General features: G+C 65.1%; 50 protein-coding genes (2 of these 50 running past the window's edge). 28 read left to right on the forward strand and 22 right to left on the reverse strand.

What is annotated here, in order from left to right; translation table 11 throughout:
* On the forward strand, positions 1-48 hold the 3' portion of the coding sequence (locus E4T66_RS15570) for an NUDIX hydrolase (RefSeq protein WP_136849972.1). It extends 477 nt beyond the left edge of the window; only the last 48 of its 525 coding nucleotides appear in the window; its start codon lies off the left edge, out of view; the stop codon is at positions 46-48.
* Here E4T66_RS15570 and E4T66_RS15575 read toward each other — a convergent pair.
* Complete coding sequence (locus E4T66_RS15575) at positions 45-737, reverse strand: hypothetical protein (protein WP_136849973.1); 693 nt, start codon at positions 735-737, stop codon at positions 45-47. The genes E4T66_RS15570 and E4T66_RS15575 overlap by 4 nt on opposite strands.
* 3 nt (positions 738-740) lie before the next feature.
* Positions 741-2027 carry an ammonium transporter gene (locus E4T66_RS15580; protein WP_211242959.1) on the reverse strand — a complete coding sequence of 429 codons (1287 nt, stop codon included), beginning with the start codon at positions 2025-2027 and terminating at the stop codon, positions 741-743.
* 31 nt (positions 2028-2058) lie between these two features.
* Here E4T66_RS15580 and E4T66_RS15585 point away from each other — a divergent pair, with 31 nt between their 5' ends.
* The 5 genes from E4T66_RS15585 to E4T66_RS15605 all read left to right on the forward strand — a co-directional run bounded on the left by E4T66_RS15585 (position 2059) and on the right by E4T66_RS15605 (position 7191).
* Complete coding sequence (locus E4T66_RS15585) at positions 2059-3228, forward strand: RDD family protein (RefSeq protein ID WP_211242960.1); 1170 nt, start codon at positions 2059-2061, stop codon at positions 3226-3228.
* 96 nt (positions 3229-3324) lie between these two features.
* On the forward strand, positions 3325-4308 hold the full coding sequence (locus tag E4T66_RS15590) for an HD domain-containing phosphohydrolase (protein WP_136849974.1): 984 nt from the start codon (positions 3325-3327) through the stop codon (positions 4306-4308).
* A gap of 187 nt (positions 4309-4495) precedes the next feature.
* On the forward strand, positions 4496-5455 hold the full coding sequence (locus E4T66_RS15595) for an iron-sulfur cluster-binding domain-containing protein (protein WP_211242961.1): 960 nt from the start codon (positions 4496-4498) through the stop codon (positions 5453-5455).
* A gap of 27 nt (positions 5456-5482) precedes the next feature.
* Positions 5483-6700 (forward strand): ferritin-like domain-containing protein, encoded by a 1218-nt coding sequence (locus E4T66_RS15600; RefSeq protein WP_136849976.1) that lies wholly within the window; start codon positions 5483-5485, stop codon positions 6698-6700.
* Between the two features lie 89 nt (positions 6701-6789).
* Positions 6790-7191, forward strand: coding sequence for a hypothetical protein (locus tag E4T66_RS15605; RefSeq protein WP_136849977.1), 402 nt, complete (start codon positions 6790-6792; stop codon positions 7189-7191).
* Between the two features lie 11 nt (positions 7192-7202).
* On the opposite strand, the gene E4T66_RS15610 is transcribed toward E4T66_RS15605, so the two are convergent.
* A complete protein-coding gene (locus E4T66_RS15610; protein ID WP_136849978.1) occupies positions 7203-8306 on the reverse strand; it encodes an HD-GYP domain-containing protein in 1104 nt (367 codons plus the stop codon).
* Positions 8307-8410: 104 nt separating this feature from the next.
* Positions 8411-8968, reverse strand: coding sequence for a phosphatase PAP2 family protein (locus E4T66_RS15615; RefSeq protein ID WP_169577657.1), 558 nt, complete (start codon positions 8966-8968; stop codon positions 8411-8413).
* Positions 8969-9280: 312 nt separating this feature from the next.
* Here E4T66_RS15615 and thiC point away from each other — a divergent pair, with 312 nt between their 5' ends.
* The gene (thiC, locus tag E4T66_RS15620) at positions 9281-11170 is read left to right on the forward strand and encodes a phosphomethylpyrimidine synthase ThiC (RefSeq protein WP_136849980.1); all 1890 of its coding nucleotides are present in this window, start codon (positions 9281-9283) and stop codon (positions 11168-11170) included.
* On the opposite strand, the gene E4T66_RS15625 is transcribed toward thiC, so the two are convergent.
* The 3 genes from E4T66_RS15625 to E4T66_RS15635 are packed head-to-tail and all read right to left on the reverse strand — an operon-like array spanning position 11155 to position 14749.
* Positions 11155-12765, reverse strand: coding sequence for an ArnT family glycosyltransferase (locus tag E4T66_RS15625; RefSeq protein WP_211242962.1), 1611 nt, complete (start codon positions 12763-12765; stop codon positions 11155-11157). The genes thiC and E4T66_RS15625 overlap by 16 nt on opposite strands.
* A complete protein-coding gene (locus E4T66_RS15630) occupies positions 12765-13784 on the reverse strand; it encodes a glycosyltransferase family 2 protein (protein WP_136849982.1) in 1020 nt (339 codons plus the stop codon). The genes E4T66_RS15625 and E4T66_RS15630 overlap by 1 nt, the downstream gene beginning before the upstream one ends.
* Positions 13784-14749: a lysylphosphatidylglycerol synthase domain-containing protein gene (locus E4T66_RS15635; RefSeq protein ID WP_136849983.1), complete on the reverse strand. Its 966-nt coding sequence runs from the start codon at positions 14747-14749 to the stop codon at positions 13784-13786. Before E4T66_RS15635 ends, E4T66_RS15630 begins: the two co-directional genes overlap by 1 nt.
* A gap of 176 nt (positions 14750-14925) precedes the next feature.
* Between E4T66_RS15635 and E4T66_RS15640 the strand changes: the two genes are divergently transcribed.
* Together E4T66_RS15640 and E4T66_RS21615 are read left to right on the forward strand one after the other, a co-directional pair.
* A complete protein-coding gene (locus E4T66_RS15640; RefSeq protein ID WP_136849984.1) occupies positions 14926-15996 on the forward strand; it encodes a mechanosensitive ion channel family protein in 1071 nt (356 codons plus the stop codon).
* Between the two features lie 261 nt (positions 15997-16257).
* Positions 16258-18159: a hypothetical protein gene (locus E4T66_RS21615; RefSeq protein ID WP_211242963.1), complete on the forward strand. Its 1902-nt coding sequence runs from the start codon at positions 16258-16260 to the stop codon at positions 18157-18159.
* Between the two features lie 18 nt (positions 18160-18177).
* On the opposite strand, the gene E4T66_RS15650 is transcribed toward E4T66_RS21615, so the two are convergent.
* On the reverse strand, positions 18178-22590 hold the full coding sequence (locus tag E4T66_RS15650) for a DEAD/DEAH box helicase (protein ID WP_136849985.1): 4413 nt from the start codon (positions 22588-22590) through the stop codon (positions 18178-18180).
* 186 nt (positions 22591-22776) lie between these two features.
* Between E4T66_RS15650 and E4T66_RS15655 the strand changes: the two genes are divergently transcribed.
* The 6 genes from E4T66_RS15655 (at position 22777) to rluF (ending at position 27721) form a co-directional block, all read left to right on the forward strand.
* Complete coding sequence (locus E4T66_RS15655; protein ID WP_211242964.1) at positions 22777-23304, forward strand: glutathione peroxidase; 528 nt, start codon at positions 22777-22779, stop codon at positions 23302-23304.
* Between the two features lie 158 nt (positions 23305-23462).
* Positions 23463-24368, forward strand: coding sequence for an alpha/beta fold hydrolase (locus tag E4T66_RS15660; protein ID WP_136849987.1), 906 nt, complete (start codon positions 23463-23465; stop codon positions 24366-24368).
* Positions 24369-24525: 157 nt separating this feature from the next.
* Complete coding sequence (locus E4T66_RS15665; RefSeq protein WP_136849988.1) at positions 24526-25155, forward strand: YitT family protein; 630 nt, start codon at positions 24526-24528, stop codon at positions 25153-25155.
* 46 nt (positions 25156-25201) lie between these two features.
* Entirely contained in the window at positions 25202-26056 is an 855-nt protein-coding gene (locus E4T66_RS15670) for an SDR family oxidoreductase (RefSeq protein ID WP_136849989.1), read from the forward strand.
* A 60-nt stretch (positions 26057-26116) separates the two neighbouring features.
* Positions 26117-26965 (forward strand): Fic family protein, encoded by an 849-nt coding sequence (locus E4T66_RS15675; RefSeq protein WP_136849990.1) that lies wholly within the window; start codon positions 26117-26119, stop codon positions 26963-26965.
* A gap of 42 nt (positions 26966-27007) precedes the next feature.
* Positions 27008-27721, forward strand: a complete 714-nt coding sequence (gene rluF, locus E4T66_RS15680) for a 23S rRNA pseudouridine(2604) synthase RluF (protein ID WP_136849991.1) — start codon at positions 27008-27010, stop codon at positions 27719-27721.
* A gap of 16 nt (positions 27722-27737) precedes the next feature.
* Here the strand turns inward: rluF and E4T66_RS15685 are convergent, their stop codons facing one another.
* Positions 27738-28220: a YajQ family cyclic di-GMP-binding protein gene (locus E4T66_RS15685; RefSeq protein WP_136849992.1), complete on the reverse strand. Its 483-nt coding sequence runs from the start codon at positions 28218-28220 to the stop codon at positions 27738-27740.
* Positions 28221-28314: 94 nt separating this feature from the next.
* Here E4T66_RS15685 and E4T66_RS15690 point away from each other — a divergent pair, with 94 nt between their 5' ends.
* The 3 genes from E4T66_RS15690 to E4T66_RS15700 all read left to right on the forward strand — a co-directional run bounded on the left by E4T66_RS15690 (position 28315) and on the right by E4T66_RS15700 (position 30196).
* Complete coding sequence (locus tag E4T66_RS15690; RefSeq protein ID WP_136849993.1) at positions 28315-28725, forward strand: DUF1330 domain-containing protein; 411 nt, start codon at positions 28315-28317, stop codon at positions 28723-28725.
* 25 nt (positions 28726-28750) lie between these two features.
* Positions 28751-29722 (forward strand): potassium channel beta subunit family protein, encoded by a 972-nt coding sequence (locus tag E4T66_RS15695; protein ID WP_136849994.1) that lies wholly within the window; start codon positions 28751-28753, stop codon positions 29720-29722.
* Between the two features lie 105 nt (positions 29723-29827).
* Positions 29828-30196 (forward strand): cupredoxin domain-containing protein, encoded by a 369-nt coding sequence (locus E4T66_RS15700; RefSeq protein ID WP_136849995.1) that lies wholly within the window; start codon positions 29828-29830, stop codon positions 30194-30196.
* A gap of 19 nt (positions 30197-30215) precedes the next feature.
* Here the strand turns inward: E4T66_RS15700 and E4T66_RS15705 are convergent, their stop codons facing one another.
* Positions 30216-32870: a DEAD/DEAH box helicase gene (locus E4T66_RS15705; RefSeq protein ID WP_136849996.1), complete on the reverse strand. Its 2655-nt coding sequence runs from the start codon at positions 32868-32870 to the stop codon at positions 30216-30218.
* Between the two features lie 209 nt (positions 32871-33079).
* Here E4T66_RS15705 and E4T66_RS15710 point away from each other — a divergent pair, with 209 nt between their 5' ends.
* Positions 33080-35239 carry a molybdopterin-containing oxidoreductase family protein gene (locus tag E4T66_RS15710; RefSeq protein WP_136849997.1) on the forward strand — a complete coding sequence of 720 codons (2160 nt, stop codon included), beginning with the start codon at positions 33080-33082 and terminating at the stop codon, positions 35237-35239.
* 60 nt (positions 35240-35299) lie between these two features.
* Here the strand turns inward: E4T66_RS15710 and E4T66_RS15715 are convergent, their stop codons facing one another.
* Positions 35300-36367, reverse strand: coding sequence for a TauD/TfdA family dioxygenase (locus E4T66_RS15715; RefSeq protein WP_169577658.1), 1068 nt, complete (start codon positions 36365-36367; stop codon positions 35300-35302).
* Positions 36368-36551: 184 nt separating this feature from the next.
* Between E4T66_RS15715 and E4T66_RS15720 the strand changes: the two genes are divergently transcribed.
* Positions 36552-39140: a neutral/alkaline non-lysosomal ceramidase N-terminal domain-containing protein gene (locus E4T66_RS15720; RefSeq protein ID WP_169577659.1), complete on the forward strand. Its 2589-nt coding sequence runs from the start codon at positions 36552-36554 to the stop codon at positions 39138-39140.
* 160 nt (positions 39141-39300) lie between these two features.
* Here the strand turns inward: E4T66_RS15720 and E4T66_RS15725 are convergent, their stop codons facing one another.
* Positions 39301-40947 (reverse strand): acyl-CoA synthetase, encoded by a 1647-nt coding sequence (locus E4T66_RS15725; protein WP_136850000.1) that lies wholly within the window; start codon positions 40945-40947, stop codon positions 39301-39303.
* Between the two features lie 118 nt (positions 40948-41065).
* Positions 41066-41644, reverse strand: coding sequence for a TetR/AcrR family transcriptional regulator (locus E4T66_RS15730; protein WP_136850001.1), 579 nt, complete (start codon positions 41642-41644; stop codon positions 41066-41068).
* 94 nt (positions 41645-41738) lie between these two features.
* On the opposite strand from E4T66_RS15730, the gene E4T66_RS15735 reads away from it, so the two are divergent.
* Positions 41739-42677 (forward strand): alpha/beta fold hydrolase, encoded by a 939-nt coding sequence (locus E4T66_RS15735; protein ID WP_136850002.1) that lies wholly within the window; start codon positions 41739-41741, stop codon positions 42675-42677.
* On the opposite strand, the gene E4T66_RS15740 is transcribed toward E4T66_RS15735, so the two are convergent.
* Positions 42602-43354 (reverse strand): sterol desaturase family protein, encoded by a 753-nt coding sequence (locus E4T66_RS15740; RefSeq protein WP_136850003.1) that lies wholly within the window; start codon positions 43352-43354, stop codon positions 42602-42604. The genes E4T66_RS15735 and E4T66_RS15740 overlap by 76 nt on opposite strands.
* A gap of 38 nt (positions 43355-43392) precedes the next feature.
* Positions 43393-43770: a lactoylglutathione lyase gene (gene gloA, locus E4T66_RS15745; RefSeq protein WP_136850042.1), complete on the reverse strand. Its 378-nt coding sequence runs from the start codon at positions 43768-43770 to the stop codon at positions 43393-43395.
* A 144-nt stretch (positions 43771-43914) separates the two neighbouring features.
* Here gloA and E4T66_RS15750 point away from each other — a divergent pair, with 144 nt between their 5' ends.
* Positions 43915-45318 carry an alkaline phosphatase PhoX gene (locus E4T66_RS15750; protein WP_136850004.1) on the forward strand — a complete coding sequence of 468 codons (1404 nt, stop codon included), beginning with the start codon at positions 43915-43917 and terminating at the stop codon, positions 45316-45318.
* A gap of 5 nt (positions 45319-45323) precedes the next feature.
* Here the strand turns inward: E4T66_RS15750 and E4T66_RS15755 are convergent, their stop codons facing one another.
* The 5 genes from E4T66_RS15755 to E4T66_RS15775 all read right to left on the reverse strand — a co-directional run bounded on the left by E4T66_RS15755 (position 45324) and on the right by E4T66_RS15775 (position 48254).
* Entirely contained in the window at positions 45324-46061 is a 738-nt protein-coding gene (locus E4T66_RS15755; protein ID WP_136850005.1) for a DUF2884 family protein, read from the reverse strand.
* A gap of 162 nt (positions 46062-46223) precedes the next feature.
* Positions 46224-46805: a cysteine dioxygenase family protein gene (locus E4T66_RS15760; RefSeq protein WP_136850006.1), complete on the reverse strand. Its 582-nt coding sequence runs from the start codon at positions 46803-46805 to the stop codon at positions 46224-46226.
* Between the two features lie 64 nt (positions 46806-46869).
* A complete protein-coding gene (locus E4T66_RS15765) occupies positions 46870-47397 on the reverse strand; it encodes a DNA-deoxyinosine glycosylase (protein WP_136850007.1) in 528 nt (175 codons plus the stop codon).
* Positions 47398-47440: 43 nt separating this feature from the next.
* Positions 47441-47821 carry a VOC family protein gene (locus tag E4T66_RS15770; RefSeq protein WP_136850008.1) on the reverse strand — a complete coding sequence of 127 codons (381 nt, stop codon included), beginning with the start codon at positions 47819-47821 and terminating at the stop codon, positions 47441-47443.
* 46 nt (positions 47822-47867) lie between these two features.
* Complete coding sequence (locus E4T66_RS15775; RefSeq protein WP_136850009.1) at positions 47868-48254, reverse strand: VOC family protein; 387 nt, start codon at positions 48252-48254, stop codon at positions 47868-47870.
* A 38-nt stretch (positions 48255-48292) separates the two neighbouring features.
* On the opposite strand from E4T66_RS15775, the gene E4T66_RS15780 reads away from it, so the two are divergent.
* The 4 genes from E4T66_RS15780 to E4T66_RS15795 are packed head-to-tail and all read left to right on the forward strand — an operon-like array spanning position 48293 to position 52913.
* Positions 48293-48988: a 2-oxoacid:acceptor oxidoreductase family protein gene (locus E4T66_RS15780; protein ID WP_211242965.1), complete on the forward strand. Its 696-nt coding sequence runs from the start codon at positions 48293-48295 to the stop codon at positions 48986-48988.
* Positions 48972-50186 (forward strand): pyruvate ferredoxin oxidoreductase, encoded by a 1215-nt coding sequence (gene porA / locus E4T66_RS15785; protein WP_136850010.1) that lies wholly within the window; start codon positions 48972-48974, stop codon positions 50184-50186. The genes E4T66_RS15780 and porA overlap by 17 nt, the downstream gene beginning before the upstream one ends.
* Positions 50183-51202, forward strand: coding sequence for a thiamine pyrophosphate-dependent enzyme (locus E4T66_RS15790; protein ID WP_136850011.1), 1020 nt, complete (start codon positions 50183-50185; stop codon positions 51200-51202). Before porA ends, E4T66_RS15790 begins: the two co-directional genes overlap by 4 nt.
* A gap of 28 nt (positions 51203-51230) precedes the next feature.
* Positions 51231-52913: an NAD(P)-binding protein gene (locus tag E4T66_RS15795; protein WP_136850012.1), complete on the forward strand. Its 1683-nt coding sequence runs from the start codon at positions 51231-51233 to the stop codon at positions 52911-52913.
* 32 nt (positions 52914-52945) lie between these two features.
* On the opposite strand, the gene E4T66_RS15800 is transcribed toward E4T66_RS15795, so the two are convergent.
* A complete protein-coding gene (locus tag E4T66_RS15800) occupies positions 52946-53770 on the reverse strand; it encodes an SDR family NAD(P)-dependent oxidoreductase (protein WP_136850013.1) in 825 nt (274 codons plus the stop codon).
* A gap of 343 nt (positions 53771-54113) precedes the next feature.
* Between E4T66_RS15800 and E4T66_RS15805 the strand changes: the two genes are divergently transcribed.
* Entirely contained in the window at positions 54114-55634 is a 1521-nt protein-coding gene (locus E4T66_RS15805; protein WP_136850014.1) for a SulP family inorganic anion transporter, read from the forward strand.
* An 86-nt stretch (positions 55635-55720) separates the two neighbouring features.
* A complete protein-coding gene (locus E4T66_RS15810) occupies positions 55721-56737 on the forward strand; it encodes a synaptic vesicle VAT-1 family membrane protein (protein ID WP_136850015.1) in 1017 nt (338 codons plus the stop codon).
* A 528-nt stretch (positions 56738-57265) separates the two neighbouring features.
* Here E4T66_RS15810 and E4T66_RS15815 read toward each other — a convergent pair.
* Positions 57266-57671 carry the 3' portion of a slipin family protein gene (locus tag E4T66_RS15815; protein WP_136850016.1) on the reverse strand. Its footprint extends 347 nt past the window's final position, so the window shows 406 of its 753 coding nt (coding positions 348-753); its start codon lies beyond the right edge, outside the window; its stop codon occupies positions 57266-57268.

The raw sequence follows: 57671 nt of genomic DNA on the forward strand, positions 1-57671 counted from the left end.
ATCGACGCCCGCGTGTTTGTCGGTCTGTATTTCCTGCGGCGGGCCTAGAGCAAGCGTCGTGGCGGGAACTGCGCGGCATCGGCCAGCGTCTCGGCCTGGGCAATGGCGCTGCTGAACACACGGTCTGCCAGCACCGGCCCCAGCGCTTCGCAGGCGGCGACATACATCAGATGCGAGAAGCTCGGGTATTCGGTCGCCGCCAGGCGCAGGAAATAACCGTCGTCGTCGAGTTGCGCGGCCCACGCCTCCAGTGCCATGCGGCCACTGTCCGTGATCTTCTGCGCGCTGGCGTGACGCCGGATCGCCTGCGAGAAATCCCGTTCTGCGGTAGCGCCCGCGGCGCCGACACCGCGAAACACGTCGAGCACCACACTGCGAAAGACACGGAACGCGGCGCTGGCATTCGCGCTGCCGGTGCCGTTGACCACGCGGGGTACCGTCGCGGGCGTGACGCTGCGTCTACCCGCGGCGCCGGTGCTGCTGCGGGTCGGGTCGATGCCGCGGGTCAGCAGTGCGCGATACAGCGCCATGCGGATTTCATGGCGCTGGCGCGTCGGCAGCATCAGCGCAGCGGCGACTTCGTTGACGTACTCGATCAGCGCGTGCGGTTTGCCGGTGGCGTAGCTGCGATCCCACAGCGACAGCGCCGACTGCGTTTCGGCGTCGCCGAGCAGGCCGCGAAAGCCGTCGGCCAGTGCATCGCGAATGCCGGGCGTCGAAGAATTCGGCGTCGCCATGACTCAACCCTTGCCGCCGTGCAGGAGTTCCTTCTGAAACTCCGGATAGCCGATTTCGTAATGCTCGGTGAAATCGAGACCGCGCTGTTCGTGCAGAGTGTCGGCGCGCAGGCCGACCGTGCGCTTGAGGATCCAGAAGGTCAGAAACGCGGTCGGGAATGCCCATGCGGCGGCTATGCCGATGCCGAGCAGCTGGATCAGCATACGATGCAGATTGAACAGATCGTCGGCATAGAAAAGACCGGCGGCGAGCGTGCCCCAGGCGCCACAGAACGCGTGCACCGGAACCGCGCCGACAACGTCGTCGATGCGCAGTCGGTCCAGCAGGTCGGCGCCCAGGACCATGACCGGTCCGGCGATAAAGCCGGTCAGCAGCGCGAAGCCGGTGGGCATCGTGGCGCAGCCGGCGGTGATGGCGACGAGTCCGGCGATGGCGCCATTGACCGTGGTAGTCATCAGCACCGGGCGTCCGAGCAGGGCCAGGCAGACGTAGGCGCCGACCATGCCGGCGGCGCCGGCCAGGTGCGTGTTGACCAGGATGATGCCGACGTCGGCGCTGGCCGCCAATGTCGAGCCGCCGTTGAAACCGAACCAGCCCAGCCACAGCACGAACACGCCGAGTGCGACAAAAGGCAGGTTATGCCCCGGAATGATGCGGGGCGTGCCGTCGGGGGCGAAGCGGCCCAGCCGCGGTCCAACCACGAGGGCGCCGGCCAGCGCACACCAGCCGCCGACCGAATGCACCACGGTGGAGCCGGCAAAGTCGACGAAGCCGAGCTCGGCCAGCCATCCCTTGCCCTCAAAGAAGCTGCCCCAGGCCCAGGAGCCGAATACCGGATAGATCAGTGCGGTGATGATCACCGATGCCAGTACGTACGGGCCGAAGCGCATGCGTTCGGCGACCGCACCGGACACGATGGTTGCGGCGGTGGCGGCGAACATCGCCTGGAACAGCAGAAAAACGGATTCCGAACCGGTCAGCGTTTCCGGCAGGAAATGACTGCTGCCGAACCATCCCGTCGGGTTGTCACCGAACATCAGCCCGAAGCCGATCACCCAGAAGGCAATGGCGCCGAAACTGAGATCGGCCATGTTCTTCATGATCACGTTGGTGGTGTTCTTGGCCCGCGCGAATCCGGCTTCCAGCAACGCGAATCCGGCCTGCATGAAGAACACCAGTGCCGACGCCACGCAGACCCAGGCAATGTCGCCTGCATCTTCCAGCGTTCCGGCGAACACAGTCGTTGGCGCAAACAGCAGCAGCAATATCCCAATGTGCAGTCTTTGCACGATCCCACCCCGTTGTGGAGGCACCCCAACGATGCCGGTCTGCGAAGGAAGCAAGGAAAAGGCCAACTTCGCCGAAACCCAGGACTCAACGGGGCTGCGCCGGCTCGCGGATCGGGTTAACGTCGGCGCTTCGGGCTTGAGTTGCGGGGATGCGATGAACAAATCCGACGATGCCACCGCGACGCCGCCGGTGCCGGTCGACGGCAACGGCGTTGCCGTCGACCCACGGCGGATGATCACGCCGGACGCCTTTCGCGTCAGTGAACAGCTGTACGGATTGCCACTGGCGGGCCCATGGCGGCGGCTGGCTGCGATCCTGATCGATGCCGGGATCGTCGGCCTCATCTCGCAGGCGGGTGGTTTGTTGTTGGGCCTTGCACTGGGCTTGATGGGCTGGGCCTGGTGGATCACGCGCAAGGCGCCGGAGGCACCGCTCCCTGCGAGGGTGCGTCGGGTACTGCGGCTTGCCGCTGCAGTCGTCGCGCTGGGCGTGGTGTTGTCTTTGCTGGACGTGCCTTCCGGCGAATACGCGCTGTTCTCGGAACAGACCGAGACCACGCCAGGCCAGTCGCTGGATCTGAGTCCTGCCGATGGCGTCAGCTTTGCCGCTCAGCTTGCCGGGTTCGTCAGTTGCAGTGACGCGCCCTGTCGCCGTGCGCGCTTTCCTGCGGTGATCGAGGCGGCAGGGCGCAGTCGCACTTCTGTCGAAGAACAGCGTGAGGTGTTGGCGGAACTGGCCGGCAGCGCGGCCGATGACGCTGACGAGGTCGCGGCGCTGATGACGCTGGTCGATGGCCGTGCAGCCGACAGCGCGCCGCCGGCGGTCAAATCCGCGCCACAAGCCACGCCGGATTTTGCTGAGCGCATGCTGAAGGCGCTGCACGGGATCGTCGACGAAGTCGGGGAGAATTTCGGCTGGGGTGCGGTCTACTTCACCCTGGTGACCGTGTACTGGCGGGGGCAAACCCTGGGCAAGCGCTGGATGGGTATTCGCGTGGTCGTGCTCAACGGGCGACCGATCAGCATCGCGGCCGCGTTCGAGCGCTACGGGGGGTACGCCGCCGGTCTTGCCACCGGCTTGCTCGGGTTCCTGCAGGTGTTCTGGGATCCCAACCGCCAGGCGATCCATGACCGGATCGCGTTCACTGCGGTCATCCGTTTGCGCGGTGCATCGATACCGTCCAACGGCGATGTCTCTTGACGCCTGACGTTCATCAGAGGAGCGTGGGTTCCGGTATCACAAAAGAAGACGTGGACTTGGATACGCCACGCGCATGGATGCCGGGAGGGTGTGAGCATGAATGCTCGATTGCCGTTCATGGCAGCGCTGATCGAGGATGTATCGGACTTTGTCGCGGTGCTCGATGCCGACGGGCAGGTTCGCTACGTCAGTGAGTCGATCGAGAGCATCGGTGGCTATCGCCCCGAGCAACTCAAGGGGCACGTCTTTGTCGAATTTGTGCATCAGGACGACTGGTCTAAATCACTAGCGACCTTGCGCGCAGCGCTCGATCAGCCTGACCGCACCCATACCTGCGAATGCAGGCTGCGGCATCGCGACGGTGGCTGGCGCATCATCCAGGCCAGCGTGCGTGATCGTCGCGCGGTGCGGGATATCCGGGGCATCGTGGTGACCGCGCGCGACATCACCGAGCTCAGGGAAGCACAGCAGCGCGAGCAGGCGTTTGACGAGCAGATGCGCCTGAGTCTGCTGGAGGCGGTCGGTGCGCTTGCCGCCGCGGCCGAGGCGCGCGACGAATACACCGCAGGACATCAGCGGCGTGTAGCCGACCTGAGCGGCGCCATCGCACAGGAGCTGAAATACCCGGACGCACGGCGTCAGGGGCTCATGCTGGCGGCGAGCATCCACGACATCGGCAAGCTCAAGGTGCCGATCGAGATCCTGACCAAGCAGAGCCGGCTTAGTGATCTGGAGTACGCACTGGTACAGACCCACGTCACTGCCGCAGCGGGCATCCTCGGACAAATCCGCTTTCCGTGGCCGGTCGCGAAAATCGTCGAACAGCACCACGAACGTCTCGATGGCAGCGGTTATCCCCACCAGCTGCGCGGCGATCAGATCATGCAGGAAGCCTGCATCGTCGCTGTCGCGGATACGGTCGAATCCATGACCAATCAGCGGCCGTATCGCCGGGGTCTGGGGATCGACCATGCGCTCGCCGAGATCGAGCGTGGTTGCGGGCGGCAGTATGACGCTGCAGTGGTCCACGCCTGCCTGCATGTGTTTCGTGATCTCGGCTACACCTTCGCCGAGTACTGATGGCGGTGACCTGCCGCTAAATTGAACGAGTGTTTGACAATCCATCAGTGGCTTCGCATAGTCGCCTGTGAGGAGAACAACAGACGGAGCAGCCGTGTTCGGTAGACATCCGCGTCGTATCATTCTTCCGCGTGGGTCAGGCCCCGCGGCGCGCTGGAAACAGCGTCCATCACAGACTCCGCGCCGTGTGCGCGTGGAGAAAATCGTCAGCGAGGCTCAGGACGCGATCACCCTCGTACTGGTGCCGGACGACGACCGTCCGCTGGCGTTTCGCGCCGGTCAGTATCTGACCCATATCTTTGAAATCGACGGGCGCGATGAACGTCGCATCTACAGTCTGTCCAGCGCCGAAGGCGGCGCTTTGGCATGCACGATCCGCGTGTTGCCGGAGGGCCGCGCGTCACAGTTCATTGCGCGGCAGCTGCGCGAAGGCGATGTGTATCGTGTGCTCGGACCCGGCGGTGATTTCACGCTGGACCCTGCACATCAAGGGTCGCTGGTGCTGCTCGGCGCCGGCAGTGGCATGACGCCGGTCATCAGCCTGGTCGAAACGGCACTGGCGTCAGATCCGCAGCGATCCGTGCGCGTGGTCGACGTGCAGCACGATGAAGCGCATGCGCTGTTTCACGCGCGCTTAAGAGCACTGGCACAGAATCACCCGGGTCTGTCCTGGGACAGCGTTGTCACTGCGGTCGAAGGAAGGCCGGATGCTGTGCGGCTGGCCCACTTGCTTCGTCCGGCGGCCGATGCCCAGGTTTACCTGTGCGGACCGCAGGCGCTGATGGATGCCGCTGAGGCCGGTTTGAAAGAAGCCGGTTTCGATCTCCAGCACATCCGCCGCGAGCGTTTCGTCGCTGCGCCGCAGCACCGCCCGCGCCCGACCCAGCCGGTGCCGATCGTGTTCAAACGCTCGGCGCATAGTGTCGAGCAGCAGCCAGGCGAGTCCTTGCTGGACGCCGGACTGCGGGCCGGGCTCAAGCTTGAATTCAGTTGCACCGTCGGCGGTTGCGGTCATTGCAAGGTGCGTGTGCTGGACGGCGAGGTGCTGCTGGAAGAACCCAACTGCCTGTTGCCCGAGGAGCGTGCCGCTGGATACACGCTGGCGTGCTCCGCCTGTGCGACCACCCCCGTTACCGTTGATGCCTGACGCCAGGCTGGCCGAGGAGAAAGACGCATGAGTGCAAACATTGTCACGCTGCCGCGAATGCTCGACGGACTGCCGGGCAAGGCGCAGAACACGATCTATTCGGCGCTCGACAATCTGCGCGTGATGACATCGGTCGGCAATGCCAAGGTTGCAGCGACGATGGCGCCATCGGTATTCCGCGGGCTGATTCTCGGTGTCGCACGCGATGGCGATGCGGTGCAGATGCCGGCGCAGCACTCAACGCATTTCTCGTTGACCTATGGCGGCGAGTTTCCCGAGATGTATGAGCTGTATCGTCGCGCGGTCGCGAATCAGTGGGATGGCGACCGCGATCTGGATTGGAGCACCGACGTTGATCCGGAAAATCCGGAACGGCCGGTGATGCCGCTGGATTACCCACCGTTCGAAGGGCTGGCCGCCAAGGGCATCAAGCTGACGCCGAAGGAGAAGCTGCGTTTCGCCAACGACATCGCGTCGTGGACGCTGTCGCAGTTCATGCATGGTGAGCAGGGGGCGCTGTATGCCGCGGCTCAGGTCACCGAGTCGGTGCAGTGGATGGATGCGAAGTTCTACGGTGCCACCCAGGTCATGGACGAAGGCCGGCATCTCGAGGTGTTCCTGCGCTATCTCGATACCAAGCTGCAGAAGACCTACGTCTGCAACGACAATCTGTTCGTGATCCTCGACGATCTGCTGACCGACTCGCGCTGGGATGTGAAGTTCCTCGGCATGCAGATCATGGTTGAAGGTCTCGCGCTGGGTGCGTTCGGCACGATGTACAACTTCACGCGGGAGCCGCTGTTGAAGCAGTTGCTCAAGTACGTGATCCAGGACGAGGCGCGGCATGTGCACTACGGCGTCCTGGCGTTGCGCGAGCACATTGGCAAGGAACTCAGCCCAGCCGAGATTCGCGAGCGCGAAGACTGGGCTTACGAAGTCGCGCTGCTGATGCGCAACCGCTTCCTGTCGCATGAGTTGTACTACGAATGGTTCGAAGGCCGCATGTCGCTGAAGGACTGGGATGAAGTGATCTTGAACGCCCCGTCGATGGCTGCGTTCCGTCATCTGATGTTCCTGCGTCTGATCCCGAACCTCGAATACATCGGTCTGATGAGCGATCGCATCAAGGCCCACTACGACAAGGCCGGACTGACCTCCTTCCTCGGTGGCAAGAACGCCACGGAGCTGTCGGGTGAGGATTTGATCCGCGATATTGCCGCGTATAAGGCGCCGACGCCGCACTGATCGACCTGCGTGCAGAATTGACCGGTATCAGTGCAGTGGTTAGGCCGGTGCAGTGCAATGATTCGGACTCTTCACGCGGAGTGCACCCGATGCGCCGAGTCTCATGGATTGCTCTGCTGTTGCTCAGCGCCTGTGCCGCGCCGCGGCCCGTGTTGTATCCCAATGCCACGATGCAGATGAGCGGACAGGGTGCCGCCGATGCGGCGGTGGCTGAATGCCGGCGGCGGGCCGATGCCAGCAATCTGGATAGTTCGCAGGGGCGCGTGGTCAAGGGCGCTGCCGGTGGTGCGGTGGCCGGCGCCCTCATCGGGGCTGCGGTAGGTTCGGTCTCCGGCAACGCGGGCAAAGGCGCGCAGTACGGAGCGGCCGGCGGGGCTGCGCAGGGCGGCGTGCATGGCCTGTTTCGCGGCAAGGATCCCGGGCCGGTCTACAAGGCCTACGTCAACCGCTGCCTGAGCGAATCGGGTTACGAGGTCATCGGCTGGCAGTAAGCATGGGGGGCTCAGGTTGCAGAGGTCGAGGTGACCGGAAAGCGTTCACGGATCTGGACCACCTGATCCATGTGACTGACGAACGCTTCCACGCATTCCGGATCGAAATGCCTGCCTGAGCCCTCTTCAAGCAACGCGCGGGCGCGCTCCAGCGGCCAGGCATCCTTGTAGCAGCGTTTGGTGGTCAGCGCGTCGAATACGTCAGCGACAGCGACGATCCGGGCCTCGACCGGAATGGCGGAGCCGCTGAGTCTGTCCGGGTAGCCCGTGCCGTCCCAGCGTTCGTGGTGATGGCGCGCGATATGCAGAAGTCCCTCGACATAGGGCATCCCGACCAGATTCAGGTCTTGCAGCAGCGTCCGCAGGATGGTTTCGCCGCGTACCGGGTGTTGCCGCATGACGTCGAATTCGGCCTCGGTGAGCTTGCCGGGTTTGAGCAGGATTGCATCGGGTGTGGTGATCTTGCCGATGTCGTGCATCGGCGCGAACAGCCGTACGTGCTCGACCCAGTCGTCGTCGTGACCAACCCTGGCTGCCAGTTCGCGCGCGATCAGTTCGGAGTAATACGCCATACGGCTGAGGTGACTTCCGGTTTCGTCATTGCGGAAGTGCGAGATCTGTCGCAGCAGGTGCATGCCGCCGGTCAGTGTCGTGACCGCTTGCAGGCTGCGCTCGACCATCAGCGAAATGATGTGCACGAACAGGTCGAGTTGCGCGACGACGCGTGGCTTGAAGCTGTCACTATGGTCGGCGTTGAAAAAGACGAAGCCGAGGAAGTGGTCTTCATCGTAGATCGGCACCGTATAGCTGGCCTGATAGTGCCCGCTCGCGATGCGACGGGAGTGTTCCTGCTCTCCCAGATCCGTTGTGCCGAGATCGTTGAGTATGCGGGACTTGCGGTTGCGGCTGAGACTGAACAGCCAGCCGGCTTCTGGCAGTTTGATCCGGTAGTGGCTCAACGGCGATTGATTGGCCGGGCTGTACAGAAACGTCCGCAGCTCGGTGGTCGCGGGGTCGAACAGCGCAACAGACACCCGTGTGATGGCGGGGAAACAGGCCTGAATCTCCTGGTGGAGGCGCTGCAGGCGCTGATTCAGGGCTTCGACGCTACTCATCTGGATTCCGGCGGGTTCGCAAGACTTGCAGCCTACGGGTGCCCCAAACGCTGTGCCGGCGAGGTCGGACGGGCGTCGGCAATTGCTCGCCCACCGGCGCGGCGCTACCAGCGATACGACAGGTTCACGCCCAGAAAATGGGTGTCAGCCACCGGCGTCACGCTCAATCGCTGGTCCTGCCAGCGCGTGGTGAACAGCTTGCCCATGCCCCAGGCCAGACCGCAGCCAGCAATGACGTCGCGCCAGTGATGCATGTCCTCGTCGACGCGGGTGTAGCCGATATAGGCCGACAGAAGATAGGCCGGCACGCCGTACCGCCAGCCGTAGCGCTCCTCCAGGAAGGCGGCGCCGGAGCAGGCCATCGAAGTGTGTCCGGAGGGAAACGAGTAATCGCTGCCGTTGGGTCGCTCGCCCCAGGCCGTGTTGTTGGCTGCTCGCTTGATGGCATGGGTCAGCAGGAACGTCGAGCCGAGCGTATAGCCGAGCTGCTTTGCGCCTTCGGGGTCGTGACGCTCCCAGGTCAGGCCGGCGGCAGCCAGTGCTGGGGCGAACTGAAACACGTCGCCGGCAAACAGGTCCGGATCCGAGACCCAGGCGCGTGCGCCGGTGGCGGGGATCAGCAGCGTCAGCACAGTGAGCAGCGCGGTTCGGAACGACAGCACGGTCAGGACTCCGGGATGCGGGCGGACAGAGGCAAGCTCAGTATAGGTAGGAAACACTCGCGCATCAGCCTACGCCGCTCACGTCAATGTGATGTCGAGGCCCGTCCGTCAGGACTTGCCGAGCAGCGGGGGCTGTCCTATCGTGGCGCGGTACCCAGCCGGGGGTGCCCGTGAGTTTGTGCCGCGGGCTGAGATCAAACCCTTGGAACCTGGCCGGTTCGTCAATGCACGCCGGTGAGGGAAGGCTCGGGGGAGCGCCGGCACGGCGTGTCCCGCGCGTGTCCGACCTCGCAGGCTCACGAGATCAATTTTATGAGCGCCGTACCGCAGGACATCTTTCACCAGGCCGAGGAGCTGTCGGCCGATGTGCGCCAGCCGTTTCCGAACAGTCGCAAGATTCACGTCGATGGGCCCGGCGGCATGCGTGTGCCGATGCGTGAAATCAGTCTGACCGCCACCCGTACCGAGCGCGGTCTGGAACCGAATCCTCCGGTCACGGTGTACGACACCTCCGGGCCGTATTCCGATCCGGATGTGATGATCAATCTGCGTGAGGGCCTGGCGCCGCTGCGGTCGCCATGGATCGCGGCGCGCGGTGATACCGAGCAGCTCAAGGGGCCGAGTTCGATCTTCGGGCGCATCCGCGCTGCCGACGAGCATGCGAACGCGCTGCGCTTCGAACACATCCGTACGCCGCTTCGCGCCCGGGCGGGTGCCAACGTCAGTCAGATGGCCTATGCGCGGCGCGGCATCATCACGCCGGAAATGGAGTTCGTCGCGATTCGCGAGAACGCGCGCCTGCAGGAGCTGCGCGACAGCTACACCGCTGCCGGATATCTGCGCCGCATGCATCGCGGGCAGGCATTCGGTGCGCGTCTGCCGGACCAGATCACGCCCGAGTTCGTACGTCAGGAGATCGCCGAGGGTCGCGCCATCATTCCGGCCAACATCAATCACCCGGAGCTGGAGCCGATGATCATCGGCCGCAACTTCCGCGTGAAGATCAACGCCAACATCGGCAACAGCGCGGTCACCAGCTCGATCGCCGAGGAAGTCGAGAAGATGGTGTGGTCGATCCGCTGGGGTGGCGACACCGTGATGGATCTGTCCACCGGCAAGAACATCCACGAAACGCGTGAATGGATACTGCGCAATTCACCGGTGCCGATCGGCACCGTGCCGATCTACCAGGCGCTGGAAAAGGTCAACGGCAAGGCCGAAGACCTGACCTGGGAACTGTTCCGCGACACCTTGATCGAACAGGCCGAGCAGGGCGTCGACTATTTCACGATCCACGCGGGCGTGCTGTTGCGCTACATCCCCTGGACGGCGGAACGCGTCACCGGCATCGTCTCGCGCGGCGGTTCGATCATGGCCAAGTGGTGTCTTGCGCATCACAAGGAGAATTTCCTCTACACGCATTTCGAAGAGATCTGCGAAATCATGAAGGCCTACGACGTCAGCTTCTCGCTCGGCGATGGCCTGCGTCCGGGCTGCATTGCCGACGCCAATGACGATGCGCAGTTCGGTGAGTTGCACACGCTCGGCGAGCTGACCCAGATTGCCTGGAAGCACGATGTGCAGGTGATGATCGAAGGCCCCGGCCATGTGCCGATGCAGATGATCAAGGAAAACATGGACGAGCAACTGAAGCACTGCTTCGAGGCGCCGTTCTACACGCTCGGGCCGCTGACCACCGACATCGCGCCGGGCTATGACCACATCACCAGCGGTATCGGTGCGGCCAACATCGGCTGGTACGGCTGCGCGATGCTGTGCTACGTCACGCCGAAGGAACATCTCGGTCTGCCGGACAAGAACGACGTGCGTGAAGGCATTGTCACCTACAAGATTGCCGCACATGCGGCTGATCTTGCCAAGGGTCATCCGGGGGCACAGGTGCGTGACAACGCGCTGTCCAAGGCGCGCTTCGAATTCCGCTGGGAGGATCAGTTCAACCTCGGCCTCGATCCGGAGAAGGCGCGTGAATTCCACGACCAGACCTTGCCGCAGGAAGGCGCAAAGCTCGCACATTTCTGCAGCATGTGCGGACCGCACTTCTGCAGCATGAAGATCACGCAGGACGTGCGCGACTATGCGGCCAAGGTCGGGGCGGACGAACAGGCTGCGCTGGAGCGCGGCATGGCCGAGAAGTCAGCGCAGTTCCGCGATGCCGGCGCCGACGTCTATCGCAAGATCTGAGCGGGTTCAGGAGCAGTCGTTGGCGCCGGAGTCGTGGTCGGCTCCGGTTCAAGCGGCAGGCGTTGCAGCAAGGCGACGCCGCCGCGGCGAAAGACTGGCCTGAGTTCAGCGTTCGCGGAGCTGTCGGCCAGCGCGCGCTGCAGTGACGGCAGCTTGTCGGCGCGCACGAAGACCAGTTCGCCGGGCCCGGGCAAGCGATGCGGTGTGGGCGCGCCGCGGTAGACGCTGAACGTCGGCAGATAGGTGGCGTACGCGACCGCCGGCAGACCCAGGTCACGTGCGACACGCGCAGCCTCACGCGTCGGTGCCTGCTGGGCTTGCGCCAGCACCGGCGCAAGCCCGAGCCACAGCGTCAGATTCAATGCCAGCGCGCAGCCCAGCACGGCGACAACGGGTGACCGGCGCAGTGACCACAGGCACAGTGCCAGTGTGCCGAGACAGATCAGCGTGTAGCGCCAGTCGAACGCAGCCAGTGCCTCGCTGACGACGCCGGCTTCCCAGGCGCGCTTCGGATTCACCGGCACCATCGGCAATAGCCAGGGCAATGACGAGAACAGCAACAGCAGGGCAATCGCCGGTGCGAGTAACACGGGTTTGGGCGGCACGCGTGCCGCCATGCGGCCGAAAAGCACGAACAAAGGTGTCATGCCGTACAACAGGTAATGCGGCAGTTGCGTCTTCGACATCGAGAAGATCGCGAACACCACGCCGAACCACAGCAGGCAATAGCGATCAAGCGCGTCGCCCAGCACGCCGCGCTTGATCGCGCCGGGCAGCAGTGACGCAAACGGCAGCACGATCAGCGGCAGTGCCACGATGTAGTAGTAGAACTTGCCGCCATGGCCCTGCAGGGTGCTGTCGTAGCGCTGCAGGTTGTGATCGAGCAGGAAGTGACGGATGAAATCGCCGTCGTCGGCCATCCAGCAGCTGATGCCCCAGGGCAGCACCACCGCCAGCAATACGATCCAGCCGCGCAGATCGAACACGGCGCCCAGCCAGTCACGCCAGCGCCGCGTCGATACCGCAAAGGCAAGGCTCGCCGCCAGCGGAATCACGATCGCCACGGGTCCCTTGCACAGCACGCCGAGGCCCATCCACAGATAGGTGCGCCAGACTGCGGCGCGCGAGCCGGATTCGAAGTAACGCCAGATATCGAAGGCGGCCGCAGCGAGCAGCAGGTTCAGGATTGCGTCCGCAGTCGCGGCGTGGCCGATGATGCTCGACATCGGTGACAGTGCCAGCGCGCCCGCGGCGAGCCACGGCGCCAGTGGTGAACTGCTGCGTGCACGCACGAATCCGAACAGCAGCAGCAGCCACAGCGTGGCGGCGAGCATCGACGGCAGTCTGAAGGCGAACTCATGCGCGCCGAAGGCGGACACCGACAGCCCTTGCAGCCAGTAGCTCAGCATCGGCTTGTCGTAGCGCGGCTCGCCGTCGAGGGTGGTGGTCAACCAGTTTCCGCTGGACAGCATCTCGAGCGTGGCCTGGCTGAACGCGCCTTCATCCAGGTCGAACAGCGGAAGCTGCCAGCTGCCGAGCCAGAAGCCGGCCGCGATCAGCAGCGCCAGCAATGCCTGCGGATGACGCCCGGACATCATCGTGCCGGTTCGGATGCAGGTGTGGCGTGCAGCGTTACTGCAGCGGGATGCCAGGCGTCGGTGTCATCCGGCGCCGGTGCCTGCCCCAGCGGACGGTCGCGCTGGTGACTCACGCGTGTCAGCATTTCAGCAAGGATGCCGGTGGTGACGAACTGGGTTGCGAACATCAGCAGCAGGATGGCGGTGAACAGCATCGGTCGCGTACCGATGTCCTGGCCGAGCGCGAGCTTGCACCACAGCAGGTAAGTCATCATGCCGCCGCCGACACTGCCGAACAGCAGGCCGAGGCCGCCGAAGAAATGGCCGGGCCGCATCTGGTAACGCAGGAAGAAGAACGCGGTGAGCAGATCGAGCAGCACTCGAAACGTGCGCGAAAGACCGTACTTCGATTCACCATGCGCGCGCGCGTGGTGCGCGACATCAATCTCGCCGATGCGCGATGGTGACGTCACCATCGCGGCCCACACCGGAATCAGCCGGTGCATTTCGCCGAACAGGCGAACCTGCTTGATGATCCCGGCGCGGTACAGCTTCAGCGAGCAACCGTAATCAGAAATCTTCACGCCGGTGACGCGTGCGATCAGGCGGTTCGCAATGCGTGACGGCAGCTTGCGCTGCAGCAGCGCGTCCTGGCGGTTGGCGCGACGACCGCACAGCAGGTCCAGATCGCGTTCCCGCAGAACGTCAACCATGCGCGGAATGTCGGCAGGGTCGTTCTGCAGGTCGCCGTCCAGCGAGGCGATGATTTCACCGCGCGCTGCATCGAAGCCGGCCTGCATTGCTGCGGTCTGACCGCGATTACGGCGGAAATGCACTGGGCGCACATGTGCGCCGTAGCGTTTGCGTGCCTCGGTCATTTCGCCGGGCGTGGCGTCGCGACTGCCGTCGTCAACCAGGATCAGTTCCCAGCAGCCTTCGTAACGCGCCATCGCCGCATGGATGGCATCGACCAGCGGCAATACATTGCCGGCTTCGTTGTACATCGGCACCACCAGTGACAGGCTCGGTTGCGGCATCAGTTCAAGGCTTCAGTGGATGGGATCGGTTTGCGCAGCGTCAGTCCGAGCGCGCCGGCGGCCAGAGCAGACAGCAACAACAATGCGTGCAGCTGTACCGCTGCGGCAAGGGTCGTGGCGACGCTGATGCGCCAGGGCGACAAACCCGCCAGTACGCCGGCTTCGTAGGTGCCGGCACCCAGCGGCGCGTGCAGCGGCAGTACTGCGGCGACATCGCCGCCGAGAGCGCCCAGCACCCCGGCGGCCAACGGCAATGACAGCAGCAGTGACAGCGCCATGCCGATGCAGGTCAGTTTGACGCTCCAGGCCAGCCACGCCAGCGCCAGATCCGCGCTTGCGGCGCTGGCGGTGTCCGGTATCACCGCCAGCGCCTTGCGCAGCAGCGGCCAGCGTTCAGCGAATCGCGGCGCCAAGGCGTAGGCCAGCAACGGCACGGTGATGCTGCCGGCCAGCAGAAGCACCCCGGCCCAGCGCCACTCGGGCGTGCCGCGCGCGATCAGCGCACCGCCGCCAATTGCTGACAGCACATGCAGATCCTGCAGTCTCAGCCACAACAGCACACCGCTGCCATGCGCCATCGGCACATCGAAGTATTGCCGCAGCAGCAACGGCAGGCTGATCTCGCCGGTTCGCGCCGGCAGCAGCCAGTTGGCGGCGTTGTGCACGGCAAACAGTCGTGCGACATCGAACAGTCGAGGGCTGGTTTGTGGGCGCAGCGCTGCGCGGATGCGCAGCGCGCGCAGGCTGTAACTGCCAAGGACACCGATGGCGACGCAGACCAGCGGCATGCCGCCGGTGTTGATGGCGTCGCCGAGCAGGCGATGCCACCCCACCAGCCACTGCACGCCCGCGAGATAGACCAGCGCGAGCAGCGCCATCCACAGGCCCCGCCACCTGCGCACGGTCGGCATGCCGGCATCGCGGCTGCGGCGGGAATCAACAGCAGGCTGTGGCGGGACAGGCATCGGTCGATTCTAGTCCTCGTCCTTGTCGATTCGGTGTCAGTCAGCGGAAATTGCGGTTGCGGCATGGCGGGGCGGTTTGAGTTTGACAGCCGTCGCGGGTAAAAAGGCACGCCTCGCTGCAGGACCGCTGTCTGCGCGTCACTGCCAACCCGTTTCGCATGCCGAGGTTCCCCCGCATGAATCTGGATGTTGTCGTTCTACAGAATCCGCTGAGTCACTGGCTCACCGCGATCGGTCTGGCGCTGCTGATCAATCTCGTCGTCGCGCTGGTCAAGTCGGTCTTGGTCGGGCGCTTCAAGCGGCTGGCCGATCGCACTGCCACTGCGGTCGACGATTCGATCGTCGCCGTCGCGCAGCGCACCAAGCAGTGGCTGATCTTTCTGGTCACGCTGTACCTGGGCACGCAGTATCTGGATCTGCCGGACAAGGTGGCGGCGACGCTGAAAGTGCTGGCGACCCTGGGCGCGTTCATGCAGGCCGGGCTGTGGGCCAACTGCGCACTGGAATTCTGGCTGGGGCGTTATCGCCAGCGGGCGATGGAGGTCGATGCCGGTGCCGCGACCAGTCTCGGCGCGCTGAATTTTATCGGGCGCCTGCTGTTGTGGTCGGTCCTGTTGCTGGTGATGCTCGACAATCTCGGGATCGACGTGACTGCGCTGGTCGCAGGCCTGGGTGTCGGCGGCATCGCGGTTGCTCTGGCGGTACAGAACATACTCGGCGATCTGTTTGCTTCGTTGTCGATCGTCATCGACAAGCCGTTTGTGATCGGCGACTTCATCATCGTCGACGAATACATGGGCTCGGTCGAGCACGTCGGTCTGAAGACCACGCGTATTCGCAGCCTTGGCGGCGAGCAGATCGTGTTCTCAAACAGCGACCTGCTGAAGGCACGTCTGCGCAACTACAAGCGCATGTATGAGCGCCGCATCGTGTTCAAGTTCGGTGTGTTGTATCAGACCACCGCAGAGCAGTTGGAAAAGATTCCGCAGACGGTCAAAGCCATCATCGAGGCGCAGCCGCTGGCGCGTTTCGATCGTGCGCACTTCGCGTCGTTCGGTGATTCGTCGCTGGACTTCGAAGTGGTCTACTGGATGCGCGATCCGGACTACACCAAGTACATGGATACGCAGCAGGCGATCAACCTGGGCATGGTGCGCGCGTTCAAGGACGCCGGTGTCGATTTCGCCTATCCGAGTCGAACCCTGTTCGTCGAAGGTCCGGTGACGGTGCAGACGCAGGCGGTCTGATCGCGCGACTGCCGAGGCAGAACTTCAGGGCTTTCCCCACAGCTGCACTCGGGTTGGGTGCAACGCCCCGTGACGGAGCGCGGATGCGCTGCCGCGGGGCATTCCGCGACCCATCTCTGAGTGGAATTTCCCATTGTTCATCGCGTGGACTCTCTCTACATTGGACTCTGAATAAAACGATCGGGCAGTGATTCATTGCCCGGCACCCCGACACGATCGGGGCATGACATAGACGTTCATAGGGTTGAGAGAGGGTTGACCATGTTTGCATTGCCGCAGCGTCGCGCGGCCTCTGGCTGGGCGCGTGCATGCGCTCAGCCGATGGCCTTGGCTTTGAGCCTGATCGGATTCACCGTGCCGGCGCATGCCGCAAGCACCGGCGGGGCGGTGCCTTCCGCGCCGAACCGGCCACGTGTGATCGTGGCCGACATCGATTCCGGGATTAATCCCTATCACGCGTTTTACTACGCCGGCAGCGAGATCTACCCCGACAGTGCGCCGTCATCGGTGACGCAGGAGGTGCTCGATGCGCTGGGCGTCAAGCCCGGGAACGTCGTCACGCTGACGCGGACCGGCGACATTGCCGCCGACATCGCGGCGGACCGGGCGTTCTGGGACAGCGTGCAGCCGCATGAGCTGTACTACTTCAAGGGCACCAACATCATCGCGACCTCGTACGCCGGTGAAGGTCTGGCGCCGCTGGTTCCGACCACCGCCAAGAGTGAGCACGGTGTCGGCACCAGTGCAGCGGCGCTCGCCGGCAACCCGGAGGCGGTGCTGCTGTTCATCGAAACGGAAGGCGATCTGGGCAATGACGCCGCGCACGATCTGGCGTTCCTGAATCCGGATGTCGATATCGTCACCACCAGCTACGGTGTGTCGATTCCATATACCGGATTCCCGTTGCCGGAGACGCGCGCGTTCCATGACACCTACCTGGGTGTGGTCGACATGGGCAAGCTGCATTTCAGCTCGGGCGGCAACGCGCCAGGACTGACGCCGCTGCGTGCGGGCGCCGGCCCGTGGTGGAGCATCGGTGTGGGTGGCCTCGAGGAAGGTTCGTCGGAAGGCGACACGCTGATCTCCGGTGTGTTCCCGGACTTCGTTTCGGATTTCACCCAGACCCTGCCGTACTGCATGGACTGCGAAAGTGGGCTGGACCAGTACGTCGCCGGGACCAGCTTCTCGACTCCGCGCGCCGCCGGTGTCGCCTCGCGGGTGCTGCTGGAAGCGCGTCAGCTGCTGGGACACGTGGGGGGTATCACCGTCGTTGATGAGCTGCCGGTAATGGCGACCGGCAAGGGCTTCACGGTCAGCAACTGGTTCCTGCGCCGGGCGCTGGAACAGGCGGCGTGGATTCCGGGCATTGAAGAGTACGACCCGATCGAAGGCGTGTTCGATCTCGGCGGCTTGCCGATCAATCCGCTGGCGCCGTGGCTGCAGATCGGCTGGGGCGATGTCACTGGCGATCCGGCCAAGAACGTGGTGCAGAAAGCGCTCGGTCATCTCAATCTCGGCACGACCCTGAATGAGAAGGACATCGGCTATTGCGATTTTCAGACGCAGATCATTCAGGAGCGGCAGCTCTATTGGAACGATGTGGCGCCGTTCCTGCCGGACGTGCTCGGAGGCGATGAAACCGGGACGACGCCCGCAGTTGATCCATTCATCTACTGCGAGAATTCCTCCGGGAGCCCTGCGTCGAATGATCCCGGCGGTCAGCCCGTCGATACCGACAGCGATGGCGTGGTCGACGGCCTGGACAACTGCCCCGCGATGGCCAACGCCGATCAACAGGATGCGGATGTCGACGGGACCGGCGATGCCTGCGAGGGTGTGAGCCCGACGCCCACGCCGACACCAACCCCAACCCCAACTCCAGGTTCGACGCCAACGCCGACGCCGACGCCTGGTGTAAGCCCGACGCCGACGCCGACGCCGACGCCCGGCGTGTCCCCGACGCCTACGCCCAGTGGTTCGCCGACGCCGACACCCACGCCAGTGCCGAGTGGGACTCCGACGCCGACACCCACCAGCAGTCCGACGCCGACGCCAATTCCTGCAACGGCAGAGGGCAGCACCCAGGGTGGTTCGATGGCCTGGTTGCCGATGATCCTGTTCGTGGGAGCCGGTCTGCTGCAGCGCCGACGCCGGCGCAGCTGAGCCGGGGCTGAGGCTGCCCTAGAGTGGCGGCCGCGTGCGTCGACTGGGGGTGCGTTGCGCCCCCATGGGTGCCGCGGCCGCGTCGGTGCTGTTGCCAGTGGCGCTGCCGCGGAGCAGGCGGTTGCGCCACGCCCACTGTGTGCCGCTGTCGGCTTCGGCCAGAAACGTGACCTCGCCGCCGATCAGGCTGGCGACCGGAATCCCGCCCCGCAGCAACACCCGATGTCCGGGCAGCGCCGGTACGCGTTCGCCGGGCAGAATCACCCCGGTCAGGTTCAGCGGATCGCATGCGGCGATCACCACCAGCGCCGCATCGCGGTCCTCGCGTTGCGCACGCAGTGAGTTCATTGCTTCGGACAGTGCGAACTGTTCGCCGGCAAAGCCCGTGACGAAACGTCCGCCACGGATCTCGCCACGCGCTTCGAGTCTGCGCAGTACGTAGTGCAGTTCCCGCCACGGCGGTAGCCGCGGCTCGCGCTCAATCAGCTTGCGGAACACCACGCCGTAGCGACGCAGCAGGCAGCGCGCGACGAACTCGATCTGCTCGGCGTTTTCGATGTCTTCGGTGCGTCGGCGCAGGCGTACGCGCGACCAGCGGCCGGCGCTGTCCAGACTCTGGAATGCCGCGCGCACGCCGCCGCGGCGCAGTGCGCGCGCCTTGACCTCGGCCGGTGCCGTCAGGGCGCGCAATCCGGCAAAGCCGTCCGCAGTGACCAGTCCATGACTGACCAGTTCGCCAAGCGCCGCTTCAACCTGGGTGCGCAGTGCGCCGCTGTCCTCGACCAGGTCGACAAAGAACGAGGCCCCGTGTTCGCGCAGCACGTCGAGCACGGCAATGGCGGTGCCGGACAATTCCGGTTCGCCGTCGGCGCCGGTCTGCCAGTAGGCGGCATGATCGCGTGACAGCAGCACGATCGGTGTTGCGCGGATCGGCGATGCCTTGCGGCTGTTGTCTGCAGTATTCGGCAGACGTTGCCAGAAGATGCGTCCGGTCGCGCACAGTTGGTCCAGCCACGCCGGATCGTAATGACGCAGTCGTGCAGGCAATACTTCGCTTTCCCACGCGGCCGCCGCGACCGGGAAGCCTTCGAGCTGGGCCAGCACCGCTTCGAGTGCGACCGGGCCTTCGCGCTGTTCACCCGCGGTGATGCCGTGCCAGTCGAGCAGGAAGCGCATCAGTGCTGCGGGTGATACCGGTTCGATCTCGGCGCGCTTGCGCTCGCGCGTGTAGCGATGGATGCGCGCCAGCCGCCGGCGTTCGCACCACTGTGCGTCGCCGCTGCCAGTGAAGTCGCCACGCATCACCGCGCCCTGTTGCTCCAGTGCCAACAGGGCGATCGTTACGGTTTCAGGTGCCAGCCGCAGCGGTGCGGCCAGTTCGTCTGCAGTGGTCGGGCCCAGCAGTTCCATGCGGCTGCGGATCAGCTCGCGCAGCGCCTCGTTCGGGTTCATTGCCGCACCGAGCGTGGGTGCATCGCCTGCGACGACCGCATCCGGCAGCAGCGAGCGCAGCTCGTGCAGACGTTCGGCGGCGATCCACAGGCCCGCGCTGGACCCCTCTGTTCCGTTCGCAGCCTGCGGCAGCACATGCGCCACCCGCCGTGCGGACACCAGCCCTTCGCATAGCGCCGCCCACGGCTGCATCTCGAGATCGGTCAGAAATCCGTTCACGATCAGCGCGTCATGCAGCTCGTCGGCATTGCCGGCGTCGGGGCGCAGTTCCTCGCGCACTCGTTCGATCGCGGCCGGATCCAGTCGACCCAGATCCTGCGCAGTCTCGGGTTCGTAGACGCCGCGGGTCTTCACCGCGAGGGTGCGACGTTCCTCGGCCGCGCCGTCGTCGAGAAACGCGTACGGCCGTGCGTGGATGATCGACTCGGACAGCGGCGACGGTGCGGTCAGGTCGCGGCAGATGATCTGCGTTTCGCCGGACTCGATGCGCCGGAGCAGCGCCAGAAAACCATCGACGTCCATGACCTCGTGCAGGCAATCGTCCAGTGCCTGTGTCACCAGCGGGTGGTCCGGGACCTCGCGATGCCCCGGCAGATTGTCCTGGCACGCGACCGCATCGGGGAAGGCGTGGGTCAGCAGGTCTTCGGCGTCGGAGCGCTGGAACTGCGGTGGCACACGCTTGCCGTTGCGGTTGCGTGCGACCGCGAGCGCGACCGAAGCGACCCAGCGCCAGCGCGTCGGAAACATCGGCGCCTGCAGCACCGCCTGGATCAGCACATCGCGCGCCGTATTGGAATGCAGGAAGTGGCCGACGTCCTCCAGCGGGAAGCTGTGCGTGGGGCCGAGCGACAGAACCAGCGAATCGTCCAGTGCCGCGGCTTGCAGTTCAAAGTTGAACTGGCGGCAGAAGCGTTTGCGCAGTGACAGGCCCCAGGCGCGATTGACGCGTGAACCCAGCGGCGCGTGGATCACCAGATGCGTGTCGCCGACTTCGTCGAAGAAGCGTTCGAACACGATGCGTTCACGCGTTGGCAGCAAGCCCAGCGCAACTTTGGCTGCGGCCAGATAGTTCGCGAGCTGTTGTGCCGCCGTGGCATCGAGCTGGTACTCCCGGATCAGCCAGCGTTGCAGCGCCTCGGCGCCATCGACCAGTACCGCATCGGCGCGCTCGCGCAGGCGCGATACGGCGATCGACAGCTCATCAGAGCGGCCGGGGGCTTCGCCGAACCAGAACGGCATGTTCGGCGGCTGACCCTTGGCGTCCTCGACGATCACCTTGCCGGTTTCGATTTTCAAGATCCGGTATGAGGTGTTGCCCAGCTGCACGATATCGCCGGGCAGGCTCTCGAATGCGAAGTCCTCGTTCAGGGTGCCGATGCGCAGGTCTTCCGGCGACAGGATCACGTCGGAGTCGAACTGGTCGGGGATGGTGCCGGCGTTGGTGACGGTCGTCAGCTTGGCGCCGCGGCGTCCGCGTACGATGCGGTTGACGGCGTCGTAATGCAGCAGCGCCCCGCGGCGCCCGCGCTTGGTCGAGTAGCCGTCGGCAAGCATCCGCACGATTTCCTCGAGCTGCTCCAGTGTCAGTGCGCGGTACGGCAGCGCGCGGGTGAAGCAGGCATGCAGATCTTCCAGCGCCCATTCACGGCACGCGGCTTCGGCGACGATCTGCTGCGACAGCACGTCACGCGGCTGATCGAAGATCGCGATGCGGTCGAGTTCGCCGCGATTGACGCAGTCGATCAGGGCGGCACTTTCGGCGAGATCGTCCAGCGACAGCGGAAACAGCCGTCCCTTGGGCGTCGCGCGCACGGCGTGACCGGCGCGACCGACCCGCTGCAGGAAGGCGTTGATCGAGCGCGGTGAGCCCAGCTGGATCACCAGATCGACGTCGCCGATGTCGATGCCCAGTTCCAGCGAGGCCGTTGCCACCAGGGCCTTGAGCTGTCCCGACTTCAGGCGTTGTTCGGCCTTGAGCCGGTGTTCCTTGGCCAGACTGCCGTGATGCGAAGTGACGTGTTCCTCGCCGATGCGGTCGGCCAGATGCCGGGCAACCCGCTCGGCCATGCGGCGCTGGTTGACGAAGACCAGGGTGGTGCGGTGTTCCTCGACCAGTGCCGCGATGCGGTCGTAGACCTCGGCCCAGACTTCGGTTGCCATCACCGCGGTCAGCGGCGAGCCGGGCAGTTCCAGACGAATGTCGCGCTCGCGGCTGTGGCCGGTATCGACGATCTCGCAGGCACGGTCGGCGCTGCCGACGAGCAGCTGCGCCATCGTTTCGATCGGCTTTTGTGTCGCTGACAGGCCGATGCGTACCGGAGGCTGGTCGCAGATCGATTCCAGGCGTTCCAGGCTCAGCGCCAGATGCGCGCCGCGCTTGCTGCCGGCGACGGCGTGCAATTCGTCGACGATGACGCTGCGGGTCGAGCGCAGCATCTCGCGCCCGGCGTCGGAGGTCAGCAGGATGAACAGCGACTCCGGTGTGGTGACGAGGATGTGCGGCGGCGAGCGACGCATCTGGGTGCGTTCGGCTGCACTGGTGTCGCCGGTGCGCACCGCATCGCGAATCGTCAGATCGCCCAGGCCCATGGCCTGGATACGCTCGCGAATGCCCTGAAGCGGTGCCTGCAGATTTTTCTGGATATCGTTCGACAGCGCCTTCAGCGGCGACACATACAGCACGTGCACTTCATCGCTGAGACCGATCTCGGTGCCTTCGACGACCAGCTCGTTGATCGCCGCGAGGAATGCCGCCAGGGTCTTGCCCGATCCGGTAGGCGCGGTAATCAGCGCATTGCGACGCTGCGCCGTGACGGCCCAGGCCTGGCGCTGGACTTCGGTAGGCGAGCCAAAGCTGGTGCTGAACCAGTCAGCAACCGCCGGGTGAAACCCGGCCGGAAAGGGCTGGGACGAAAACGAGTTGTCCGGCGCAGTCTCGGGAACCAGAGGGGCGACACGCAGGGGCAATTTGCGCTGCATCGGCTTAGCTTAGCGCCATTGGAATAGGTATGGGCGCGGTGGCACCTGCACCCAAACGGGGCCGATCGCCGTATGGTTCTGCTTCTGAGCCCACGGTTGTGCTTGCGCCTGAATTAACGTCGGAACTCGATCAAGATGAAGCTTATTCTTTCCCTGTGCCGGACTCGATCCCAAGGTGTCGTCGCGATGACTTTGCTGCTGTTCTCCGGAATGGCGGCGGCTGAATCGCCGATCTGCGCCGGCCTGCCGGCGCCGACACCTCTGGTCGGTAAGGCGGAGAACGGCGGCAGCGCCTGTGATGCTTTCGACGGCCATCCGGCAGTGCTGGTGGTCAACACCGCGTCGATGTGCGGATACACGCCCCAGTTCGAGGGCTTGGAAGCGCTGTACCGGCGGTACAGGGATCGGGGTTTGCAGGTGCTCGGATTTCCGTCCGACAACTTCGGTGGACAGGAGTACGACGATGCGGAGCAGACGGCTCGTGTGTGCTACCGCAACTACGGTGTCAGTTTTCCGATGTACGCGAAGATCGATGTCGTCGGCGAGCATACGGATACGCTGTTTGTGCGGCTGCGTGAGGCTACCGGTGCCGCGCCGCGCTGGAACTTCCACAAGTATCTGGTGACTACGTCCGGTGTCACCGCCTATGACACCAGGGTCAAGCCGGACGATCCGAAGCTGATCGCCGAGATCGAGCGCGCATTGTCGCGCTGAGCTGTCACATACGTGCGGTTTTCAGGGTGTCGCCGACGCTGAAGCAGCACGCTGTGCCGTTCGTCGACTGTCACAAAAATATTCGTGCCTTCGCAGAGGTGAGCTGCTAGTTTTTGTGCTCCGTCATCAAAAATTCACACGAGCGCAAAAGAACTGTAATGAAACTGTGTTGGTCCGCCGGCAGCGCCTGCGTCAATGGGCTGCAACTCGCTTACGAACAGGCCGGACCACAACACGGGGACCCGATGTTGCTGGTGATGGGACTGGGCGGACAGCTGATTCACTGGCCGGACGCCCTGTGCGAGCGCCTGATCGACCATGGCTTCCGCCTGCTGCGCTTCGACAATCGCGATACCGGCTTGTCCGACAATGCCGACCGTGGCGTGCCGATCCGCCTGTCGCGCGACTGGCTGCGTACGCGGATGGGCTGGAAGATGCAGGCCAACTACACGCTGCATGACATGGCATCGGACGCCATCGGTCTGCTGGATGCGCTGGAGATCCGCCGTACGCACGTGGTGGGCGCGTCGATGGGCGGCATGATCGGGCAGATCATGGCCAGCCGCTATCCTGACCGGGTCAAGAGTCTGACCTCGATCATGTCCACGACCAATAATCCCAAGCTGCCGCCCGCCCGCATCGATGTGCTGTGGCGCATGGCAGGCATCGGGCCGCGGCCGACCACGCGTGAAGCCGTGATCCAGCGTTCGACCGCAATGCTGAACCGGGTGGGATCTCCGGGCTTCCCGACGCCGACCGAATACCGCCGGCGTCTGGCTGGCCGCGCCTATGACCGTGCATTCCGTCCCGCGGGCCTGGCGCGACAGACGCATGCGATTCTCGCCACTGGCAGTTTTGAAGACCTGCTGCCGTCGATCGCGGCGCCGACGCAGGTGATCCACGGTCTGGCCGATCCGCTGCTGCGACCGGTTTGCGGGCAGCGCAGTGCGCAGCTGATCCGCACGGCGCGCCTCGAACTGATCGACGGCATGGGTCACGACTTTGCGCTGCCGTTGATGCCGCGCTGGTCGGAGCTGATTGCGCGCAACGCCGCGCGCGCCTGATTCGGCCGAGATTTTTTGTCTGCCTTGGGGGACATTCCTCAAGGCAGCGCGCCCGCCTGCGGATACCCTACGCGCCCTCAGATTGCGGCACGCACGTTGCTGCAATCTGCTTCGACGCCGTGCGTTGTTTTTGCCGGCCTTTCGCCCTCGGGTCGCCATGTCTGCTGCATCCTCTTCGTCTAAAGCGGTCGCTACGGCACCGCACACCTGGCTCGACGACGTCCAGGGCTTTCTGCTGGGCGCGGTGTTCGTGTCGCTCGGCATCGCCCTGTTCGGCAGCAACGGCCAGGTGACCGGCGGCACTGCCGGCATTGCTTTCCTGCTGCACTACCTCACCGGTTGGAGCATCGGCCTGATGTTCTTCGTCGCCAACCTGCCGTTCTTCTGGCTGGCACTGAAGCGCATGGGCTGGCCGTTCGCGATCAAGTCGCTGATCGCCGTCGCCCTGCTCAGCACGCTGATTCATGTGATGCCGCATCTGGTCGCCTTCGGTGCGGTCGCGCCGCTGTATTCGGCGATCGCCGGAGGGCTGCTGATCGGCATGGGCGGCCTGGCATTCGTGCGGCATGGCGCCAGCATCGGTGGCGTCAACATTCTTGCGGTGTATCTGCAGAAGCATCACGGCATCAGTGCCGGCAAGGTGCAGATTGCGTTTGATGTTTCGATCCTGATCGCTTCGCTGTTCGTGGTCGAGCCGCTGCAGCTGATGTACTCGGTGCTCGGAGCGGTCATGGTCGGCGCGGTGCTGTGGATCAATCACAAGCCGGGCCGCTACATGGGCGTCTGAGCGGCCGCGGTGTACCCTGCGCGCCTCACTGAATCGGGGAAAGAGCATGCAGTCCGTCGTCGTTACAGGCGTTTCCACCGGCATCGGCCGTGCCGCTGCCACGGTGCTGGCTCAGCGCGGATTCCATGTGTTCGGCAGCGTGCGCAAAGCACAGGATGCCGAACCGTTGCAGGCCGCACTGGGCGAACGCTTCACGCCGCTGATCTTCGACGTGACCGATGAAGCCGGCGCCCGTGCCGCGGCGAAGACCGTGCGGATGGCACTGGGCGGGCAGCGACTCGCCGGCCTGGTCAACAACGCCGGCATTGCCGTCGGTGGGCCGCTCAGCGACGTGCCGATGGCCGAGTTCCGCAAGCAGCTGGAAGTGAACATCACCGGTCCGATGATCGTGACCCAGGCGTTCCTGCCGCTGCTCGGAACCGACAAGAACCTGCACGGAGAACCCGGACGCATCGTCAACATCAGTTCGGTCGGCGGCAAGATGGGCGCCCCGTTCCTGGGGCCGTACGTCGCCTCCAAGCATGCGCTCGAAGGTCTGTCCGAAAGCCTGCGGCGTGAGCTGATGTTCTATGGCATCGACGTCATCCTGATCGCGCCCGGTCATGTGGCGACCCCGATCTGGGACAAGGCCGAAGAGATCGATCCCAAGCCCTACGAGCACCTGCCGATCTTCCCGGCGATGAAGAAATTCCTGGAGTCCTTTGTCGAAGAAGGCCGGCGCGGGTTTCCGCCGGAGCGGGTTGCCGATGTGATCCATACCGCGCTGACCGCGGCCAGGCCCAAGGCACGCTATCCGGTTGTCCCCGGCCACGTGCAGAACTGGACACTGCCACGACTGTTGCCGGTGCGTACGGTCGACAAGATCGTCGCCAGCCGTCTCGGATTGAAGCGTCCGGCCTGATCCGGTGACGGTGGTGTCGACGTTGAGAGAGCGGCTGCACGACAGGCGCGGTGTCTGGGCATGACGCAGAAAACGGGTGCGACGGCGGCGGGGCAGTGGATTCAGGCCGGGGTGTGTTACCGCGCCTATGTGCCGGCGCCGCTGCCGCCGGCACTGCAATTCGATGCGAACACGGACGCCTTGATCCAGGCGGCGGTGCTGCGCGCGCAAACCGCGCTGTCGGCGCTGAGCGCGAGCGCTTTACCCGACGTCAACCCCGCTGGGCACCTGCGCCGCGAAGCCGCCGCGTCGGTGCTTCTTGATGCCGGCGACCGAGCATTGCAGCAGGATTCGCAGTCGCAGATTGACGCCGTGGTCGACGCCACGGACTACGGTGTCGAACGCATGCAGCGACTGCCACTGTCACTGCGGCTGCTGTGTGAACTGCACGCGGAGCTGATGCGGGGGCAGCCCGGCAGCGGCGAGTTTCGCCGTCACCAGACCTGGTCCGGCCCGGTCGGCAGCGCGCCGGCCACCGCCGACTACGTGCCGGTACCGCCCGGCAAGTTGCCGGAGCTGCTCGGAGACTGGGAGCGCTACCTGCACGCCGAGGACCAGACCCACGACTTCATTCGCCTGGCATTGCTGCATGCCCAGTTCGACAGCCTGCAACCGTTCGCGCAGGGCAGTGAGCGCCTGAACCGGCTGCTGATCCATCTGATCCTGATCGATCGCGGGTGGATCGCTGCGCCACAGTTGATCGTGTCCGAGGCCATCGCCGCCCAAGGCGAAACCTATGCGACGCGGCTGCGCGCAGTGCGTAACGCGGCGGACTGGTCCGGCTGGCTGCTGTTTTTTCTGCAGTTGCTGGCCGACGCCGCGACAGCGTCCGGGGTTTCGTCCGATACTTCGGCGCCGCCGTCACCGTGACGCGAAGCCGGGTCGCGGTTCCCTCATTACAGATTTCTGCGTATGCGCCTGAACAAGTTCATCAGTGAAACCGGGATCTGCTCGCGCCGCGGTGCCGATGCCTGGATCGAAGCCGGCCGTGTCAGCGTCAACGGCCAGCGCGCCGAGCTGGGCACCCAGGTCACCGAGGGGGACGAGGTCTGCGTGGATGGGCGTCGCATCGGCGCGCGCAAGGCCAAGCATGTCTATATCGCGTTGAACAAACCGGTCGGCATCACCTGCACGACCGAGCGCCATATCGACGGCAACATCATCGATCACGTCCGGCATCGTGAACGCATCTTCCCGATCGGCCGGCTCGACAAGGAGTCGGAGGGGTTGATTCTGCTGACCAGCAACGGCGATATCGTCAACGAGATCCTGCGCTCGGAAAACAATCACGAGAAGGAATATCTGGTGACGGTCGACAAGCCGATCACCGATGCCTTCCTCGCCGGCATGTCACGCGGCGTGCGGCTGCCCGAACTCGAAGTCACCACCAAACCCTGCCGCGTCAGCCGCGCCGACAGCCGGCCGGACCGGACGTTCCGCATCGTGCTGACGCAAGGGCTGAACCGCCAGATCCGCCGCATGTGCGAGGTGTTTGGTTACGACGTGCGCCGCCTGCAGCGCGTACGCATCATCAACGTCAGGCTAGGCGGACTGAAGATCGGCCAGTGGCGCGATCTGACGCCTGAGGAACTGCGCGGACTGCTGCCGCAGCGGACGGTGTGGTAAGTCCCGGCTGCGGGGTCTAGTCGCGGAAGTTCTCGAACTGCAGCGGCAGTTCGACGTCGGCTTTCTTCAGCAACGCGATCGCCGTCTGCAGGTCGTCGCGCTTCTTGCCGGTCACGCGCAGCTTGTCGCCTTCGATGCGCGCATCGACCTTGATCTTGGCCTGCTTGAGTTCGGCGATCAGTTTCTTCGCCACGGCCTGCTCGATACCCTGCTTGACGGTGATGCTCTGGCGCGCGCTGGCCAGGTTGATCACGGGGTCACCTTCTTCCAGGCAGCGCACGTCAATGCCGCGGCCGGTGATGCGCGGACGCAGGATGTCGAGCATCTGCTTGAGCTGGAAATCGCTGGGCGCGCTGAGTTTGATCACGTAATCGTCGAGCTCGAAACGGGCATCGACACCCTTGAAATCAAAGCGGTTGATCAGGTCGCGGCTGGCCTGGTCGACGGCGTTGGTGAGTTCGTGATTGTCGACCTTGGAGACGGTGTCAAACGAAGGCATGGCGCAGGGTGTCTGTGAACGGGCGTCTAGTCTAGCGCCCCGCAGGCGCCGCTTCAGGCACACTGCTCGAAACCATCAGCCAGGGATTTTCAGCATGACACAGACCGTGAACCCGACCGGAGCAGACCTGAAGCGCATTGCCACCTCGATTCCGATGGATACGCCGGTGACGATGCTGAACCTGCTGCGTTTCCGCGCCGAGGCAGCGTATCCCGCCGACAGTGGCTGTACGCCCTGCAGCGGGCGCGAGGCTTATGCGCGCTACTCGACGCAGGCGTTTGGCAAGGTGCGCGAAGTCGGCGGCGAGCTGGTGTATCAGGCCGACGCGATCGGACGCTTCATTGGGCCGGACGGTGAGGACTGGGACGAAGTGCTGCTGGTACGGTATCCGAGCCTGCAGGCCTTTCTGGCGATGGTCTCGATGCCGGACTATCAGGCGATGACGGTCCATCGCACGGCGGCCCTGGCGGATGCGCGGTTGACGGTGACGCGATCCCCGAAGTGAATCGACGTTTTGCGGAGCAGCGGCAATGAACTATCGACGTCTGGGCCGTTCCGGCCTCAAGGTTTCCGAACTGTCGTTCGGCTCGTGGGTGACCTATGGCTCGCAGCTGGATACCAAGCTGGCGCGCGAATGCATGGCCGCGGCATGGGATGCCGGCGTCAACTTCTTCGACAATGCCGAGGTCTACGCCGGTGGCAAGTCGGAACAGATCATGGGTGCCGCGCTGGCGGACTTGCGCTGGCCGCGCGAGAAGTATGTGGTCTCGACCAAGTTTTTCTGGGGGCTGTCGGATGGCCCCAATCAGCGCAATACGCTGAACCGCAAATATCTGCTGCATGCGATCGAGGCCTCGCTGCTGCGCTTCGGGCTCGAATATGTCGATCTGGTGTATTGCCACCGGCCGGACCCGAACACGCCGATCGAGGAAACGGTGTGGGCAATGCACGACATGATTTCGCGCGGCCGTGCGCTGTACTGGGGCACCAGCGAGTGGAGCGCCGACGAAATCCGTGCGGCCTGGGACATTGCCGAGCGTCACCACCTGCACAAACCGGTGATGGAGCAGCCGGAATACAACCTGTTCCGGCGACGCCGGGTCGAGCGGGAATACCTGCGGCTGTACGAGGACATCGGTCTGGGTCTGACGACCTGGAGTCCACTGGCTTCGGGGCTGCTGACCGGCAAGTATCGCGACGGCATTCCGGACGACTCGCGTGCGGCACTGAAGGGCTACGACTGGTTGCGCGAGGCGTTGACCGATCCGGCGCGCAACGCGGCAGTGGCCGACCTGCAGGCGGTGGCGTCCGATCTCGGGTGTACGTTGCCGCAGCTGGCGATCGCCTGGTGCGCGAGCAATCCGCACGTCAGCACTGTGATCACCGGGGCGTCGAAGCCGGAGCAGGTGGTCGAGAACATGAAGGCGCAGGACGTGATCGCGCGGATCGACGCCGGTGTGCGCGAACGCATCGATGCATTGACCGGGAAGCTGGCGCGCTGAGCGACGTCGCGCCAGTGTCGTGATCCTGATCTCCGGGCATACCCCCTGGGGGTGGCGTGATGTTTGCTGTCCATTAGGCCCCCCTGATATACCCGGAGATCAATAATGAACCGCAAACTGACCCTGCCGATGCTGCTTGCCGGTGCGCTGGCCATGGGCGGCATCATGTCGGTTGCCCATGCCGAGGAGCCTGCCGCGGTCGCAGGCGCCGCCGCAGAAGCCAAAGTGATCATCACCGCGGACAAGTCGTTCCGGATGTTCTTCGAACCTGCGGAGTTGACGGTGCCGGTTGGCACCACCGTGACGTTCTCCAACGAGGACGGTTCCAACCACAAGGTCAATTTTTCCGATGGCACCCAGAGCGATCGCTTGCGCCACGGTGCGGTGTACACGCGCACATTCACGGCACCGGGCGAATACCCCTATGCCTGCGCGATCCATCCGAAGATGACCGGCAAGATCATCGTCCGCTAGCGGGTGCGGGACGCCGGCCTCAGACCGGCGCCAGCAGCTCTGCCAGCTCGTCCGCGCTGAAGCTGAGGCCGCGGGTGGTGCCCCCTTCGAGCACCGCCTGGGCCAGCGCGGACTTCTGCGACTGCATCGCCTGGATCTTTTCCTCGACCGTGCCGCTGCAGATCAGCTTGTAGATGAACACCGGCTTTTCCTGGCCGATGCGGTGCGCGCGATCGCTGGCCTGCGCTTCAACCGCCGGGTTCCACCACGGGTCGTAGTGGATCACGGTATCGGCGGCGGTCAGGTTGAGGCCGACGCCGCCGGCTTTCAGGCTGATCAGAAATACCGGGACTTCGCCGCGCTGGAACCTGTCGACCAGTGCACCGCGGTTCTGGGTATTGCCGGTCAGCATCATGTGATCGATCTGCTGGCGCTGCAGAGCGGCGGAAATCAGATCCAGCATTTCGGTGAACTGCGAGAACACCAGCACGCGGCGATCCTCGGAGATCAGTTCTTCGAGCAGTTCCAGCAGGTGTTCGAGCTTGGCCGATTCGAGGATGCCCTTGGCGGCGTCGAGCTTGACCAGGCGCGGGTCGCAGCAGACCTGGCGCAGCTTCAGCAGCGCATCGAGCACGATGATGCCGGACTGACCGAGGCCGTGTTCGGACACGGCGGCCTGCACGCGTGCCTCCTGCGCCAGCCGCAGGGTTTCGTACAGATCGCGCTGGCGGCCTTCGAGGTCGACGCTGCGCAGGATCTCGGTGCGCGCCGGCAGATCGGGCGCGACGTCCTCCTTGCGCCGGCGCAGGATCAGCGGTGCGATGCGGCGGTTGAGCCGCTGCTGCCGTGCCTGGTTGCCGTGTTTTTCGATCGGCGTGCGATACAGCGTGGTGAAGGTGCGCTCGCTGCCGAGGATGCCGGGTTCAACCGCATCGAGCTGCGCCCACAACTCGCCCAGATGATTCTCCAGCGGCGTGCCGGTGACGGCGAGGCGACGCTGCGCCTTGATCCCGCGCACGACCTGCGCCGCCTGCGTGTGGGCATTCTTGATCGTCTGCGCCTCGTCCAGCACCAGCAGGCCGAAGCGGTGCGGCTTGATGAACTTCTGATCGCGTCCGAGCAGCGGATAGGTCGTGATCAGCAGGTCGTGCATGCCCAGCTGCGCGTACAGCTCGCGCCGGTCCGGGCCGTGCAGCACCAGCGTGCGCAGCTTCGGCGCGAACTTGCGCGCCTCATTGCGCCAGTTGGCGACCAGACTGGTCGGGACGACCACCAGCACCGGCTTCTTCAGGCGTCCGGCCGCGCGCTCGGTCCAGATATGCGCGAGCACCTGCACGGTCTTGCCGAGGCCCATGTCGTCCGCGAGGATGCCGCCGAGACCGGCATCGGCCAGAAAGCCGAGCCACGCCAGACCCTGCTGCTGATACGGCCGCAGTTCGGCCAGAAATCCTTCAGCCGGCAGCGCCGGCGGGCGTTCCGCGGTCAGCACGGCGAGGCGTTCGCGCAGGCCGGCACCGCCATCGAGTTTGAGCGGCAGTTCTTCGAGAATCGCAACCTGCGGCAGGCGCAGTTGCAGCTCCGGCGGCGGTTCGCGTCCGGCGCCGGCCTCGGTCGGACGGTCGAGCCATTCCAGCAGCGGCTCGATCAGCGCGCGCAGGCGCTTCAGCGGCAGCGGCACCTTGCGGCGCTCGTCGACCGCGGCCAGCCACATCGCGTCGGCGCGCTCGTTCGGCAGCGGCTCGCGCGGAAAGCCGGGGTCGGCCAGCAGCGCGCGCAACACCGGCAACAGGTCGATGCGCTCGCCGCCGACGTCGATGCCGAGCTTGACGTCGAACCAGGCGTCGCCGCGATCGCGCACGTCGACATGCCAGTCGCTCGGCGCGGCCATCAGCTCGACCGGAAAGTCCGGCTCGAATTCCAGTGTGAAGCCGGCCGCGGCGAGCCGCGACAGCACTTTCGCCAGATGTGCAGGCGATGCCGGGCGACCTTCGCCGCGTTCGAGTACGTAGTCGCTGGGCGCGTAGCGCGCGATGTCGTCGTCGTCCAGATACAGGCCGACGACGGCGTCGGCCGGGACCAGCGGAAAGTCGGCAAGCTGATCGATCCATTCGCCTTCGAGCGCGCGGGCGCGTTCAATGCCACTGTCATCGCTGCGCTGCGGCGTGCTGCGGTTGTCCGGCGGCACGCGCTGGCCGGCGTAGTCGAAGCTGAGGCGGGCGACGCCGATGCGCGACTGCGCGGTCCGATGCACACGCACGCCGAAGCGCTCGGTGCGCAAGGTCAGCACCGCGCGCGGCTCGACAGCAACCGCAGCGGCGGCGCGGACCGGCGCCAGGGTGGGCGCCTGCAACACCAGCGGCACCGGATCGGTGTTGCGTTCGGCCGCTGCCAGCAGCAGTGCGGCGTTGTGCGCGCAGCGGCCACCGTCCGGGCAGGTGCAGCGCAGATCCAGTTCGAACGGTGCGTCGCTGCTGCGATGCAGCTTGATCTGGGAATTCCACGGCGCGTCGAACGGCGCCGTCACGCGGGCGCTGAGGCGCAAGGTGTCGGCGTCTGAATCGTCAATGCGCAGCTCGCTGATGCTGCTGCCACGCGCAATGTCGCCGCCGGCCCGCAGGGCCTTGCGGTCGAACAGATGCGGCCAGTTTGAACCGGCCAGCAACGCGAGTAGCGGGGTGTCCGCCATGGGCAGCATCGAGTGATTTCGGAATGACAGCCGTGCAGGCTATCAAAATGTCGGCCATTTGCGCGGGCGTTTTCGCGGAATGTGTGACTGAGGCTTCGATTCGGGCGCTGGATTGATCGGCGCGCAGGCCAGAACGACTGCAGAGACGTTCATTGTGCGGTTCTCCATCGTCGGTGCCCCTATACTCGGTTGCATCAGACGTGAACGACGGGGGAGTCGTGCGCACCGAAAAAACCTATTGCCGGATCTGCGAAGCGCATTGCGGGCTGGATGTCACGATCGACGGGGATGCGGTGGTCGCGGTCAAGCCCGACAAGACCCACCCGGTGTCCAGGGGGTATGCCTGTATCAAGGGCTCGGCGCTGGGCGAGCTGCATCACGATCCCGATCGCGTAAACCACCCGCTGAAGAAAGTGAACGGGACGTGGCAGCGCATCGGCTGGCCGCAGGCTATCGCCGAGATCGGTTCCAGGATCAGGACGCTGCAGAAGACCCACGGCCGGCGCAGCGTCGCGCACTACTACGGCAATCCCACTGCATTCTCGATGCAGAATTTTCTGTATTCGGCCGCGTTCATGCAGGCGCTGGGATCTCCCAATGTGTTCACGTCCAGCTCGATCGACCTGAACAACAAGTTCCACGTCGCCGACGCCATGTACGGCATGCTGGATGTGCATCCGGTCCCGGATTTCGCCCATTGCGAATTCTTCATGTGTCTGGGCAGCAATCCGATGGTGAGCCAGATGAGCGTGGTCGCGGTGACCCACGTGATGGAGAAGCTGAGCGCCATCGAGGATCGCGGCGGACGCGTGATCGTGATCGATCCGCGGCGCACGGAGACGGCGCAACACGTCGGCGAGCACCATTTCATCCGGCCGGGCACGGATGCCTGGCTGCTGCTGGGCATGGCCCATGTAGTCGCGCATGAGCTCGAGCTGGATCCCGCCGCCATCCACGCGCACGCCAACGGCCTCACCGCGTTTCTGGCTGCGGTCAAAGACTGGACGCCGGAGCGCGTCGCGCCGCTGACGGGCCTTTCCGCCGAGCGCATCCGCGAACTGGCGACGGCTTACGCCCGCGCCCGCGGCGCGGTGCTGTACATGTCGACCGGCGTCAACATGGGGCCGTTCGGTTCCATCGCCTACTGGCTGGTGCAGGGTTTGAGTCTGATCACCGGCAATCTGGATGCGCGCGGCGGACTGGTGTTTTCGCGCGGCGCTTTTGACGTGACCAAGCTGATCAAGGTGCTCGAGGGCAAGAAAGTCGATGGGCCGCGCACGCTGAAGGACGGTTGGCGTCAGGAAGCGGGAGCCTTTCCCGCCGCCGCGCTGGCCGATGAGATCCTGATCGACCATCCGCAGCGCATTCGCGCGTTGATCATCAGCGCCGGCAATCCCGTGCATTCGATTCCCGGCAACCGTCTTGCAGAGGCCTTCGAGCACTTGGAGTTGCGGGTCTGCATCGACCTTTATCTGAGCGAGACCGCACAACAGGCCGACTATGTGCTGCCGGCAACGGACATGCTGGAACGTTCGGACTTTCCGCTGTCGCACCTGAACTTTCAGGCCGAGCCGCATGCGCAGTACACCGCCGCGGTGCTGGCGCCCAAGTTCGAGCGACGGCCCGAGTGGTGGATCTTCACGCAGCTGGCGCAAGCGGCAGGCGCGCCGTTGCTGGGTCCGACATTGATGAACTGGCCCGCACGGCTGAGCCGGGTGTTCGACAGGCTGCCGCTGGTGCGCGGACTCCAGCCGGATGATGTCCTCGCACTGCTGCTCAGGCTTGGGGGCAAGACCACGCTGGCCGAACTCAAGCGCAACCCTCAAGGGGTCGCGCTGCCCGCGGTCGAGCCGGGAAATTTCCTCGGCAAGCGGGTGCCCAGCGCGGACGGCAAGGTCAATCTGGCACCGGCGACGGTGCTCAAGGATCTCACCCGGCTGGCCGCCGCTGCGGGCGACTATGCCGCGGAGACGGCCGGCTTGCGCGTCATCGGGCGCCGCGAGCGCCGTTCACACAATTCCTGGATGCATAACAACCGGCGCATCAAGCACGACAGCGGGATTTCCGCGCTGATGCATCCTGCAGACGCTGTGAAGCGTGGCATCGCCGACGGCGACCTGATCGAAGTCGGCACCGGTCGAAACGTTGCGATTCCGGTCAGGATTACCGAAGACATCATGCCGGGAGTTCTGTGTGTGCCGCATGGCTGGGGCCACGCGCAGTCCGGCCTGGGCAAGGCCAGCATGCTGCCGGGAAGCAACATCAATGAAGCGCTGCCCGACGTTGCCCTGCACATGGAGCCGGTCAGTGGTCAGGCGATCATGCTCGGTCACGTGCTGGAGGTCCGGCGCGTCGGCGCCCGGCAACGCGTCGCCTGATGCGCGCCAGTCCAACGATGCAGCGGATGCTGCAGAGCGCTGGTCGGTTGTTCGCGGGGTTCAGCGCGCGAGCTTGGTGCGGACCAGCTCGCGCGCAGCCGTGGCGGTTAGCCTCGCCAGGCTGAGACCGCGCAGCCAGCGGATCTTCGCTGCCTCGGCTTCCGGCAGCGTGATCCACAACCGCAGCAGATGACGGCGCTGCTCCGGTTCGGGCCAGTCCTCGAATCCGGTGCGCGCGTGCACGATCGTGTGGTTCGAAATCAGTTGCAGATCGCCCGGTTCAAGATCCATGTCCAGATAGAACGCCGGATCGCCGGCCAGAGTGTCGTACAGATCCAGCAGTTCGCGTTCCTCGGGGCTCAGCCGCGGCACATGCGGCATGTTCTGCGCCGAGCGGAAGTAGTCCGACAGCCAGAACGACCGCAGCTCGCCAGCGGCGTAGCGGCAGGGCTCGATCGGAAACGCCGGAATGCCGCCGTCGCCCTTGGTGTCGAACCAGAATGGCTGGAACAGACGAGGGACCAGCTCGGGGCGCCGCCGCAGCAGCTCATTGAATACGGCAACCGAACTGGCGATGCGCGACAGGCCGCCACTGCGGGCCTTCTTCAGGCACAGCAGTCCGACGACGTCGGCGGCGTCGCAATGCGGCGCCAGCGCCTTGTTGGTGCGGTAATAGCGGACGTCGTCACCGCTGCGCTGGTCGCGCACGTGACCAAGCAGATCACCCTGCGGGTTCTGCGCACCGGGTATGCCCAGGTGGTGGCCCAGTCCCCAGTAGACGATTTCGATCTGCGCTTCGCTGAGCGTGTCCACCGGCAGGCCGCGGATCAGTACGAAGCCGCGGCCGTGGCGGATGTGGTCGCGCCATTGCGCAATACGCGGGCTGAGCGTCGGCAACGGCAGATCATTGCGGCCAAGCGCGGTCAGTGGCTTGCACAGCGCTTCGGCACGCTGTGCCGCGGACTGGATTTCAGTGATCTCGGTCGGTGACAGCGTGATCATCCAGTCACTGCGCTGACGCAGGTCCTCGCCACGCCAGGCGGCAGGACGGTCGATCGGCGCTTGCGGAATGCGCTCATGCGGTCGGGCCAGATAATGCAGCGTCTGTGCGCGCAGCGATTTGTACATCAGTCTCCCCCGAGGTCGATCCGGCCGGCATTTCGCTGATGCGGGTACGGGCGCAGGGATTGTCACGCAAGTTCCCCGCGATGGGTATCGATTTGCTGCTGTGACGTGCGGTCCGGCCACGTAATATCGGGTGACGACGGGTTGGAGGGTTTCTCGCGTGATGAATGCAATGGTCAAGCGGAATATGCGTGCAAGTGCGGTCATGGTGATGGCGCTGGTTTGCGCCGCCTGCGGATCCTCCAAGCCGGCCGCGACGGCGGGCGGCGGCGGTACCGCTGCCACGCTGCCCGAGGGCGCGGCCTGCGTGCTGAAAAGTCCGGCGCTGGACGTCGGTGCCAGCAGCGAGCTGACCATTGATGGCGTCACATATACCAAGACGCACCAGCCGGATGCCCCTGGCCCGCTGGAGTTGCCTGCGACCGACGCGGGTGCAGCGACTGGCACTTGCGCCAACAACGACCAGTTCCGCTTTGGTACCGGGATCTATGACACCACCGGCCCGATCGGAGGCAACCCGACCGGGCATGCCGACATGTTCGGCATGGTGGTGCCGCCGCAGGAGCCCAACGGCATCCATCAGCGCCTGTATGCACGTGCGTTCGCGATCGAATCACCGTGCAACGACAAGCGCGTGATGTTCGTCTCGCTTGATCTCGGTGCCGTGTCGGGATTGCTGCACCAGGAGATCCTGAAGAAGATTGCCGACGACCCACAGCTGGCCGGCATCTACACGCGTGACAATCTGATGGTGTCGGCGACACACACGCACACTGCTGGCGGCGGTTTCGGCGTGCCGGTGCTGCCCGATCTGTCGTCGACGCTGCCGACGCTGGTCAACAACCCGGCGGTCTGGGTCGAAAGCCTGATCTTCAGCAACGCCAACTACGACGACGACAACGTCAACGCCATCGTCGACGGTACGGTGCAGGCGATTCGCCGTGCGCACGTGAATCTCGAAGCGCATCCGCAGACCGCCGGCATTCGCATGGCGATCGATGAACTGCTGAACGCCAACATCAACCGCACCCCGCCGGGCTACAAGCAGAACTCGCCGTCCGAACGCGCACAGTACGTCGATGCGGACGGCCACGAAGTCAACGTCAGCAAGCGTTCGCTGCAGCTCAACTTCGTGCGTGACAACGGCTCGGTGGCCGGCATCCTGAACTGGTTTCCGGTGCATCCGACTTCGATGGGCAATCACGCACTGCTGTTGTCCGGCGACAACAAGGGCTATGCCTCGCTCGGCTTCGAGAAACTGATGGGTACGCGCTACCAGGCGGATGTCGGCCAGCTGGATGGCAGCGACAACTTCGTTGCGGGATTTGCACAGGCCGACGAAGGCGACACCATTCCGGACCTGTTCGTGTTCGACGCCGACCCCGACGGCGGCAACGGTCCCGGAGAAGGGGTGCCGTACTTCGCGCGCGGCGGCACCAACGAACCGTATGAGTACGACCAGCCTGGGTTCGAACGCGGTCAGCCGGAGTCCACCGCGATCTCCGGCACCAAGCAGCTGGCGATGGCACTGGAGCAGATGACGCGCGGTACTGCGCTGCACGGCCCGATCGACTACCGCTTTTTCTATGCCGACTTCAGCAACGATGAAATCACCGATCCGGTGGTGCTTGCGGAGCTCGGCTACGGTGACCTGCCGTCCGAGCTTTACGACGGCGACAAGACGACTTGCACGACCGCCATGGGCGTCGGCTTCGGCGTCGGCGGAGTCAATGGTCCGGGCTTCGGCGCAGCCGGCTTCACCTGTGTCGATGATGCACCGGTGCCGTACACCGACGAGATCCGCAACGGCTACAACGGCCTGTACAACGGCACCGGCTACGTCACCGTCAAGCTCGATGACCAGAACGTGAAGGTGCCGTTTCCTGGGGTGGAGGTCTACACCGTCGCCGCGCCGGCCTTATGCCTGGCCACGGCACTGCAGCCCGGCTACAGCTGCCAGCGTGAGAAGCCGGTGCTGGTTTCTGCCGAAACCAATCCAGTGCCGTTCCAATTGCTGCGTATCGGCAATCTGGCCGTTCTTGGCGTGCCGTTCGAGGTCACGACGATGTCCGGGCGGCGCATCCGCAAGACCGTACTCGACGTGCTCAAGCCGATCGGTGTCGACACCGTCGTCATTGCCGGACCGTCCAACGACTATCTGCACTATCTGGCGACGCGCGAGGAGTACTCGGCGCAGATGTACGAGGGCTCGTCGACCTATGCCGGTCCGTGGGAGCTGGCCGCGGTGCAGCAGGAATCGCGGCGTCTGGCGCTGACGATGGCCGCTGGCGAGCCGGCGCCGGAAGGCATCCCGGCCGGAGCCTTCGAGCGCGGTCCGGCATCGCAGATTTTCGTCGATCCCGATAGCGACTTCGGCGCGGTGCTGACCGATGCGGCGGACAGCTATACCCAGGGCGACATCGTCGACGTGACATTCGTCGCCGGCTATCCCGGACATGATCTGAAGCTGATGGGTTCGTATCTGTACGTCGAGCGCCAGAATGCGCAGGGCGGCTGGGATGTGATCGCCACCGATCGTGATGGCGAACTGCTGTTCCTCTGGGATTCGGATGTCAGCCTGATCGACACCGAGCTCGGCACCATCGGTCCGTCGACTGTGGAGGCGCGCTGGACGATTCCGGCCAACATGGCGCCGGGCACCTACCGCATTCGCCATGACGGCAGCTATCGGCTGTCAAAGGACCAGGCGCCGCAGGCGTACAAGGGCATCAGCAAGAGCTTTGCGATCAGTGGCACGCCGGCGGCCTGCCCATAGCGAACGCGCCATCGCTGCGCCGTGACGCTGCGTGCCGGCGTCTACGGCGCGGCATGCTGCGATGATGCTGAGCCAGCATGTCAAGGTTGGCTACGGCGTTGATACGGTGATCGAAATCATGGTGCCCCAGGGCATGCTGGCGGCGGCGTAGGGTGCCGGTTCAGCTGCCTGCCAGCAAGGCTTCCTTGAGCTGCGCGCGCAGCTGGAATTTCTGGATCTTGCCGGTCGAGGTCTTCGGCAGCGTGCCGAACACGACCTGCTTGGGCACTTTGTAACGCGCCAGATGCTGGCGGCAGTGTTCGATCATCTCGGCTTCTGTGGCCGTCACGCCGTCGCGCAGTTCGACAAAGGCGCAGGGCACTTCGCCCCACTTGTCGTCCGGTTTGGCAACGACCGCCGCGCCCATCACGGAAGGGTGCCGGTACAGCACATCTTCGACTTCGAGGCTGGAGATGTTTTCGCCGCCGGAGATGATGACGTCCTTGCTGCGGTCCTTGATCTTCACGTAGCCATCCGGCTGCATCACCGCGAGATCGCCGGTATGGAACCAGCCGCCGTCGAAGGCTTCGTCGGTCGCGCTCGGATTCTTCAGGTAACCCTTCATCACCAGATTGCCGCGGAACATGATCTCGCCCATGGTTTGGCCGTCGGCGGGCACTGGCTGCATCGTCGCCGGATCCATCACTGTGATCGCTTCCTGTGCGTGATAGGGCACGCCCTGGCGGCCGTTGCGTTCGACACGGTCCGCCAGCGACAGCGCGTTCCACTCGTCCTGCTTGGCGCAGACCGCGGCCGGGCCGTAGGTTTCGGTCAGGCCGTAGACGTGCGTGATGTCGAAGCCGATGCGTTCCATGCCTTCGATGATCGCCGCCGGCGGCGCGGCGCCGGCGATCAGTGCGCTGACGCGATGCTCGATGCCGGCACGCGCCGACTCCGGTGCGTTGATCAGCATGCCGTGCACGATCGGAGCGCCGCAGAAGTGGCTGATGGCATGTTCGCGGATCAGCGTGAAGATCTGGACCGGATCAATGCGACGCAGGCAGACGCAGGTGCCGGCGTTGGCGGCCATCGTCCAGGGAAAGCACCAGCCGTTGCAATGGAACATCGGCAGCGTCCACAGGTAGGTCGCATGCTGCGGCATGCCCCAGGACACGATGTTGGACATCGCGTTCAGATAGGCGCCGCGATGGTGGTAGACCACGCCCTTCGGATTGCCCGTGGTGCCGGAGGTGTAGTTCAGCGAGATCGCGTCCCACTCGTCCTCGGGCAGTTGCCAGTCATCGTCCGGATCACCGCTGGCAAGGAACGCCTCGTATTCCATCTCGCCAAGGTGTGCGCCTTCGGCGACTTCGGCGTCGTCGACATCGATCACCAGCGGACGGCGCTGACCCAGCATCGCCAGTGCGCGATTCATCACCGGTGCGAATTCGCGATCGGTGATCACGACCTTGGCTTCACCGTGCTGCAGCATGAAGGCCAGGGTCTCGGCGTCGAGGCGCGTGTTCAGGGTATTCAGCACCGCACCACTCATCGGCACGCCGAAGTGGGCTTCGATCATTGCCGGTGTGTTCGGCAGCATGACCGCGACGGTGTCGCCGGTACCGATGCCGCGCTGCTTCAGAGCCGAAGCCAGCCGCCGGCAGCGCGTATAGGTTTCTGCCCAGGTGTATCGCAGCGCGCCGTGAATCACCGATGTGCGTCCCGGATAGACCATCGCGGTGCGCTTCAGAAAGCTCAGCGGCGACAGCGGGACGTGATTCGCCGGATTGCGATCAAGACCGAGGCGATAGGGGTTGGCGTGCGTCATTGAAGTTCCAGCTGCGAGGGGACGGAATGCGCAGCGGAGCCTAGCGCCAATCGTGATCGATGAATACTGCGCTTTAGGCGAATATGCAGGCCGCCAATGGGACGGTAATGCGCCGGAATCAGGCGGTCAGCAGTGCGGCCATTGTCTGGTGTGCCAGCTGCGGCGGGACATCGAGATCACGCAGTTCGGCATCGGCATCGGCGTCGGCCAGACGCTCGATCTGGAGTAGCGCCATCGCGACCGCGGGGCGGTGCTCGGCGGACAGCTTGCGCCAGTGCATGATCGCGTCGATCTGGCGATTGCGCGCGGCGGCGCGTGTCTTGCGGACCTGTTCGTCCTCGACGGCGAGGCGGCGCAGGCTGCGCCGGAAAATCTTGAAGCGGCGATGGTGCGCGATGATGGCGTCGACCAATGCCGCTGCGTCGGCGCCATCGCTGACGAGCGCATCGAGCATCTGCTGTTCTGCCTGTTCCCAGGTCTGATAGGCGGCGATGAACGCAGCCGTCTTGTCGTTGAACCAGCGATAGAACGTCTGCGGGGCGAAGCCGGCGCGACGCGCGATGCGGTTGCTGTCGGTTCCGCTGAATCCGTGAAGGCGGAATTCCTCCAGGGCTGCTGCTGCCAGCAGCGATCGCGTGTCGCCGCCGGACTTCGACTGGCGTGGTGAGCGAGATGGGCGAGTGTTTCGTGCAGGCATCGATCGACAACATGCTGGGAGAATGTACGCAGTCTAGCGCGATGTGATATTAATATCACTTAATGTGATATCTGTATCACTTTGAGGGTGGGTCATGGCTGGAACCGACGTGGAAGTGTTGGCTGCACTGGGCGTGCCCGAGCAATCGCAGCAGTTCATCGTGGACGTAGTGCCGCTGGCCGTCGCCCGTGAGGGCAAGGGTCAGCCGGTGGTCTGTCTGCATGCGATCGGGCATGGCGGGGGGGACTTTGCCGGGCTGTCCGCGGCGTTGCGCGCCGACTTCGAAGTGATCCGGGTCGATTGGCCGGGGCACGGTCGCTCCGGGTCCGATTCGCACGCTCCGGACGCGCAACGCTATGCCGAGCTTCTGGGGCGGCTTCTGGATCAGTTGGGGATTGTCAGCCCGATCGTCATCGGCAATTCGATCGGCGGCGCGGCGGCAATCATCCTGGCATCGCGTCGCCCGGTACGGGCACTGGTGTTATGCGATGCCGGTGGACTCGTTGCGGTATCGCCGCTGGTGCGCGGCTTCTGTGCGGTGTTTCAGCGTTTCTTCGCGGCGGGGGAACGAGGCGCGCGCTGGTTTGCGCGGGCGTATGCGTTCTATTACCGCTGGATCGTGTTGCCGGCGCCTGCCGCCGCGGCGCGGCGCGCACAGATCATCGCGGCCGGTTACGCCTGCGCACCCTTGCTGCGCAGAGCCTGGGCATCGTTCGCGCGACCGCAGGCTGACCTGCGCGATCTGGCAGCGGCATTGGATGTTCCGGTGTGGTGTGCCTGGGCGCGCAGCGACCGCGTGATTCCCCTGCTGCTATGCCGTCCTGCGATCCGGCGCATGAAGCATGCAACGCTCAGCCGTTTCAGCGGTGGGCATAGCGCATTCCTGGAACAGCCCGAGGCATTCCTGCGAGAGTTCCGCGCATTCGCGGCTTCGTGTCAGCCGGCGAATGGGTCGGATCAGGTGTTGCCCGGTGGAAATGGTGCGGAGCCCACTCTTGCGGCGACCTCCGGCTTCAGCCGGTCCATGCGGTAGCCGTTGAACAGCGTGCCCCAGAGACCGCGGTCGAGGTCCGATGTACCCAGCAGCCAGTCCGCGAACGGCAGCGTCAGGTTCATGTTGTAGTCGGACATCAGCGCCTGATGGTGATGCACCCAGTGATTGCGTCGCATCGTGTTGACGAACGGCAGGTACTTCAGCAGCCGGTATTCCGGCAGATGCGCGCAGGTGTGCAGCACCTCGTAGCACAGATAGTGCGTCATGCCGCCGGCCATCCAGGCCCACATCGCGCCGTGACCGAAGGGCAGACTCCAGATCGCGCCGAACAGCACGTGGATCAGCGCGAAGATGACAATCGCGAACGGCGGAAAAAAGATGATCCGGTATTCGCGATGCGAGTCGACCGTCATGCGCGCTTCGGTGAAGTAGCTGTGATGCTCCACCGTGTGCCGCCGCCACAGCGCGCGCAGGGCTTCGATGCGTCGGTGCAGCGCATGTTTGTGAATCCACCACTCGCCGAGGTTGGAGACGACCAGCGCGGCGATGAAGCTCGCGAGCCACAGCGGGAATGTCACTCCCGCCGCCATGTGCAGGCTCAGCGCGGCATAGGCAATACCAAAGCCGAAGATCCACGCGCCATGCGCCCAACCGTTATAGATCGTCGGGATCTTTGCCTGATACTGGGCACGAAACGCTACCTGCCGCGCATCCATGCTCGCTCCTGCGCTTGCTGCGAGTGTCGCTGTGTTATTCAGCGCTTCTGAATGAACTCGATCTTATAGCCATCCGGATCTTCGACGAAAGCGATCACGGTCGTGCCGTGCTTCATCGGTCCGGCTTCGCGCGTGACCTTGCCGCCCAGCTCGCGGACACGATCGCAGGCAGCCGCCGCGTCGTCGACTTCCACTGCAATGTGTCCGAACGCATTGCCCTGCTCGTACTGCGTCACGCCGTAGTTGTAGGTCAGTTCGATCTCGGCGCCACCGTCTTCGTAGCCGACGAAGGCCAGCGTGAATTCGCCGCCGGGAAAGTCGTTTCGGCTCAGCAGCTTCATGCCGAGCACGCGGGTGTAGAAGTTGATCGAGCGATCGAGGTCGCCGACGCGGATCATCGTGTGCAGGATGCGCATGTGCAGATCTTCCATGGGCAAATCGGGGCGTCACTTTGGCGGCATCCGTGCGCGGCGGCAAGCGCCTCAGCGGATTCGTCATCAAGCCTCCATGTCGGCATGGCATGTTTGCAGGCTTGATTCGAACCTCAATCGGAATTGTCCATGCGTGCCTTGCCGGAGTCCGGCGCCAGCCGGCGTGATTTTCTGCGTTATGTGTTCCTGACCGCGGGTGCGGCGAGCGTGCCGGCGTGGTTGAGTGCCTGCGGCGGTGATGGCTCCTCCGGTGTGGGGGGCGGGGTGGTCGAGGGCAAGGAATTCAGCATCGCGCCGGGGCCGCTGGCCGGCATCGGCGAACTGGTCGACACCGGCGTCGACGGCATCATTGCGCCCGAGGGTTTCGCGGTGCGCGTGGTTGCGCGGCATCTGAGCAACCCCGTCAGCGGCGTCTTCGATCCGCTGGGCCTGACCGGCTACAACTGGCATCAGTCCCCGGACGGCGGCGCCTGCTACGCGACCGACGACGGCGGCTGGATCTACGTCTCCAACAGCGAAGTCACCGGCACCGGCGGCGTCGGCGCGCTGAAGTTCGGTGCCGACGGCGGCATCGTCGATGCCTATCGCATCCTCGACAACACCACGCGCAACTGCGCCGGCGGCAAGACGCCGTGGCAGACCTGGCTGTCCTGCGAGGAAACCGGCGACGGCGAGGTGTACGAATGCGATCCCTGGGGTGTCGAGACGCCGCGCTCGATGCCGGCGCTGGGGTTGTTCAATCACGAGGCCGCGGTGGTCGATCTGCCGACGCGCACGCTGCTGCTGACCGAGGATGCCGGCGACGGCCGCCTCTATCGCTTTGTCTGCGACGCGAGCGACGAATATGTCGACGCCGCCGGACGCCGGCGTCTGCGCATGGAATCCGGCGTACTGCAGGCGATGAATATCGAGGGCTACGAGAACGGCGGCTACGCTGATGACGATGCCCTGCTGCGCAGCCTGCATCGCGTCAGCTGGGTGGACGTCTCCAGTCCGGAGGCGGCGCAGGCTGGCGTGCGCTCGGCACTGGCCGATGCCGGCCTGCCGGTGCCCGGCACGGTGTTCAAGGGCGGCGAGGGCATCTGGATCTACGACGTGCCGGCGGCGCTGCAGACGGTGCCGCCCGGCGGGCGTGTCCGGACGCGGGCGCTGGCGTTCTTCGCCAGCAAGGGCGACAACCGCGTCTATGCCTACGATATCGACAACGATCTGATCGAACTGGTGTTCGACAACGCCTCGATCGATCCGGCCTTTGACGACGTCGACAACGTCGTGGTGTCGCCGGCCGGCGATGTGCTGGTGGCCGAGGATGGCGAGGCGATGCGCCTGATGATCGTGGTGCCGAACCGGCCGGCCAAGATCCTGCTGCAGGTCACCACCGGCGGATCGGAAATCACCGGACCGGCCTTCTCGCCGGACGGCAGCCGGCTGTATTTCAGCTCGCAGCGTGGGCCGAACCTCGGCATCGGCAAGACCGGCACCGGCGTCACCTACGAGGTCACGATTCCCGCGGCGTTCCGCGCCGCCGTCTGAGCGCGCTAGATCGACTGCGCGTCGATCTGCACCGCGTTGAACAGGCCGAGCCGCGTTTCCAGGCGGTCGAGTTCGGTCAGCTGGTCGCACAGCGCTTCGGCCTGCGCGCCCAGCGCTTCTGCGCGCGGCTCGATGCGGCGTTCAACCAGACGCTCGACATAGTCGCTGCGGGCTTCGACGCCTGCCGGATCGAAGATCGCGCCGGCGATCAGTCCGGCAACGCTGCCGACGAGGCCGCTGGCGGCATCGACCGCCAGCCGCTCGATCTCGTGATCCAGGTCGCCGCCGAACCAGGCGTCGCCCGCAGGCAGGTGACGGCCGTCGAGTTCGCGACGCAGTTTCATCGTCAGGATTTCGAGGCGCGCGATCAGATCGCTCAACCGATGCTCGTCGCCGGACAGGCCGGCAGTGACGATGGCCAGACTTTCGATGCCGAGCATCGCGCCACGCAGGGCGACGTCGGTGATCTTCGGCACCAGGGCTTCGAGCTGTTCGCGGTACTGCCGCGCCAGACGGCGCTGTTCGGCGGTCAGCGAGATTTCACGGCCATCGCGGTCGATGCGGTCGGCGTACAGCTCGTAGCGATGCTGGTCGTCGGACAGGGCAACGCGTTCGCCGCGGGTCTCGATGCTGTAGTCGAAGCGGGCATTGCATTCGCGGTGAGCGTCGTTGGCCATCGTTGCCGCCATGGCCGGCGCACAGCTCAACGTCAGCAGCAGCCATCCCAGTATTCGGTGATGCATCGCGATCTCCCATGAATCGGTACGGGGGAGATCGCAAGTGCCGCGCCAGTGTGTGTGGCCAGCAAAATCAATTGCTTACGGGGCAATGGTCGGAGCGGGAAGGCCGGATGCGCGAACTCATCGCAAATTTCGCCACCAAGTGGTCCGATCGTCGGGTTGCAGTCACCGCCACAGATTCGGCATCAGCGCCGACGAATAGCCGGAGATGAAGGTGTGGCGCTCGCCGCCGGTCTCCTCGTAGACGTGACGCTGCAGCGGCCCGATGTTGGCGCCGTACACGTGGATGCTGACCGAGGGGCCGTCCGGCACCGCATTGGATACCCGATGGATGTCGCCGATGCGGGGCGACACGCGGTCGACCTGTCCCGGATTCATCAGATGCTCGCCGGTCTTGCGCAGCGTGTTGGCGACGGTGTCGAACACGAATTCCTCGCAACGCTCCAGTCCGCGCAGCACCGACACCATGCCCCAGACCGTGTGGTCGTGTACCGGCGTGTGCTGGCCCGGACCCCAGACGAAGCTGACGACCGAAAAGCGCTGGTAGGGATCGCAGTGCAGCAGGTATTGGCGGTAACGCAGCGGGTCCGGTTCGGCAAAGGTCGCCGGCAGCCAGTCGTCGACCGCGACCAGTCGCGCCAGCAGCGGCGCGCCGCGTTCGAACACCTGCGGCTCGTCCGTGCCGACGTCGTCGAGCAACGCGGTGAAGTCGGTGACGAAATGGCGCAGGCGGGTGATGTCGTTCATGGCTCGGTCCTCGCGGCCGTGCGGATTCGGTCGTCAGTTTAGGCCGCGTTGCGACCCGCAGTGTTCAGACCTTGGTCGTAGCGCGCAGCGCCGTGGCGACCGCCCGCCAGTGCTCGCGCTTGCGCGCCAGCGTCAGTGCGGCGTGTGCGGGGCTGGTCGATGGCAGACGCTGGCAGTGCAGGCGCGTACCGGTGTCGCCCAGATCGGCAAGCACGTAGCGGCGGAACGCATCGGCGGCTTTGCCGCCATTGAAGAACACCTGCGTGATCTGGTGATGGCGACGCAGAAAGCCGGCGAAATCGTTTGGCACGATGCTGTCTTCGACGATGTCCGAATCCAGGCTGCTGCTGCGCGTGCAGGATTGCAGGACATCCCACAGCGCAATGCCGGCGTTTGTCAGGCCGGCCAGACGCTGCGCGTAGTCTGCCTGCGCATCGATGCCGGTGATCGTCGCCATGATCGGCCAGAACGCATTGCGCGGGTGCGCGTAGTACTGCTGCGCGTGCAGCGACGCCTTGCCCGGCATGCTGCCGAGAATCAGCACGCGTGCGTCGGCGCGCGCTACCGGCGCAAAGCTGTGGACGTGACTCATGCCGAAGATCAGTTCATGACATCGACGCGCTGCGCGCCAACCTTCAGGGCCATTGCGTGGCCAAGCGCTCGAAGTCCGGCGACTGTGCGCGCACCACGCAGAAGCGCTGACCGGTCGGCGCTTCCATCACCCACCAGCGCGGAAACTGCTGGAAGCGTTTGGCGCCGAGTGCTTCGAGGCGCTGCACTTCCGCTTCGATGTCGTCGGTCTCGATGTCCATATGGATGCGGCTGTCATGCGTCACCGCCTGCACTTCCAGATGCAGGCCGTGCTGTGTGTCCATCAGCCACACGTAGTTCTCGCCTTCGCTGCCGTCGAGCCCGCGCCGCTGCATGCCCAGCGCGCCGGCCCAGAACGCCGATGCGGCGGGCAGGTCATCGGTCTTGCAGTCGATGATGAACCCGGCCAGTTTGCTCTTGTGCATGGGATCGCTCCGTCGGTGCGAGCCGGCAGTGTAAAACCCGCAGCGCTCAGCTGTCGGACGTGGCGTGCAGCGCAATGCGATTGCTTTCGCTGTCGAGCACGATCGCACGCACGCCGTGCGGCCCGATCGAATGGATCGCCTGCATCAGGCGGCCGCCGTGACTCAGTGCCTGATTGACCGCGTCGCGGATGCGGCCTTCGACGTTCAGGTACAGCAACGGCCCGCCCTCGCGGCCGGCCTTGTCCGGGTCGAGCACCAGCGTGCCGCCGTTGCCGGCACCGTGTTCGAGCAGACAAAACTCGACGTCGCCGGCGAGTTCCTTGTAGACCTTGATGCCCAGCGTCGTGGCATAGAACGTTGCGGCGCGGTCCAGGTCGGAAACCGGAATGTCGAACCAGACCGCGCGGTTGTTCAAGGAATTCCAGGTGCTCATCGGTTCTTCTCGGTGTTCGGGCGGAGACCGCATGGCGGATGTCGCTTGATCTGCATCATCGCCGTCCGGCTGTCGGGGTGGGAGTATCCAAGGGACACTTGGGCGGGGCAATCCATGGCGAACGCAATGCAGCTGCGGCGCGGGCATCGGCGCTGGTGCAGGCAATGATCGAGGTCCGTATTCACGGTCGCGGCGGACAGGGCAATGTCGTTGCCGCCTATCTGCTGGCAACGGCAGCGATCAACCATGGTGATCATGCCCTGGCGTTTCCGGCCTTCGGTGCCGAGCGCCGCGGGGCTCCGGTGGCCGCGTTCGTGCGCATGGCCAAGCAGCCGTTCCGGCGCCGCGATCAGGTCGCGCATCCGGATTTTCTGATCGTGCAGGACGAAGCCCTGCTGCACGTGCCCGGCATTCTCGACGGCCTCAAGCCCGGCGGCGGCGTACTGGTCAACAGTCGGCGTGCCGCGTCGGATTTGGGTGTCGAAGGCAATGTGCAGACCGTTCCCGCGTCCGAGCTGGCGATCGAGCATCTGGGTCGCCCGTTGCCGAATGCGCCGTTGCTGGCCGCGTTTCTGCTGTTGAGCGGTGCATTGCCGATCGATGCGCTGAAGCAGGCGTACAGCGAGCGCTTCAAGGGTGCAACGCTGGCCGCCAACCTGAAACTGATTGATACCGCCGCGGCGCAGGTCGAAGCCGGCGCGTGGCAGGAGTCCGCCGATGCGGCAAGCGCTTGAAGGTTCGCAGGCGATCGCGCGTGCGGTGGCCCTGTGCCGGCCCAACGTGGTATCGGCGTATCCGATCACGCCGCAGACGCACATCGTCGAGAACATCGCCAAGCTCGTTGCCGACGGTGAGCTGAAATGCGAATACGTCAGCGTCGAGAGCGAGCACTCCGCGGCGAGCGTCGCGCTCGGCGCTGCCGCAGCGGGCGCACGCGCCTACACCGCCAGCGCCTCGCAGGGCATTCTGCTGATGTGCGAGGTGCTCTACGACATCGCCGGTCTGCGCATTCCCATGGTGCTGACCTGCGCCAACCGCGCGGTGTCGGCGCCGTTGTCGATCTGGAACGATCATCAGGATTCGATGGCCGTGCGCGACGCCGGCTGGATCCAGCTGTTCTGTGCGGATAACCAGGAAGCGGTCGACACCACGATCCAGGCGTTCCGCATCGCGCAGGACACCGATCTGCCGGTGATGGTCTGTGTCGACGGCTTCACGCTGACACATACGCTGGAGCCGATCGACTTGCCGACCCAACAGCAGGTGGACGGCTTCCTGCCGCCGTTCGTGTTCGCGCGTGCGCTGGACCCGCGCAAGCCGCTGAGCGTCGGCACGCTGGCGACACCCGAGTGGTTCACCGAGGCGCGCCACAGTCATCACGGTGCCGTGCTCGCGGCCACCGATGCCATCGTCGCCGCCGATCGTGACTGGCAGCAGGTCAGTGGTCGCGGTTGCGGCGGGCTGCTGCAGGTCGACGGCCCTGCCGATGCCCGTATCGGCATCCTCTGCATGGGCTCGGTCGTCGGCACCCTGCAGGATGCGCGTGACGCCATGCCGGAGCTGCCGTCGGCGCGCATCATCCGTCTGCGCAGCTTCCGTCCGTTTCCGGCGCAGGCGCTGCGCGAAGCCTGCGCCGGGCTGGATCAGGTCGTGGTGCTGGAACGTGCGCTGTCGCCGGGAGCGATGGGCATCGTCGGCGCAGAAGTGCGCGCCGCGCTGTACGGCGTGGCCGGTGCGCCGCGCGTGCAGAGCGTGGCTGCAGGTCTGGGCGGGCGCGACATGCCGCTGACGCTCTATGCGCAGCTGATTGCACTGGCGCAGGCGCCTGCGACCACCGACTTTGCGATTCTCGATGTGGAACTCGACAAGCTGCCGGCTGCGGACCGTTATCCCGAAGCCGCCGTTGCAGTGTCGAGCGGAGACCGATCATGAGCGCCAACAGCACCGCCGGCACGCCTGCGGCAGGGGTGAGCATTTCGTTGGCCGAGCTGCGCGAGAATCAGCCGCGCTTCCAGGGCTTCGTTGGCGGGCATCGCGCCTGCGTCGGCTGCGGGCAGGCGCTGGCTGCGCGGCTCGTGACCGAAGCGGCCGGGCCGGACGTGGCGGTCGCCAATGCCACCGGCTGTCTGGAAGTGTTCAGCACCGCATGGCCGGACTCGGCGTGGCGCGTGCCGTGGCTGCATTCGCTGTTCGAGAACGCCGGCGCCATTGCTTCGGGCATGGAAGCGGCGTTCAAGGCGCGTGGTCAGAGCACCAAGGTGCTGGCCTTTGCCGGCGACGGCGGCACCTTCGACATCGGCTTCCAGTCGCTGTCCGGCATGATCGAGCGCAACCACAATGTGCTCTACGTCTGCTACGACAACGAGGCCTACATGAACACCGGCGTGCAGCGTTCAAGCTCGACGCCGCACGCCGCCGCCACGACCACCTCGCCCGCAGGGCGGGATCGCCTCGGCAAGCGGCACATGAAGAAGGACATCCTGCAGATCGTCGCCGCGCATCACATGCCGTACGCGGCCACGGCGTCGGTGGCGTATCCGTCAGACCTGCGCAAGAAAGTTCGACGCGCGATGGAGATCGAAGGCTCGACCTTCCTGCTGGTGCATTCGCCGTGTCCGCTGGGCTGGCGTCACGATGGCGCGAAAAGCATCGAAGTCGCGCGCCTCGCCGTGACCACCGGTCTGGTGCCGATCATCGAGCTGGAGCGCGGCGCGCTGACCGGCTCGATGCCGATCCGCGAACAGCGTCCGGTGATCGAGTACCTGCGCGCACAGGGGCGCTTCCAGCATCTGTTTGCGGATACCGCGGAAGCGCGCGAAGAGCTGGAACACATCCAGGCACTGGCGGACTACAACATCGAGCGTTACGGCTTGCGCGGCAGCGGGAACGATGCTCGCGACACCGAGGGCGCCGATACCGTCCGCCGTGGCGGAGTGCGCTGGGCATGAGCGCCGCAATGAATCAGGAGTCGAAGCGATGAAGCAGTATCCGCGCGGCGGCATCGCAGAACCCGGCGCGAGTCTGGCGTATCACACCGGCAGCTGGCGCGTGCAGCGTCCCGTTCATGTGCATCAGGCGGCGCCGTGTCATCACGCTTGCCCGGCGGGCGAGGATGCGCAGGCCTATCTGGCGCTTGTCGAGCAGGGTGCGATGCAGGCCGCGTGGGAGGCGCTGGTCAGCGCCAATCCGTTGCCCGCCATCACCGGCCGCGTCTGCCCGCATCCCTGCGAGAGCGGCTGCAATCGCGGCCAATATGACGAGCCGGTATCGATCCACGGCATCGAGCGCGTGCTCGGCGACGAGGCGATCCGCAACAACTGGGCGTATCCAGTGTCGGCACCGGCGGCCGATGCGCCGACCGTGGCTGTCATCGGCGCCGGCCCTGCCGGGCTGAGCTGCGCGTGGCATCTGCTGCGTCGCGGGCTGCGCGTCGTCGTGTTCGAGTCCGAGACTGAACCCGGCGGCATCTGCGCCACCGCGATTCCCGAATACCGCTTGCCGGCCAAAGTGGTCTCGGCCGAATGCGGGCGCTTGCTGGCGCTGGACGGCATCGAGTTCCAACCGGGGCAGCAGCTGGGGCGTGACGTCTCCCTGCATGATCTGAAGCAGCAGTACGCCGCCGTGTTCATCGGCGCCGGTGCGCAGCAGGCGCGGCCGTGGAATATCGACGGCGTGACGCCAGTGGATCTGCACGATGGTCTGGCGGTGCTGAAGGAATGGACCCGCGTCGGTCAGGTGCCGCCCGCCGCGCGGGTGGCGGTGATCGGCGGCGGCAACACCGCAGTCGATCTGTGCCGCGTGTTCAAGCGCGCGGGGGCGAGTCAGGTGATGCTGGTCACGCACAGCGGCATGCCGGGCCCCGGCGTGCCGGATGCGATGCGCGCGTTGCCGCGCGAGCTGGAGCAGGCACAGGAAGAGGGTGTCGAGATTCTGGCCCATCGCGGCGTGCGTCGGCTGGTGCTGCGTGGAGAGAAAGTCGCCGGGCTCGAAACCGTGCACATGAAGAAGCTGCCCGATGCCAACGGCCGCTTGCGTCGCGTCGCGTTCGAAGGTACCGAGTCGCTGATCCATGTCGACATGGTGGTTCCGGCCACGGGCCAGGATGTCGACGGCACCGGCTTCGAGGAGCTGCTGAACGGACAGACCTATCTGTCCGCCAATGCGGAGGGCGCGACCGGCGCCGATCGCGTCTTTGCCGGGGGCGACGTGACCGGTCAGGCCGGCACCGTCGCGGCGGCGGTCGGGCAGGGGCGGCGCGCCGCTGCAGCCATTGCGCGTGCGCTCGGAAAAACCGCCGAGACTCCGCGGCGCAGCGAAGCCGTCGTCGCCTTCAGCGCGCTGAACACCGAATACTTCGAAGCCGGAAAGCGGCATCACGGCTCCAGCCTGCCGGTTGCGGAGCGCGGCATCGAGCGCGAAGTCGAACAGGGTCTCGGCCTCAGCGAAGCGAGAGCCGAAGCCGGCCGCTGCCTGTCCTGCGGTAATTGTCTGGCCTGCGACAACTGCTACACGTTGTGTCCGGATACCGCGGTGCTGAAGACGCGGGCGGAAGCCGCTGACGGCAGCCACTACGTGTTCGACTACGAGTACTGCAAGGGCTGCGGTCTGTGCGCCAACGAGTGCCCGACCGGTTACATCCAGATGGTGCCGGAGCTCTGAGGTTCCGGCAGTCTCGGCGCGGGCGGCGTCGCCTACTTCGTGCGGTGTGACGCGCGTTCGGCGCGCTGCTGCAGACTCTTGCCCACCACCTGGAACAGGCGCCCGGTCCACTCGACTGTCGTGCCCGGCATCAATGCCGTCGCCGCATTCCACGACTGGCCGAAACCGTTGGCCACGCGCAGCGGCTGCTTCGTGATCGCCTTGATGATCCAGCCGGCCGCGCGCTTCGGGCTCATCTGCGGCAGGTAGCGATAGATCTTGGTCGGCGCCGTCATCGCCGTCTTCACCAGCGGGAAGTTGATCACGCTGACGTGCACGCCGCTGCCGACCAGCTCCGCCGCCAGCGTGCGTGAAAAGCCTTCGAGCGCGGACTTGCTGGCGACATAGGCGGCAAAGTTCGGCGTCGGCATCAGCACCGACATGCTGGACACATTGACGATATGGCCGCTGCCACGTTCCAGCATGCCCGGCAGCAGGCGCAGCGTCAGCCGCACCGCCGCGTAGTAGTTCAGCTCCATCGTGCGCTCGAAGTCGTGCATGCGGTCCAGCGACTCGCGCACCGGCCGGCGGATCGAGCGCCCGGCGTTGTTCACCAGCACGTCGATCTGCGCATGCTCGGCCAGGATCGCGCTCGCGCAGTCCTCGACTGCCTTCGCCTTCGACAGATCGGCCGGATAGATCCACACCTCGGCGCCCATCTCCGTCGCCAGCTGCTGCACGCGCTCCAGCTCGTCGCGGCGGCGTGCCACCAGGCACAAGCGCGCGCCGGCCTGCGCCAGCTCCAGAGCGGTGGCTTCGCCGATGCCGCTGGATGCGCCGGTGATGACGATGGTCTTGCCGCGGATGGTCTGTGCCATCGGTACTCCTCGTGATGTTCTGTTTGTATGCCCGGATAGTCGCCGCATTGTGCACGTCGCGCCTTGGCCGGCATGGCGCACGCTGGCGGCGGCGCAGTCAGCGGCCTGCGTCCGCGGTGGACGTGACGGGATGCATCCGGGACAATGTTGCATCGCAGCAAAGTGATGCCCGCAAGACGCGGGCGCTTCGCCGGCGCCGCCATGGCCCGTTTCGGTGGGCGCAGGCTGCGCGGTTCGCTGCGCCGTCGCCCGATGCCGGGCGGTCACCGTTCACATCCCGTCCTGTCGCCGCAGCCGCGTGCGCCGCGGAGGGCTGCGTTTTTCTTTGATTCCGGAGTGCGCCGTGTTCAAGCTGTCCCCGCAAGACCTCAAGACCAACCTGCTCAGCGGCCTCACCGTGGCGCTGGCGATGGTGCCGGAGGCGATCGCCTTCGCGCTGGTGGCGCAGGTCTCGCCGTTGACCGGCCTGTACGCCGCGTTCCTGGTGTCGCTGATCACCTCGGCATTCGGTGGCCGCCCCGGCATGATCTCCGGCGCCGCCGGCTCGCTGGCGGTGGTGATGGTCGCGCTGGTGGTCGAGCACGGTGTCGAATACCTGTTCGCCGCGGTGGTGCTGATGGGGCTGCTGCAACTGCTGTTCGCGGCGCTGCGCCTCGGCAAGTTCATCCGCATGGTGCCGCACCCGGTGATGCTCGGCTTCGTTAACGGTTTGGCGATCGTGATCGCGCTGGCGCAGTTCGAGCACTTCAAGGTCGTCGATGTCGACGGCAACAAGCACTGGCTCGCTGGCATCGCGCTGTACGGCATGATCGGCCTCACCGCGCTGACAATGCTGGTGATCTACCTGTTCCCCAAGCTGACCAAGGCGGTGCCGGCCACGCTGGTGGCAATCGTCGCGGTCTCGCTGCTGACCCTGGGGCTGGATATCGAAACCCGCACCGTTGGCGATCTGGCCTCGATCAAGGGCGGCCTGCCGGCATTCCATCTGCCTCAGGTGCCGCTGTCGCTGGAGACGCTGCGCATCGTCTTGCCGTATTCGCTGATTCTGGCCGCGATCGGTCTGATCGAGTCGCTGCTGACGCTGAACCTGATCGACGACATGAGCGATACGCGCGGGCGGCCGAATCGCGAATGCGCGGCGCAGGGTGCGGCCAATGTCGTCACCGGCGTGTTCGGCGGCATGGGCGGCTGCGCGATGATCGGCCAGAGCATGATCAACGTGAACAACGGCGCATTGCATCGGCTGTCCGGCATCGCCACCGCGCTGTTCCTGCTGTCGTTCATCCTGTTCGGCTCGGCGATGATCGAACGCATTCCGCTGGCGGCATTGATCGGCGTGATGTTCGTCGTCTCTGAAAAGACCTTCGAGTGGGGCAGCTTCCGCCTGTTCGGCAAGGTGCCGCGCATGGACGTGTTCGTCGGCCTGCTGGTGGCCGGCGTCACCGTCGCGGCGGATCTGGCGATCGCCGTATTCGTCGGCGTGATCGTCTCCGCGCTCGCGTTCGCCTGGGAGCACGCCAAGCATGTGCGCGTGACCGCAACGCAGACGCCGGACGGCCGCAAGCAGTATCAGGTGGAAGGCACGCTGTTCTTCGCATCCGCCGCCGAGTTCCAGCAGCAGTTCGTGCCGGCCGAGGATGCCGACGAGGTCGAGATCGACTTCGGACGCGCGCGCCTGATGGATCATTCCGCGATCGAAGCCGTCAACGCGCTGGCCGAACGTTACCAGCGCGCCGGCAAGCAGCTGAAGCTGCGCCACCTCAGCCCGGATTGCCTGGAGCTGCTGGACAAGGCGCGCAACATGATCGAAGTGAACTACCGCGAAGATCCGCACTACCACGTCGCCGACGACAAGCTCGCCTGAACGCGGTGTTGAAGTGCCGGCGTCGCTGTGCTGGCCGAGCGCACCCATCACGCGCAGACTAGGCCCCATAACAACGGGGGCATGACATGCAGCAGATCTACATCACCGGCGCGGGTGGTCTCGACAAGCTGGAGCTGAGGCAGGCGCCGGACCCGACGCCGGGGCCGGACACACTGCGCGTGCGGGTGCACGCCAGTGGCGTCAACTTTGCCGACATCATGGCGCGCCAGGGTCTGTATCCGGACGCGCCGAAAACGCCCTGCGTCGTCGGTTATGAAGTCTCCGGCGTGGTCGATGCGGTGGGGGACGGTGTCGACACCAGCTGGGTCGGCAAGCCCGTGTTCGGGCTTACGCGTTTCGGCGGCTATGCCGACACCGTGATCATGCCGATCAAGCAGGTGTTCGAGAAACCCGAATCCCTCAGTCACGCGCAGGCCGCGGCGATCCCGGTGAACTACCTCACCGCGTGGCAGTTGCTGGTCGTCGTCGGCGCGCTGACCGCGGACGAATCGGTGCTGATCCACAACGTCGGCGGCGGCGTCGGTCTGGCCGCGATCGACATCGCACGGCATGTCGGCGCAACCATCTATGGCACCGCCAGCAGCGGCAAGCATGCCTTCCTCAAGGATCGTGGCCTGCACCACGCCATCGACTACACCCGTGGCGACTGGATGCCGGAGCTGATGCGGCTGACGCAGGATCGCGGTGTCGAGCTGATCACCGATCCGCTGGGCGGCAGTCACTGGAAGAAGAGCTACAAGGCCCTGCGCGCCACCGGCCGCCTCGGCATGTTCGGTATTTCCACCGCCACCGAATCCGGGCTGTTCGGTCCGCTCAAGTTATTGAAGATCGTCTTCGGCTTGCCGCTGTACACGCCGCTGGGCCTGATGGATCAGAACCGCGGCGTGTTCGGCGTCAACATGGGCCACCTGTGGCACGAGGTCGACAAGATCCGCACCTGGATGGAAACGCTGCTTCTGGGCGTGGAGCAGGGCTGGGTGCGGCCGCACGTCGACAAAACCTTTGCGCTGGCCGACGTCGGTCAGGCCCATGCGTACATCGAGGCACGCAAGAACATCGGCAAGGTGGTGCTGACGGTGTGATGCGGGTGGGGCAGGCGCGCCACCTCACTTTCTGGAATCCATCGCTTCCGGTTCATGTCGAGTAGTCACGCAAGGCGTGGCGTATCGAGACACCGCACTGATCTGAGCGTTCTTGCCTTCAAGCTTGGCGCACCACCTCGATACGCTGCGCTACTCGGTGCGAACGGGCAGTGAAGTGAGGGAGGACAGATCAGGCGCACTTTCGCATTCGCGGAATTCATCACCACCCGTGTGAAATTCATCGATCCCCGTTCATGTCGAGTAGGCGCCGCGGCGCCGTATCGAGACACCGCACTGATCGGAGCGTTCTTGCTTTCAAGCTTGGGCGCACCACCTCGATACGCTGCGCTACTCGGTGCGAACGGGCGGTGAAGTGGGTGAGTGAGATTAGCCGCACCTTTGCGTCTGTCGAATTCACCACCACCCGTTCATGTCGAGTAGGCGCCCTGGCGCCGTATCGAGACACAGCACCGAGCCTCAGCCCAGAACGCAACGAAACCCAGCGCATCCCCCTCGAACCGCAGTGAATCAGTCGGCGTTGAGCTTCTTCAACAGCGGCGCGATCAGATCCATCGGCAGCGGAAACACGATCGTTGAATTCTTGTCGCCGGCGATATCGATCAGGGTCTGCATGTAGCGCAGCTGCATTGCCTGCGGTTCCTTGGACAGCTCCGCCGCCGCTTCACGCAGCTTCACAGCGGCTTGCTGCTCGCCTTCGGCGTGAATGATCTTGGCGCGGCGTACACGTTCGGCTTCGGCCTGGCGTGCAATCGCGCGGATCATGCTTTCGTCGATGTCGACGTGCTTGATCTCGACCGTGCTGATCTTGATGCCCCAGGCGTCGGTGGCCTTGTCGAGGATCGTCTGCAGATCGCGGTTGAGTGCGTCGCGTTCGGTCAGCATGTCGTCCAGCTCGTGCTGGCCGAGCACCGAG

The sequence above is a fragment of the Sinimarinibacterium arenosum genome (assembly GCF_005047655.1).
GTDB lineage: Bacteria > Pseudomonadota > Gammaproteobacteria > Nevskiales > Nevskiaceae > Solimonas.

Coding starts and splice junctions, on each gene's coding strand:
- E4T66_RS15650 (WP_136849985.1), bottom strand. CDS start 22,590: ATGCAGCGCAAATTGCCCCTGCGTGTCGCCCCTCTGGTTCCCGAGACT.
- E4T66_RS15810 (WP_136850015.1), top strand. CDS start 55,721: ATGCAGCAGATCTACATCACCGGCGCGGGTGGTCTCGACAAGCTGGAG.
- E4T66_RS15600 (WP_136849976.1), top strand. CDS start 5,483: ATGAGTGCAAACATTGTCACGCTGCCGCGAATGCTCGACGGACTGCCG.
- E4T66_RS15725 (WP_136850000.1), bottom strand. CDS start 40,947: ATGACGCACGCCAACCCCTATCGCCTCGGTCTTGATCGCAATCCGGCG.
- E4T66_RS15685 (WP_136849992.1), bottom strand. CDS start 28,220: ATGCCTTCGTTTGACACCGTCTCCAAGGTCGACAATCACGAACTCACC.
- E4T66_RS15755 (WP_136850005.1), bottom strand. CDS start 46,061: ATGCATCACCGAATACTGGGATGGCTGCTGCTGACGTTGAGCTGTGCG.
- E4T66_RS15605 (WP_136849977.1), top strand. CDS start 6,790: ATGCGCCGAGTCTCATGGATTGCTCTGCTGTTGCTCAGCGCCTGTGCC.
- porA (WP_136850010.1), top strand. CDS start 48,972: ATGCGGCAAGCGCTTGAAGGTTCGCAGGCGATCGCGCGTGCGGTGGCC.
- E4T66_RS15695 (WP_136849994.1), top strand. CDS start 28,751: ATGAACTATCGACGTCTGGGCCGTTCCGGCCTCAAGGTTTCCGAACTG.
- E4T66_RS15750 (WP_136850004.1), top strand. CDS start 43,915: ATGCGTGCCTTGCCGGAGTCCGGCGCCAGCCGGCGTGATTTTCTGCGT.
- E4T66_RS15775 (WP_136850009.1), bottom strand. CDS start 48,254: ATGAGCACCTGGAATTCCTTGAACAACCGCGCGGTCTGGTTCGACATT.
- E4T66_RS15795 (WP_136850012.1), top strand. CDS start 51,231: ATGAAGCAGTATCCGCGCGGCGGCATCGCAGAACCCGGCGCGAGTCTG.
- E4T66_RS15790 (WP_136850011.1), top strand. CDS start 50,183: ATGAGCGCCAACAGCACCGCCGGCACGCCTGCGGCAGGGGTGAGCATT.
- E4T66_RS15590 (WP_136849974.1), top strand. CDS start 3,325: ATGAATGCTCGATTGCCGTTCATGGCAGCGCTGATCGAGGATGTATCG.
- E4T66_RS15665 (WP_136849988.1), top strand. CDS start 24,526: ATGTCTGCTGCATCCTCTTCGTCTAAAGCGGTCGCTACGGCACCGCAC.
- rluF (WP_136849991.1), top strand. CDS start 27,008: ATGCGCCTGAACAAGTTCATCAGTGAAACCGGGATCTGCTCGCGCCGC.
- E4T66_RS15655 (WP_211242964.1), top strand. CDS start 22,777: ATGACTTTGCTGCTGTTCTCCGGAATGGCGGCGGCTGAATCGCCGATC.
- gloA (WP_136850042.1), bottom strand. CDS start 43,770: ATGCGCATCCTGCACACGATGATCCGCGTCGGCGACCTCGATCGCTCG.
- E4T66_RS15735 (WP_136850002.1), top strand. CDS start 41,739: ATGGCTGGAACCGACGTGGAAGTGTTGGCTGCACTGGGCGTGCCCGAG.
- E4T66_RS15660 (WP_136849987.1), top strand. CDS start 23,463: ATGAAACTGTGTTGGTCCGCCGGCAGCGCCTGCGTCAATGGGCTGCAA.
- E4T66_RS15770 (WP_136850008.1), bottom strand. CDS start 47,821: ATGCACAAGAGCAAACTGGCCGGGTTCATCATCGACTGCAAGACCGAT.
- E4T66_RS15610 (WP_136849978.1), bottom strand. CDS start 8,306: ATGAGTAGCGTCGAAGCCCTGAATCAGCGCCTGCAGCGCCTCCACCAG.
- E4T66_RS15730 (WP_136850001.1), bottom strand. CDS start 41,644: ATGCCTGCACGAAACACTCGCCCATCTCGCTCACCACGCCAGTCGAAG.
- E4T66_RS21615 (WP_211242963.1), top strand. CDS start 16,258: ATGTTTGCATTGCCGCAGCGTCGCGCGGCCTCTGGCTGGGCGCGTGCA.
- E4T66_RS15720 (WP_169577659.1), top strand. CDS start 36,552: ATGCGTGCAAGTGCGGTCATGGTGATGGCGCTGGTTTGCGCCGCCTGC.
- E4T66_RS15585 (WP_211242960.1), top strand. CDS start 2,059: ATGCCGGTCTGCGAAGGAAGCAAGGAAAAGGCCAACTTCGCCGAAACC.
- E4T66_RS15640 (WP_136849984.1), top strand. CDS start 14,926: ATGAATCTGGATGTTGTCGTTCTACAGAATCCGCTGAGTCACTGGCTC.
- E4T66_RS15760 (WP_136850006.1), bottom strand. CDS start 46,805: ATGAACGACATCACCCGCCTGCGCCATTTCGTCACCGACTTCACCGCG.
- E4T66_RS15675 (WP_136849990.1), top strand. CDS start 26,117: ATGACGCAGAAAACGGGTGCGACGGCGGCGGGGCAGTGGATTCAGGCC.
- E4T66_RS15635 (WP_136849983.1), bottom strand. CDS start 14,749: ATGCCTGTCCCGCCACAGCCTGCTGTTGATTCCCGCCGCAGCCGCGAT.
- E4T66_RS15780 (WP_211242965.1), top strand. CDS start 48,293: ATGTCGCTTGATCTGCATCATCGCCGTCCGGCTGTCGGGGTGGGAGTA.
- E4T66_RS15700 (WP_136849995.1), top strand. CDS start 29,828: ATGAACCGCAAACTGACCCTGCCGATGCTGCTTGCCGGTGCGCTGGCC.
- E4T66_RS15625 (WP_211242962.1), bottom strand. CDS start 12,765: ATGTCCGGGCGTCATCCGCAGGCATTGCTGGCGCTGCTGATCGCGGCC.
- E4T66_RS15705 (WP_136849996.1), bottom strand. CDS start 32,870: ATGCTGCCCATGGCGGACACCCCGCTACTCGCGTTGCTGGCCGGTTCA.
- E4T66_RS15740 (WP_136850003.1), bottom strand. CDS start 43,354: ATGGATGCGCGGCAGGTAGCGTTTCGTGCCCAGTATCAGGCAAAGATC.
- E4T66_RS15630 (WP_136849982.1), bottom strand. CDS start 13,784: ATGCCGCAACCGAGCCTGTCACTGGTGGTGCCGATGTACAACGAAGCC.
- E4T66_RS15690 (WP_136849993.1), top strand. CDS start 28,315: ATGACACAGACCGTGAACCCGACCGGAGCAGACCTGAAGCGCATTGCC.
- thiC (WP_136849980.1), top strand. CDS start 9,281: ATGAGCGCCGTACCGCAGGACATCTTTCACCAGGCCGAGGAGCTGTCG.
- E4T66_RS15800 (WP_136850013.1), bottom strand. CDS start 53,770: ATGGCACAGACCATCCGCGGCAAGACCATCGTCATCACCGGCGCATCC.
- E4T66_RS15575 (WP_136849973.1), bottom strand. CDS start 737: ATGGCGACGCCGAATTCTTCGACGCCCGGCATTCGCGATGCACTGGCC.
- E4T66_RS15715 (WP_169577658.1), bottom strand. CDS start 36,367: ATGTACAAATCGCTGCGCGCACAGACGCTGCATTATCTGGCCCGACCG.
- E4T66_RS15670 (WP_136849989.1), top strand. CDS start 25,202: ATGCAGTCCGTCGTCGTTACAGGCGTTTCCACCGGCATCGGCCGTGCC.
- E4T66_RS15765 (WP_136850007.1), bottom strand. CDS start 47,397: ATGAGTCACGTCCACAGCTTTGCGCCGGTAGCGCGCGCCGACGCACGC.